At 73.8% G+C, this 54352-nt stretch carries 49 protein-coding genes; 30 read left to right on the top strand and 19 right to left on the bottom strand.

Annotated features, from left to right (window positions below; translation table 11 throughout):
• Nucleotides 1–180: 180 nt before the first annotated feature.
• The 6 genes from nrfD (MNY62_RS16120) to MNY62_RS16095 form a co-directional block, all read right to left on the bottom strand.
• Entirely contained in the window at nt 181–1392 is a 1212-nt protein-coding gene (gene nrfD, locus MNY62_RS16120) for an NrfD/PsrC family molybdoenzyme membrane anchor subunit (RefSeq protein ID WP_242345209.1), read from the bottom strand.
• Entirely contained in the window at nt 1392–2186 is a 795-nt protein-coding gene (locus tag MNY62_RS16115) for a 4Fe-4S dicluster domain-containing protein (protein WP_242345208.1), read from the bottom strand. Before MNY62_RS16115 ends, nrfD (MNY62_RS16120) begins: the two co-directional genes overlap by 1 nt.
• 12 nt (nt 2187–2198) lie before the next feature.
• Nucleotides 2199–2660, bottom strand: coding sequence for a cytochrome C (locus MNY62_RS16110; protein WP_242345207.1), 462 nt, complete (start codon nt 2658–2660; stop codon nt 2199–2201).
• Nucleotides 2661–2672: 12 nt separating this feature from the next.
• On the bottom strand, nt 2673–2936 hold the full coding sequence (locus tag MNY62_RS16105; protein ID WP_242345206.1) for a hypothetical protein: 264 nt from the start codon (nt 2934–2936) through the stop codon (nt 2673–2675).
• 507 nt (nt 2937–3443) lie between these two features.
• Complete coding sequence (locus tag MNY62_RS16100) at nt 3444–3665, bottom strand: hypothetical protein (RefSeq protein WP_242345205.1); 222 nt, start codon at nt 3663–3665, stop codon at nt 3444–3446.
• Nucleotides 3666–3718: 53 nt separating this feature from the next.
• Nucleotides 3719–4543 (bottom strand): hypothetical protein, encoded by an 825-nt coding sequence (locus MNY62_RS16095; RefSeq protein WP_242345204.1) that lies wholly within the window; start codon nt 4541–4543, stop codon nt 3719–3721.
• Nucleotides 4544–4709: 166 nt separating this feature from the next.
• Between MNY62_RS16095 and MNY62_RS16090 the strand changes: the two genes are divergently transcribed.
• The 4 genes from MNY62_RS16090 (at nt 4710) to MNY62_RS16070 (ending at nt 10141) form a co-directional block, all read left to right on the top strand.
• Complete coding sequence (locus tag MNY62_RS16090) at nt 4710–7025, top strand: efflux RND transporter permease subunit (RefSeq protein ID WP_242345203.1); 2316 nt, start codon at nt 4710–4712, stop codon at nt 7023–7025.
• A 162-nt stretch (nt 7026–7187) separates the two neighbouring features.
• Nucleotides 7188–7472, top strand: a complete 285-nt coding sequence (locus MNY62_RS16085) for a hypothetical protein (protein ID WP_242345202.1) — start codon at nt 7188–7190, stop codon at nt 7470–7472.
• Between the two features lie 254 nt (nt 7473–7726).
• On the top strand, nt 7727–8398 hold the full coding sequence (locus MNY62_RS16080; protein ID WP_242345201.1) for a BON domain-containing protein: 672 nt from the start codon (nt 7727–7729) through the stop codon (nt 8396–8398).
• Nucleotides 8399–8719: 321 nt separating this feature from the next.
• Entirely contained in the window at nt 8720–10141 is a 1422-nt protein-coding gene (locus MNY62_RS16070) for a 3-deoxy-7-phosphoheptulonate synthase (RefSeq protein ID WP_279426687.1), read from the top strand.
• Between the two features lie 254 nt (nt 10142–10395).
• Here MNY62_RS16070 and MNY62_RS16065 read toward each other — a convergent pair whose 3' ends face one another.
• Complete coding sequence (locus MNY62_RS16065; RefSeq protein WP_242345200.1) at nt 10396–10977, bottom strand: hypothetical protein; 582 nt, start codon at nt 10975–10977, stop codon at nt 10396–10398.
• Between the two features lie 67 nt (nt 10978–11044).
• On the opposite strand from MNY62_RS16065, the gene MNY62_RS16060 reads away from it, so the two are divergent.
• The 5 genes from MNY62_RS16060 to MNY62_RS16040 all read left to right on the top strand — a co-directional run bounded on the left by MNY62_RS16060 (nt 11045) and on the right by MNY62_RS16040 (nt 16576).
• Nucleotides 11045–11452, top strand: coding sequence for a DUF4870 family protein (locus tag MNY62_RS16060; protein ID WP_242345199.1), 408 nt, complete (start codon nt 11045–11047; stop codon nt 11450–11452).
• Nucleotides 11453–11802: 350 nt separating this feature from the next.
• The gene (locus MNY62_RS16055) at nt 11803–12999 is read left to right on the top strand and encodes an acetate/propionate family kinase (protein WP_242345198.1); all 1197 of its coding nucleotides are present in this window, start codon (nt 11803–11805) and stop codon (nt 12997–12999) included.
• A gap of 23 nt (nt 13000–13022) precedes the next feature.
• The gene (pta, locus tag MNY62_RS16050) at nt 13023–15167 is read left to right on the top strand and encodes a phosphate acetyltransferase (RefSeq protein WP_242345197.1); all 2145 of its coding nucleotides are present in this window, start codon (nt 13023–13025) and stop codon (nt 15165–15167) included.
• Between the two features lie 268 nt (nt 15168–15435).
• On the top strand, nt 15436–15798 hold the full coding sequence (locus tag MNY62_RS16045) for a response regulator (protein WP_242345196.1): 363 nt from the start codon (nt 15436–15438) through the stop codon (nt 15796–15798).
• 193 nt (nt 15799–15991) lie between these two features.
• Nucleotides 15992–16576 carry an HdeD family acid-resistance protein gene (locus tag MNY62_RS16040; RefSeq protein WP_242345195.1) on the top strand — a complete coding sequence of 195 codons (585 nt, stop codon included), beginning with the start codon at nt 15992–15994 and terminating at the stop codon, nt 16574–16576.
• Between the two features lie 13 nt (nt 16577–16589).
• Here the strand turns inward: MNY62_RS16040 and MNY62_RS16035 are convergent, their stop codons facing one another.
• Nucleotides 16590–18653: an APC family permease gene (locus MNY62_RS16035; protein ID WP_242345194.1), complete on the bottom strand. Its 2064-nt coding sequence runs from the start codon at nt 18651–18653 to the stop codon at nt 16590–16592.
• A 210-nt stretch (nt 18654–18863) separates the two neighbouring features.
• On the opposite strand from MNY62_RS16035, the gene MNY62_RS16030 reads away from it, so the two are divergent.
• The 8 genes from MNY62_RS16030 to MNY62_RS15995 all read left to right on the top strand — a co-directional run bounded on the left by MNY62_RS16030 (nt 18864) and on the right by MNY62_RS15995 (nt 27516).
• The gene (locus MNY62_RS16030) at nt 18864–19130 is read left to right on the top strand and encodes a hypothetical protein (RefSeq protein WP_242345193.1); all 267 of its coding nucleotides are present in this window, start codon (nt 18864–18866) and stop codon (nt 19128–19130) included.
• Nucleotides 19127–19219 (top strand): K(+)-transporting ATPase subunit F, encoded by a 93-nt coding sequence (gene kdpF / locus MNY62_RS16025; protein ID WP_242345192.1) that lies wholly within the window; start codon nt 19127–19129, stop codon nt 19217–19219. The genes MNY62_RS16030 and kdpF overlap by 4 nt, the downstream gene beginning before the upstream one ends.
• Nucleotides 19216–20961, top strand: coding sequence for a potassium-transporting ATPase subunit KdpA (gene kdpA, locus MNY62_RS16020; protein WP_242345191.1), 1746 nt, complete (start codon nt 19216–19218; stop codon nt 20959–20961). Before kdpF ends, kdpA begins: the two co-directional genes overlap by 4 nt.
• Nucleotides 20962–20964: 3 nt before the next feature.
• Complete coding sequence (gene kdpB / locus MNY62_RS16015; RefSeq protein ID WP_242345190.1) at nt 20965–23049, top strand: potassium-transporting ATPase subunit KdpB; 2085 nt, start codon at nt 20965–20967, stop codon at nt 23047–23049.
• Between the two features lie 8 nt (nt 23050–23057).
• Nucleotides 23058–23624: a potassium-transporting ATPase subunit KdpC gene (gene kdpC / locus MNY62_RS16010; RefSeq protein WP_242345189.1), complete on the top strand. Its 567-nt coding sequence runs from the start codon at nt 23058–23060 to the stop codon at nt 23622–23624.
• 34 nt (nt 23625–23658) lie between these two features.
• Nucleotides 23659–26364 carry a DUF4118 domain-containing protein gene (locus tag MNY62_RS16005; RefSeq protein WP_242345188.1) on the top strand — a complete coding sequence of 902 codons (2706 nt, stop codon included), beginning with the start codon at nt 23659–23661 and terminating at the stop codon, nt 26362–26364.
• Entirely contained in the window at nt 26361–27062 is a 702-nt protein-coding gene (locus MNY62_RS16000) for a response regulator (RefSeq protein WP_242345187.1), read from the top strand. Before MNY62_RS16005 ends, MNY62_RS16000 begins: the two co-directional genes overlap by 4 nt.
• A gap of 73 nt (nt 27063–27135) precedes the next feature.
• The gene (locus MNY62_RS15995; protein ID WP_242345186.1) at nt 27136–27516 is read left to right on the top strand and encodes a hypothetical protein; all 381 of its coding nucleotides are present in this window, start codon (nt 27136–27138) and stop codon (nt 27514–27516) included.
• Between the two features lie 19 nt (nt 27517–27535).
• Here the strand turns inward: MNY62_RS15995 and MNY62_RS15990 are convergent, their stop codons facing one another.
• The 6 genes from MNY62_RS15990 to MNY62_RS15965 form a co-directional block, all read right to left on the bottom strand.
• Nucleotides 27536–29083, bottom strand: coding sequence for an RIO1 family regulatory kinase/ATPase domain-containing protein (locus MNY62_RS15990; protein ID WP_242345185.1), 1548 nt, complete (start codon nt 29081–29083; stop codon nt 27536–27538).
• 29 nt (nt 29084–29112) lie between these two features.
• A complete protein-coding gene (locus MNY62_RS15985) occupies nt 29113–29892 on the bottom strand; it encodes a translation initiation factor 2 (RefSeq protein ID WP_242345184.1) in 780 nt (259 codons plus the stop codon).
• Nucleotides 29893–30008: 116 nt separating this feature from the next.
• Nucleotides 30009–31028 (bottom strand): electron transfer flavoprotein subunit alpha/FixB family protein, encoded by a 1020-nt coding sequence (locus MNY62_RS15980; RefSeq protein WP_242345183.1) that lies wholly within the window; start codon nt 31026–31028, stop codon nt 30009–30011.
• 17 nt (nt 31029–31045) lie between these two features.
• A complete protein-coding gene (locus MNY62_RS15975; RefSeq protein ID WP_242345182.1) occupies nt 31046–31858 on the bottom strand; it encodes an electron transfer flavoprotein subunit beta/FixA family protein in 813 nt (270 codons plus the stop codon).
• A gap of 51 nt (nt 31859–31909) precedes the next feature.
• Nucleotides 31910–33772, bottom strand: coding sequence for a 4Fe-4S ferredoxin (locus tag MNY62_RS15970; protein WP_242345181.1), 1863 nt, complete (start codon nt 33770–33772; stop codon nt 31910–31912).
• Between the two features lie 22 nt (nt 33773–33794).
• Nucleotides 33795–36020, bottom strand: coding sequence for an acyl-CoA dehydrogenase family protein (locus tag MNY62_RS15965; RefSeq protein ID WP_242345180.1), 2226 nt, complete (start codon nt 36018–36020; stop codon nt 33795–33797).
• A gap of 351 nt (nt 36021–36371) precedes the next feature.
• Between MNY62_RS15965 and MNY62_RS15960 the strand changes: the two genes are divergently transcribed.
• Both MNY62_RS15960 and MNY62_RS15955 read left to right on the top strand, forming a co-directional pair.
• Nucleotides 36372–36887 (top strand): superoxide dismutase family protein, encoded by a 516-nt coding sequence (locus tag MNY62_RS15960; protein WP_242345179.1) that lies wholly within the window; start codon nt 36372–36374, stop codon nt 36885–36887.
• A gap of 97 nt (nt 36888–36984) precedes the next feature.
• On the top strand, nt 36985–37386 hold the full coding sequence (locus tag MNY62_RS15955; protein WP_242345178.1) for a four-helix bundle copper-binding protein: 402 nt from the start codon (nt 36985–36987) through the stop codon (nt 37384–37386).
• Nucleotides 37387–37889: 503 nt separating this feature from the next.
• On the opposite strand, the gene MNY62_RS15950 is transcribed toward MNY62_RS15955, so the two are convergent.
• Nucleotides 37890–38249 carry a pyridoxamine 5'-phosphate oxidase family protein gene (locus MNY62_RS15950; protein WP_242345177.1) on the bottom strand — a complete coding sequence of 120 codons (360 nt, stop codon included), beginning with the start codon at nt 38247–38249 and terminating at the stop codon, nt 37890–37892.
• A 214-nt stretch (nt 38250–38463) separates the two neighbouring features.
• A complete protein-coding gene (locus MNY62_RS15945; protein WP_242345176.1) occupies nt 38464–38832 on the bottom strand; it encodes a hypothetical protein in 369 nt (122 codons plus the stop codon).
• A 564-nt stretch (nt 38833–39396) separates the two neighbouring features.
• Between MNY62_RS15945 and MNY62_RS15940 the strand changes: the two genes are divergently transcribed.
• The 9 genes from MNY62_RS15940 (at nt 39397) to MNY62_RS15900 (ending at nt 49375) form a co-directional block, all read left to right on the top strand.
• A complete protein-coding gene (locus MNY62_RS15940; protein ID WP_242345175.1) occupies nt 39397–40824 on the top strand; it encodes a hypothetical protein in 1428 nt (475 codons plus the stop codon).
• Between the two features lie 41 nt (nt 40825–40865).
• Nucleotides 40866–41456 carry a carboxypeptidase regulatory-like domain-containing protein gene (locus MNY62_RS15935; protein WP_242345174.1) on the top strand — a complete coding sequence of 197 codons (591 nt, stop codon included), beginning with the start codon at nt 40866–40868 and terminating at the stop codon, nt 41454–41456.
• A gap of 10 nt (nt 41457–41466) precedes the next feature.
• Entirely contained in the window at nt 41467–42006 is a 540-nt protein-coding gene (locus tag MNY62_RS15930; protein ID WP_242345173.1) for a cytochrome c3 family protein, read from the top strand.
• A 6-nt stretch (nt 42007–42012) separates the two neighbouring features.
• Nucleotides 42013–44913 (top strand): molybdopterin dinucleotide binding domain-containing protein, encoded by a 2901-nt coding sequence (locus tag MNY62_RS15925; protein ID WP_242345172.1) that lies wholly within the window; start codon nt 42013–42015, stop codon nt 44911–44913.
• Nucleotides 44910–46250 carry an NrfD/PsrC family molybdoenzyme membrane anchor subunit gene (nrfD, locus tag MNY62_RS15920; protein WP_242345171.1) on the top strand — a complete coding sequence of 447 codons (1341 nt, stop codon included), beginning with the start codon at nt 44910–44912 and terminating at the stop codon, nt 46248–46250. Before MNY62_RS15925 ends, nrfD (MNY62_RS15920) begins: the two co-directional genes overlap by 4 nt.
• Nucleotides 46240–46740 carry a quinol:electron acceptor oxidoreductase subunit ActD gene (locus MNY62_RS15915; RefSeq protein WP_242345170.1) on the top strand — a complete coding sequence of 167 codons (501 nt, stop codon included), beginning with the start codon at nt 46240–46242 and terminating at the stop codon, nt 46738–46740. The genes nrfD (MNY62_RS15920) and MNY62_RS15915 overlap by 11 nt, the downstream gene beginning before the upstream one ends.
• Nucleotides 46730–47281 (top strand): c-type cytochrome, encoded by a 552-nt coding sequence (locus MNY62_RS15910; protein WP_242345169.1) that lies wholly within the window; start codon nt 46730–46732, stop codon nt 47279–47281. The genes MNY62_RS15915 and MNY62_RS15910 overlap by 11 nt, the downstream gene beginning before the upstream one ends.
• Entirely contained in the window at nt 47278–48345 is a 1068-nt protein-coding gene (locus MNY62_RS15905; RefSeq protein ID WP_242345168.1) for a hypothetical protein, read from the top strand. Before MNY62_RS15910 ends, MNY62_RS15905 begins: the two co-directional genes overlap by 4 nt.
• 172 nt (nt 48346–48517) lie before the next feature.
• The gene (locus tag MNY62_RS15900) at nt 48518–49375 is read left to right on the top strand and encodes a pirin family protein (RefSeq protein ID WP_242345167.1); all 858 of its coding nucleotides are present in this window, start codon (nt 48518–48520) and stop codon (nt 49373–49375) included.
• A gap of 42 nt (nt 49376–49417) precedes the next feature.
• On the opposite strand, the gene MNY62_RS15895 is transcribed toward MNY62_RS15900, so the two are convergent.
• Nucleotides 49418–50260, bottom strand: coding sequence for a PDC sensor domain-containing protein (locus MNY62_RS15895; RefSeq protein WP_242345166.1), 843 nt, complete (start codon nt 50258–50260; stop codon nt 49418–49420).
• A gap of 517 nt (nt 50261–50777) precedes the next feature.
• Between MNY62_RS15895 and MNY62_RS15890 the strand changes: the two genes are divergently transcribed.
• Nucleotides 50778–51377: a YceI family protein gene (locus MNY62_RS15890; RefSeq protein WP_242345165.1), complete on the top strand. Its 600-nt coding sequence runs from the start codon at nt 50778–50780 to the stop codon at nt 51375–51377.
• A 67-nt stretch (nt 51378–51444) separates the two neighbouring features.
• On the opposite strand, the gene MNY62_RS15885 is transcribed toward MNY62_RS15890, so the two are convergent.
• Nucleotides 51445–51945, bottom strand: coding sequence for a rubrerythrin family protein (locus MNY62_RS15885; RefSeq protein ID WP_242345164.1), 501 nt, complete (start codon nt 51943–51945; stop codon nt 51445–51447).
• A 70-nt stretch (nt 51946–52015) separates the two neighbouring features.
• Nucleotides 52016–52258, bottom strand: coding sequence for a DUF2249 domain-containing protein (locus MNY62_RS15880; RefSeq protein WP_242345163.1), 243 nt, complete (start codon nt 52256–52258; stop codon nt 52016–52018).
• Between the two features lie 281 nt (nt 52259–52539).
• On the opposite strand from MNY62_RS15880, the gene MNY62_RS15875 reads away from it, so the two are divergent.
• Nucleotides 52540–54048 (top strand): Ppx/GppA phosphatase family protein, encoded by a 1509-nt coding sequence (locus MNY62_RS15875; protein ID WP_242345162.1) that lies wholly within the window; start codon nt 52540–52542, stop codon nt 54046–54048.
• The last annotated feature ends 304 nt before the right edge of the window (nt 54049–54352 follow it).

The raw sequence follows: 54352 nt of genomic DNA, 5'->3' as shown, positions 1-54352 counted from the left end.
GGCGGCGCGCGCCCGCGCCTCCGCCGGCGCGCCCTCCAGGGCCGCGAGGCGCTGCTCCAGCCGACGGAGCCGCTCCTCCGTCGCCGCGTGCCTCGCCTCGAGCTCCGCCAGCCGATCCGTCACGGGCGCCTCCCCGGTCGAGCGAGGACCGCCGGGCCCGTCCCGGCGGCCTCGCGCGCGTCAGGCCGTGCGGCGCGCGGGCTCCGCCGCGGGCTCGTGCCTCGGGTCGCTCGGCGCGGCCGCGGGCTCGATGGGCAGCACCCGGTCGAACACCCACAGGAGCACGAACGGCAGGACGAACAGCGCGATCGCGACGATGACCCCCTCCCGGCCGAAGAGCGACGGCTGGTAGCCGGAGCGCAGGCCGCGGAACGACTTCGAGAGCAGCTGCCCGCCGATGACGACGTTCCAGCGCATCGAGAACACCTGCACGAGGAGGAGCAGCGAGGCGACCGAGGCGAGCGTGTTCCGCACCCGGTCGTGCAGGTACGCGTTCATCGTCACCACGATCGCGAGGAGGATGAACGGGACGAGGCTCCCGCCGATCATCTGGACGGAGATGAAGGAGAACTCGAGCCGCGTGGTGAGGAGCTGCGAGATGATGTGCCAGGCGTCGGAGTTCTCGTAGGCGAGCAGCACGATCTCGAGCAGCTCGAGGGTGACGGTGAGGATGAGGAAGAACCAGAGCCAGCGCGCCATCGCCTGCACCGTCTCCCGCTCGATCGGGCGCCGCCCGAGCTTGGCGGTCACCTGGTAGAGGAGCACGAGCAGCGCGATCCCGGACACCGCCGCCGAGAGCAGGAAGATGACCGGCATGAGCGGCGTCGACCACCACGGGTTCGCCTTGATCCCGCCGAAGATGAAGCCGACGTAGCCGTGCAGCATGCACGCCGCGGGCAGGCCGAACGCGGAGAGGAGCTTCACCGCGCGGTGATCGATCTCGAGCGCCTCGGGCGAGGTGTCGTAGGTGCCGAGCGCGAGGGCGGCGTAGAACACGCGCTTCACGCCGCGGCTCCGGCGCGCGGTCTCGATGATCTCGCGCCGGTACACGAACCAGACCTCGAGCAGCAGGATGACGAAGTACCCGGAGTAGAGCAGGCCGAAGCCCGCCATCGCCGAGGAGAAGTGCGGCGTCACGACGACGTTGAACGCGCGCTCGGCGTGGCCGAGGTGGAGGTTCAGGGGGAAGGTCGCGATGGCCATGAAGCAGAAGGAGGTCGCGAGCGCGAGCCGCGCCACCGGCTCGAACTCCTTCTTGCCGAAGAGGTGGTAGAGGGCGGTGACGATGAACGCTCCCGCCACGAAGCCGGTGATGTACGGGTACATCACGATCATCAGGCTCCAGTGGACGTGCACGTCGTTCGGGAACGCGTAGCCGCTGATCTCCGGCATCACCGCACCTCCTTGTCGAGGCCGAGGTAGAAGCACTGCGGCTCCGTGAGCAGGTGCGGCTGCAGCACGCTCACGCGGCCGTGCGCGATCGCGAGCCGGACCGGATCGTCCTCGCGGCGCATGTCCCCGAACTGGCGCGTGCCGGTCGGGCAGACCTCGACGCAGGCGGGCTTCAGGCCCTTCGTGACGCGGTGGTAGCACCAGGTGCACTTCTCTGCGGTGTGCGTCGTCGGCGACAGGAACCGGCTGCCGTAGGGGCACGCCTGGACGCAGTACCCGCAGCCGATGCAGCGCTCCGCGTCCACGAGCACGAGGCCGTCCTGCGTGCGGTACGAGGCGCCGACCGGGCAGACCTGGACGCAGGGCGTCTCCTTGCAGTGGTTGCACATCTTCGGGACGAAGAACGACTTGGTCGGCGTGAACGGCGTCTGGATCGGGGGGAACCCGTCGAGCCCGCCCTTCGGCGAGTCCACGTGCGAGGCCTCGGGCGAGACGACGTAGCGCTCCACCCACGTCCGGAAGAAGCCGTCGGGGACGCCGTTCTCGGCCTTGCACGCGCGGACGCAGGAGCCGCAGCCGATGCACTTCTCGGTGTCGATGAGGTAGGCGTAGCGGTGCTGCGTCCAGTCGTAGCCCTCCGCCACGGGGCCCTCTCCGAGCGCGGGAGCGCCGGCGAGGAACACGAGCACCCCGCCGCCGAGGCGGAGCGCGTTCGAGAGGAACTCCCGGCGGCCGACGGGCTCCGGCGCCGGCTGCGGAGCGGGTGCGGGGGCGTCGCTCTGGGTCTCGTCCATCGTGGCCTCCTGTCAGAGCTTCGGGGAGTGCGGCGCGTGGCAGTCGATGCAGGCGGTCCCCTCGACGCCGCCCTGGTGCTGGGCGAGGACGATCTGCGGGAACGCGGCGGGGCGGCCTTCGATGCGGCGGTGGCACCGCGCACAGAGCGTGAACGACCGGTCCACCGGCATCGCCGCGATCCTGGCGCCGTCCTGGACGTGCCTCGCGAGCGGCGCGTGGCACACCTCGCAGCCCACCCTGCGGTGCGCGCCGGCGGCGACCGCCTTCAGACGCTCCGCGTGGCACGCGCCGCAAGACGCCGAGCCTCCGTGCTGCGGCGGCCGGATCGCGGCCTGCTCCGCGACGTTGTCGAAGCGATAGGGGCCGTAAGCGCCGTACGACTTCGGCACGAGGAAGGTCCGGCCGACCGAGAAGATCACGACGACCACGAGGAGCAGGAACAGGACGCGGAAGACGTGTCGGGCGGATTCCATTGCGCCTCCTCGCTACGGCGGGTCGAGCGGCTCGAGACCGAACAGCCAGCGCATCCAGCGGGCGCGACGCGCGCGCGGCGGCGGCTCGGGCGCGCGCCCGAGCGGCTCGGCGGCGAAGAGGAGCCGGAGCCAGCCACGCCGCGCGCGCGGCGACGCCTCGGGGTCCCGCTGGAGCGGCTCGGGCGCGAGGAGCGTTCGCAGGAGGCCGCGTCGGCGGCGCGGGGCGAGCGCGGGAGCCGGCGGCCCGAGGCGCTCGACCGCGAAGACCTTGCGCAACGACGAAAATGTCGCAGCCCAAAATTGCGTCACGAATCGAAGGCAACCACAGTCCCGCACCCCGCCGCAATGTGCCCCGAATTAGCTATCTGCCCGCGAACCCAGGCTTTCAGGCCTTTTCTCGACGACGCATCCGACCGAATTCACGACGGTCTCGAAGGAGCGGGGTGCGCGTTTGAGCGCAGGTCTCAATTGATAGCCGTCAATGGTCGCACGCCTTCGAGGCATGGACAGGGTCGCGCAGCAGGCGCTCACTCGCACTGACCGCGAAATCTCCCGCGGCAGGAACGGAGGCCACGATGCCCTTCGCATCCGTCGTGCGGAACGCCTGGCGCGAGCATGGGTCCGACTACGCGCTGGTCCTCGCTGCGCTCGTCGCGCTCCTCGGGAGCGCGATGCTCTTCTTGAGCTTCTGAGCGGTCCCGCTGCGCCATCGCCTGGCGGCCTCGCTGGCGCTGGCGTCGGGCGAGGGCTTCGCCCGGCGATCGGTGTCGGGATCTCGCGCGGTCAGCCGCGGGCGGGGTCGCGGCGGAACGCGCGTGGGCCGCGCAGCAGCCGCGCGGGGAACATCAGGACCGCCCCGAGGAGCGCGAGCACGCCGTCCACCGCGACGCCGAGGATCCGGAACGGCAGCACCAGGATCCAGACGAGCGGATAGAGGAGCAGCGCGGCGAGCGCGAGCGGCCAGCACACGACGAGCAGCACGAGCCAGGCGAGGAAGGTGAGCATCGGTTCACGACGCTACGCGTGGGCTCCGCCGATATTTCGTGGCGCGGAGGTCGCTACGGGGTCTCCCGCGACGCAGGCGCCTGCGCCGCCCCGGCGAGCAGCCGCCGCGCCTCCGCGACCCACTCCGGCGCGTCGGGGTCCCCCGACGCCGCGCGCTTCTCCGCGAGCGAGAGCGCCGCTTCCGCGGCGGCGCGGCCCGCCTCGGGGTCGCCGCTCGCGGCGAGCGCCTCCGCGAGCGCGAGCGGGTTCGGCGGGAACTCCGGGGCGCGCTCGGCGGCCTTCCTCGCCTCCGCGAGCCCCGCCTCGGGATCACCCGGCCCGAGCGGCCACCCCGGCGCCCGCAGGAGCAGCAGCGCCAGCACGCGCTCGGGCCCCGCGTCGTCGAGCATCGGATCCCGGGCGGCGGCGCGGCGGAGCCGCTCCACCATGAGCTTCAGCCCCTCGGCGGCCGTGCTCCTCCGCTCGCGCGCCTGGATGCCGAGAGCGAGCGCGAGGGCGTACGCGCAGCGGGCGTCGTCCGGCGCGCGCGCCTCGCAGAGCTGGCCGAGGTCGACCGCGGACTTCGCGAGCCGCGCGCGCTCCTCGGCGGAGCGCTCGTGCTCGGCGAGCCAGATCTCGGCGCGCACCGCGCCGTAGTACCCCTCGACCGCGCCCGGGTTCGCCTGCGCGGCCTCGCGGTAGAGCGCCTCGGCCCGGCGTACCGCGGCAGGATCGGGCCTGCGCGCGAAGGCCGCGTCCGCCTCGGCGAGCAGCCTCGCCGCGTCCGTCGCCGCCCCTGCCCCGCCGGGCGTCGGCGGGAGCGGCGCGGGTCTCCGGAGCGCCTGCGCGCATCCGGCGAGCGCGAGGCCGAGGAGGATCGCGAGCGAGACGGCGCGCACCCCGGCACGGTAAGCGCGCGGCCCTCTTTCCGGAACGTCATGAGCGAGGCGAGCCCGGTGGGGTCGCGACACCCAGGGTGTCCGCTTCCGCACACGCGGCCCCTCGCCGCGGCGCGACCGGGACGGGACCCGCGGCCCGGGGGGGCGCGGTGCTAGGCTCCCGCGGATGCCCCGCTCGCGGATCGAGCGCGTCTTCGGCGCGATCGTGGCGCTCCGCGTCCCGATCCTCCTGCTGTACGCGCTCGGCGTCCCCGCCGCCGCCTGGCTCGCCGCGGGGATCCCGTCGGAGGGCGCGATCGACCGGCTCGTCGTCCCCTCCGATCCGGACTTCGTCGCCACCCGCGAGCTCCAGCGCATCTTCCCCGAGCGCCCGACGCTCATGCTGCTCCTCGAGGCGGACGAGCCGTTCCGCCCGCGCACGCTCGGGCAGGTGGCCGCCGTGGAGGACGCCCTCCGGGCGCTGCCGGGCACGACGCCCGTCTCGATCCTCGACGCGTTCGCGCGGGCGCGCCCAGGCCCTGCTCCGGCCCACGATCCCGCGGCGGCCGAGGCGCTGCGCCGGTTCGCGAGCGGGACGGGCTTCTTCCGGCGGCAGGGGCTCGTCGGCGATCGCTTCCTCGGCCTCGCGGTGACGTTCGAGGCGGCGACGCCCGCCGCGCGCGACGCCGCCCTCGCCCGCATCGACGCGGCCGTGGAGGGGGCGCGCGGCGACGCGATCACGGGCGTGCGCCGCGTGGGCGGACCCTACGTCGACGCCTTCATCGAGCGCGAGTCGCGCGAGGCCTCCCGGCGTCAGTTCCCCGCGTTCGGGCTGCTCGTCGTCGCGGTCGCGCTCTTCCTCTACCGCTCGGTGCGCGCGCTCGTCGCCATCCTGCTGACCCTCGCCGCGGCGGTGGCCCTCGCGACCGCCGCGGGGCGGCTCCTCGGATTCCCGTTCACGATCGTCTCGACCCTCGTGCCGCTCACCGTCCTCGTGACGACGCTCGCCTCGCTCGTGTACCTCCACTCGCGGTTCGTGGACGCGCCCGAGGGAGTTCCGGCGGACCGACACCAGCTCGCCGCGCTCGCGAACAAGCTCCTGCCGGTGACCGCCTCGAGCGCCGCCGCCGTGCTCGGCTTCGCGGCGCTCGCCGTGTCCCGCATCCGGCCGGTGCGCGAGATGGGGATCTGGACCGCGACCGGGCTCGCGATCGCGTGGGGGGTGGTCTTCACGCTCTTCCCAGCCCTCCAGCGCGCGCTGCGGACGCCGACCCGGCAGACGGTCGAGATCCGCGCGCGCCTGTACGACCGGCTCTCGGCGGCGCTCCCGGGGTTCACCTGGCGGTGGCGCTGGCCGCTCGTCGCCGGAGCGCTCGGCCTCGCCGCGGCCGGGCTCGTGGCCCTGCTCGGCCTCCCGGGCCGGCTCGCGCCGATGGGGGTCGGGCTCGACGTGCTCGAGTACGTGGATCCGGCCTCGCCCGTCCACCGGGACATGGTGTTCTTCCGGCGGCACGTCGGGGGGCTGAACGTCGCGCGCCTGTGGGTGCACACGCCGGCCGGTGCCGTCACCGATCCGGAGGTGCTCCGGTCGCTCGACCGGTTCACCCGGCGGGTGGAGGCGATCCCCGGCGTCTCGTCGGTGGTCGGGCCGACCTCGATCCTGCGGCTGCGTCGCTACGCTGCGGGCGAGGGCGAGTCGCTCCCGGAAGATCCGGCGGCGTTCGCCGCGGCGGTCGCGGATCTCGAGCAGCTCCTCCTCGCCGGGCCCGAGCTCCGCGGCTTCGTCGACGTCGGGACCCTCGCGAACGCGCAGCTCACCGTGGTGTTCGAGCGCGGCGACGGGCCCGGCGTGGCGGCGCTCACCGGCGCGGCGCGCGAGGCGTGGGGCCGGACCGTCGCGGAGGCGCCCGCGCTGCGCGGCGCGGAGCTCCGGGTCGTCGGGGAGTCGATCCTCGCCGGGAAGGTCGGGGCGAGCCTCGTGCCGACGCTCACCGAGAGCTTCGCGATCACCGCCGCGCTCATCTTCGCCGCCTTCCTCGTGGTGTTCCGGTCGGCCTCGGCGCGGCTCATGGCGATGATCCCGTCGGTGTTCGCCATCCTCGTCACGTTCCTCGCGATGCGCCTCGCGGGCGCGTCCCTCAACGTCGCGACGATCCTCGTCGCCACGACCGTGCTCGGGACCACCGAGAACGACCAGATCCACTTCTTCCACCATCTCAACGAGGGCGAGGGGACGGGCGGGCTCGACGGCGCGCTCCGCCACACGCTCGGCGTCTCCGGCCGCGCCATCGTCTTCGCGACGCTCATCGACGCCGCGGGCTTCCTCGCGCTCGCCCTGTCGAGCTTCCCGCCGCTCCGGCAGTTCGGGATGGTCACGGCGGGCGCGTTCCTCCTCGCCATGCTCGCCGACTTCACCGCGCTGCCGGCGGCGCTCTGGATCGTGCGCCGCGAGGCACCGCCGCCCGTCCGCCCTCGAGACGTGACCGGCCCGATCACGCTGTGACCGCGCCGGCGGGCTCCGGCGCCCTCCGCGCGCGCGTCGACAGCGGCATTCGCTGGCGGAGCCGCGCTTCCCGGCGACGGCGGAGCGCGGCACGCGCGCTGCAATCCGTCCAGGCCACACCCAATGCGCGCGCTCGCGCGCCCTCACGAAAGAGACCCCATCATGAAGCTCCGCATCCTCACTGCCCTCGCCGCGCTCACGCTCTCCCTCGCCGTCCCCGCAGCCGCCTCCGACGTGTTCCCTCCGCACGCGGGCTCTCGCGACGACGCGAGCTACGGGGACATGCCCCGCGCCTCGTTCGGAGTCGAGCTGCCGCGGCCGGACGGACGGCTGTCCCTCGCGAGTTCGGGCGATGACGCGAACTACGGCACCTCGCGCGAGGCGACCGCGCCCGCCGCGCAGAAGGTCGAACGCGTCCAGGTGGCCTCCTGCTCGTGCGGCCGCTGAGCGACGAGGCGCGGACGCCAGCCGACCCATCCGGCGGAGCGACGCCGGAGTCGGGCGGCGGGGCGGCCACGCGGGGGAAGCCCTCGGGAGCGCCCCGTCTCGTGCGCTCCGCTCGCCGCCGCCGGGCGTAGCATCGACTCGCGCACGCCGCCTCGGCGAGGGCCGCAGGCGAGGCGCGGGGAGCGGCGGTGAGAAGCCACGAGAGCGGGGAAGCGGGGGACGGGCTCGGCGCCGTCCGGGTAGCCCTCGCGTCCGTGCCAGGCGTCGATCTGCTCCGGCACCCCATCGCGCTCGCGCTCGAGCGCGGGGTCCTCGTGATGGAGGGCGAGGTCGCGGACGCCGGCGCGAAGAAGCTCGCGCTCTCGCGCGCGGCCTCCCTCCCCGGGATCCACCACATCGTCGACCGCCTGCGGGTGGCGCCGGCGCGCCACATGAGCGACGCGGAGATCCGCGACCACCTGCGCGACGCCCTCGGCTCCGAGCCCGTGTTCAACGGCTGCGCGGTCCGCATCTCGTCCGGCGCTCCGCCGATGAGCGGAGGGGCCGCGGGCCCGCGCCCCGCGATCGACGGGAGCGTCGAGGGCGGCATCGTGACGCTCGCGGGCGAGGTGCCGAGCCTCGGTCACAAGCGGCTCGCCGGCGTCCTCGCCTGGTGGATCCCGGGGACGCGCGACGTGGTGAACGGGCTCGAGGTCGCTCCCCCCGAGCGCGACGGGGACGACGAGATCACGGACGCGGTCCACCTCGCGCTCGACAAGGACCCGCTGGTCGACGGCTCCCAGGTGGCGGTGACCACGCGGCGGGCGATCGTGACGTTGGGTGGATCCGTCGCGTCGGCCGAGCAGCGCGAGATGGCGGAGCTGGACGCGTGGTTCGTCTTCGGCGTGGAGGGAGTGGCGAACGGGATCGCGGTGCGGCCGCCCTGACCGCCGCCGCCCGGGCGCGCCCTCGCCGGCCTGGGATCGGTGCGCGATCGAGCGCTGGGGGGGCGCCCCCACCGCCCGGTGGTTGTGCAACGCGACGCGGCCGGATATGGTGGCTTCGTGATCCTTCGGTTCGTGAGCGCGTATCGATTTAGCAGCCCCCCGCCCCGGCCTGGGCGCTGGGTGGGCTCCTACGCGTAGCGAAGGACCCTCCAGCACCATCGAGATCGCTCGGGCCTGGACGGGGGGGACGCTTCGCTTCCCAGCTCACGCCTCACGCCGTCCGCCTCCCTGACGGCCACCTCCTCCGCCCGAGGGTTCACCGTGAACGACGATCAGAAACCTGGAAGCTCGCTGCCGGACTGCATGACCCTGCGCGACGTGCGCGCGTCCATCGACGATGTCGACCGACGCATCGTCGCGCTCCTCGCCGAGCGCCGCGGCTACGCGCTCCAGGCGGCGCGCTTCAAGAGCGCCGCCGACGGCGTGAAGGACCCCGCGCGCGAGGAGCAGGTCGTACGGAACGTGCGCTCGCTCGCCCTCGAGGAGGGCATCGAGCCCGAGCTCGTCGAGACGCTCTATCGCGACATGATCGCGGGCTTCGTCCGCGTGGAGCTCGCCTCGGCGGGGCACCGCGGCCCTCCGGTCCTCGAGAACCTGCACGTCGCCGCGTTCGACGCGATGCTGCCGCCCGAGGAGGTGAAGCTGCGGATCCCGGTGTCGGAGCAGGCCGCCCGGACCGTCGCCGAGGGGCGCCGGACGGTGGAGGCGATCCTCGACCGGCGCGATCCGCGGCTCGCCGTGGTGGTGGGCCCTTGCTCGATCCACGACACCGCCGCCGGGCTCGACTACGCGCGGCGCCTGCGCGAGCTCGCGGACGAGGTCTCCGACACGCTCTACCTCGTCATGCGCGTGTACTTCGAGAAGCCGCGCACCTCCGTCGGCTGGGAGGGGCTCACGAACGATCCGCGGATGAACGACTCCTTCCAGGTGAAGGAGGGCATGGAGCTGGCGCGGCGCTTCCTGCTCGAGGTGGCGGAGCTCGGGCTGCCCACCGGGACCGAGGCGCTCGATCCGATCGCGCCCCACTACCGCGGCGACCTCATCACCTGGACGGCGATCGGCGCGCGGACGAGCGAGTCGCAGACGCACCGGAACCTCGCGTCCGGGCTCTCGACGCCCATCGGCTTCAAGAACGGCACCGACGGCGAGGTCGAGGGCGCGGTGAACGCGATCCTCTCGGCGGCGCGGCCCCACGCTTTCCTGGGCATCAACGACCAGGGGCGCTCGTCGGTCATCCGCACCCGTGGCAACCGGTACGGCCACCTCGTCCTGCGCGGCGGCGGCGGCCGGCCGAACTTCGACAGCGTCTCGGTCGCGATCGCCGAGCAGGCGCTCGCGAAGGCCGGTCTCCCGCAGACGCTCGTCATCGACTGCTCGCACGCGAACTCCTGGAAGAAGCCGGAGCTCCAGCCGCTCGTGATGCGCGACGTCGCGAGCCAGATCCGCCAGGGGAACCGCTCCATCGTGGGCGTCATGATGGAGAGCTTCCTCGAGACCGGCAGCCAGCCGATGTCGGCGGATCTCGCGCAGCTCAGGTACGGGTGCTCGGTGACGGACCCCTGCCTCGGCTGGGACGGGACGGTCGAGGCGCTGCGCGAGGCCCGCGCGCTCCTGCGCGACGTGGTGGACGAGCGCCGTCAGGCGGGAGCGCCGGCTGCCGCGAAGCGCGCCACCGCGACGTAGCGGCCGCTCGCGATTCGCGAGCCCGCCGGTCCGGGCCGTCGGCGTCCCCCGGCACGACGCCGGGGCGCAGCCCGCAGGGAGGGGCCCCGTCGCGAAGCGACGGGGAGGGACGCAGTCCCTCCCGGCGGGGAACGGTCGCGAACCCGCGCAGCGGGCGCGACCGTTCACGGGCCCCGCCGAACAGGGGTGGGGCCCCGACGACGGCGGGCCAGCCGTCGGCGGGGCGGGGGCGCAGCCCCCGTGAGATCAGCGCATCACTTACGGTGCGCCAGGCCGCCGAGGTACTTCTGGTAGTCCCCGCCGGGCGGGGCGATGAAGAAGGTGACCTCCACGACGTCCCCGCCCCTCTGCTCGTAGACGAGCTTGAACCGCGGGCCGGGCGCCGCCTCGGACGACTCGAAGATCGCCCTGCCCGGCTCCGCCCGCACGCCGTACTCGATGACGTGACCCTCGTCGTCCCAGTAGGTGGCGCGGAGCCCGGACGGTGCGGGGGAGAGGACCATCAGGTCCTCGTGCTTGGCGCCCTGCTTCGCTCCCGGTCGCGGCGCGAACTTGGCGCGCGCGTGCCGGACGGCGACGTGACCGTCGAGGCCGAGCGAGAACGAGAAGCTCCCCGCCGTCTGCTCACCGGGCTTGCCGCTGCCCCTGCTCGCGACCCAGTCGCCGAGCAGGAACCGCACGCCCGCGAAGGGATCCCCTGCCGGTGGCGCCGCGAGCGGGAGCGAGGGGAGCGCGAGCAGGCACAGCAGGGAGACGGCGAGCTTCATGAAGAGTCCCGGTGCGAGGAGGGCTGGGGCGGGGTCGACGGCGGTCGCGGGCGACTCTACTGCCTCCACGGGCGCGCCTCACCCTTTCGAACGAATGGGCGGGCGACAGGCGGCGCGGAACCGCTAACATCCGGGCATGTCCACCTCGTCCAGCCCGGAGGCGTCGATGGAGCCCACGCCCAGCACCGCCGCACCCGCCGCGTCGGCCCAGCAGATCGCGAAGGCGGAGTCCATGGCGAAGCTCGTGTACGTCCTGTACCTCGCCTCGCTCGTCGTGGGCGTGACCTCGCTCATCGGCGTGGTGATCGCGTACGTGTACCAGGGCGACGCGCCCGAGGGCCTGCGGACGCACTTCCGGCTGCAGATCCGGACGTTCTGGATCGGCCTCCTCTACGCGTTCCTGGGCGTGCTCCTCTCCCTCGCCGGCGTCGGGCTCGTGCTGCTCGCGTTCGTCGCCGTCTGGCTCATCGTGCGCTGCGTGAAGGGGCTCCGGTACCTCGATCGGCGCGAACCGTACCCCGTCGCCGGCACCTGGCTCTGGTAGGGCGAGGCGCTCCTCCGGAGGAGCGAGGCGCGACCGCGCGGGCGCTCCGCGATTGATTGCGATCAATCGGTCGCGCAGGCGAGGCGGCGCCCCCTCCGCGTCCCCAATCCCTCGGGTCGCCCGATTGCGGGGCGACGCAATGCGTCGTCCGCGCGAGGGATGCGGAAAATCCGGGAACGACCTCTTGCGCGCGTCGATCGCGATGTGCGAATCGTGTGAGTCCGAAGCCATCGAGTCGTCCGCGAGGCTTACGGGTCCCGGATCAATGTCGTCCATCCTCGTCGCGTCCCTCGTGCGGGGCGCGGCCGAGCCGGTGTCGGCTCGTGGATCCCGTACCGCGGAGGCTGCCCTTGAACATCCTCGTCCTGAACTGCGGCAGCTCGTCGGCGAAGTTCGCCGTCATCGACTCGACCTCCGGCCTGGAGCGGATCTCCGGGATCGCCCAGCGCCTCGACTCGGCGCACGCCTCGCTCGACTGGAAGCTCGAGGGCCACAAGCACACCCGCGACCTGCACCACGCCGACCACGACACGGCGCTGCGCGCGGTGGTCGAGCTGCTCCGCGGAGTCGGGCTCGCCGAGGGGCTCGCCGGCGTCGGCCACCGCGTCGTGCACGGCGGCGCCCGCTTCTCCGGCTCGATGCCGATCACCGAGGAGGTGGTGGCGAAGATCCGCGAGTGCATCCCGCTCGGCCCGCTGCACAACCCGCCCAACCTGCGCGGCATCGAGATCTCCCAGGAGCTCTTCCCCGAGCTGCCGCAGGTGGCGGTGTTCGACACCGCCTTCCACCAGACGATGCCGCCGCGCGCCTACCTGTACGCGGTGCCGTACGAGTGGTTCGAGCGGCACGAGGTGCGGCGCTACGGCTTCCACGGCACGAGCCACCGCTACGTCTCGGAGCAGACGGCGCGGCTCCTCGACCTGCCGCCGGACGACCACTGCCTCGTCACCGCCCACCTCGGCAACGGCTGCTCGCTCGCGGCGGTCCGCGACGGGAAGAGCGTCGACACGACCATGGGGCTCACGCCGCTCGACGGCGTGGTGATGGGCACGCGCTCCGGGTCGATCGACCCGTCGATCATCGCGCACATGAAGAAGGCCCTGCACCGCGGCGCCGATCACGTGATGGACCAGCTCAACAAGCGCTCCGGCCTCCTCGGCATCTCCGGCCTCTCGAACGACATGCGGACGCTGCAGGACGCGGCGTCGAGCGGGCACGAGCGCGCCGCGCTCGCCATCGAGAAGTTCTGCTACTCGGTCGCGAAGGCGGCCGCGGGGATGGTGGTCTCGCTCGGGCGGCTCGACGCCCTCGTCTTCACGGGCGGCATCGGCGAGAACGCCACCCTCGTGCGCGCGAAGGTCGTCGAGCTCCTCGGCTTCCTCGGGGTCGTCCTCGACCCCGAGCTGAACGCCGTCCACGGCAAGGGCAACCGGGGCGTCATCACGCGGCCCGGCGGTCCGCGGGTCATCGTGGTGCCCACGAACGAGGAGCTCATGATCGCCATGGACACCGCCCAGATCGTCGGCGCCAGCCGCTGCGCCGCCTGACCCGCTCCCCTCCTCAGGACCCTATGCCCCGCACCCTCCTCGTCGCCCCCGCCGGCCGCCAGGTCGGCGTCACCACCGTCTGCATTGGCCTCGTCCGCGCGCTCGACCGGCTCGGCGTCCGTGTCGCCTTCGCCAAGCCGATCGCCGCCCGCGGCGAGAACCGCGCGGCGGGGCTCGTCCGGCTCGGCGCGCAGCTCGACCCGCCCGAGCCGATCGCCCGCGCCGACGCGGAGGAGCTGCTCGCGACCGGCGACGACCAGACGCTCATGGAGCGCGTCGTGGCGCTCTGCGCCCGCGCCGCCGAGGGCTCGGACGTGCTGGTCGTCGAGGGCATGGCGCCCGAGCCGGGCATGGTCTACTCGACGCGCGTCAACGGACTCATGCTGAAGGCGCTCGACGCGGAGCTCGTCGTCGTGGGATCGCCGCGCGGCGAGACGCCGGCCGAGCTCGCCAACGCGGTGGCCATCGCCGCGCGCGGCCTCGGCGCCGACGTGGACGCGGGCGCCGTCGACTGCGTCCTGAACCGCGTCACGGGGAGCACCGCCGAGGGCGCTTCCCGCGCGGGCGAGGGTCGCACGCACTGGATCGACGCCGCCGTCGAGGGGGAGGACGTGCCGGCGGCCGAGCTCGAGGCCTACGCGAACGCGCTGCGCGCCGAGAAGCTCCGGCCGATCGCGATCGTCCCGTCCCGCGGCGACCTCGCCGCGCCCCGCGTGAAGGACCTCGCCGAGGCCCTCGGCGCGAAGGTGCTCCGCGCGGGCGACCACGCGCACCGGCGCATCCGCAGCGTGGCGCTGTGCGCGATGAGCGTCCCCGGCTCCATCAAGGTGTTCCGGCCCGGGACGCTCATCATCACCCCCGGCGACCGCAGCGACATCGTCGTGGCCGCCTCCCTCGCCGTGCTGAACGGCATGCCGCTCGCGGGGCTCCTCCTCACCGGCGGCGTCGAGCCGGAGGAGCACGTCTTCGCCATGTGCGAGCGGGCGCTCGCGACCGGCCTCCCCGTGCTCGCGGTGAAGGACGGCAGCTACGCCGCCGCGAGCGCCGTCGCCGCGATGAACCTGCAGATCCCCCCGGACGACGAGGAGCGGGTGGAGCGGGTCATGAACGCCGTCGCCGACCGGATCGACGGAGAGTGGCTCTCGGGGGTCGTCCGCACGCAGCGCAAGCGGCGGCTCTCACCGCCCGCCTTCCGCCACCGGCTCGTCGAGTCGGCGCGCGCGGCGAACAAGCGCATCGTGCTCCCCGAGGGGACCGAGCCGCGCACCATCGCGGCCGCATCGATCGTGCAGGAGCGCGGGATCGCGCGCTGCGTGCTCCTCGGCAACCCCGACGAGGTCCGCGACGTCGCGCGGAAGCAGGGCGTGACGCTGCCCCCGTCCCTCGAGATCGTCGACCCGGTGAAGGCCGCGCCGCGCTACGTGGGGCCGCTCGTCGATCGCCGCCGGAGCAAGGGGATGACGCCGGAGGCCGCCGCCGGCGAGCTCGGCGACAGCATCATGGTCGGGACGATGATGATGGCGCTCGACGAGGCGGACGGCCTCGTCTCCGGCGCCCTCCACACGACCGCGCACACCATCCGCCCGGCGCTGCAGATCGTCCGGACGGTGCCCGGCTGCGAGCTCGTCTCGAGCGTCTTCTTCATGTGCCTGCCCGAGCAGGTGCTCGTCTTCGGCGACTGCGCGGTGAACCCGAACCCCACCGCCGAGCAGCTCGCCGACATCGCCATCCAGAGCGCCGACTCCGCGCGCGCCTTCGGGATCGAGCCGCGCGTGGCCATGCTCTCCTACTCCACCGGGACGAGCGGCGCGGGCGCCGACGTCGAGAAGGTCAAGCGCGCGACCGAGCTCGCGCGCGCCCAGCGACCGGACCTGCCGATCGACGGGCCCCTCCAGTACGACGCCGCCATCGTCCCCGCCGTGGGGCGCCAGAAGGCGCCGAAGTCGGAGGTGGCGGGTCAGGCCACCGTGTTCGTGTTCCCCGACCTCAACACCGGCAACGTCACCTACAAGGCCGTCCAGCGCAGCGCCAACGTGGTGAGCATCGGCCCGATGCTGCAGGGGCTCGCGAAGCCGGTGAACGACCTCAGCCGCGGCTGCCTCGTCGAGGACATCGTCTTCACGATCGCCCTCACCGCCATCCAGGCGCAGCAGCGCGCGGCGCGTTGAGTCGAGCGCCCGCGGTCGCGCCGACCCCGGCGGATCGCCGCACCTACACAAGGGACGCGGCCGTCCGCGCCGAGACGCCGTCGCATCGATTGCGGAGTCGACGCGGCGAAGGGGTGGGCTCGGCGCGGTGGAAGGCGCCGGGGCGACGCTTTCGCGGAGCGCGCCCTCGCGCGTTGCGAGATGGGGTCTCGCTCCGCTCGGCGCGCGCCACGCGATCGCTCGCCTGCCCGAAATTGCCTGCGGCGCGGGACCGTGGCAAACGGGCCGCATGCGGATGCGGCAGCGCGTGCTCGTGGTGGACGACGATCAGGATCTCCGGGACGCCCTCGCGCACCGGCTCTCGCACGAGGGGTACTCGGTCGATCTCGCGAGCGACGGCGCCGAGGCGCTGGCGCAGCTCGACACCGGCCTCTGCCCCGTCGCCATCGTGCTCGATCTCGGCATGCCCACCATGAGCGGCTGGCAGTTCCGCGACCTGCAGAAGCGGAACCCGCGCCTCGCGGAGATCCCGGTCGTCGTGATGACGGGCCAGGCGCCGCTCGGGATCGACGTCCAGCACGTGCTCCAGAAGCCGTTCGCGATCGAGCGGCTCGTCGAGACGATCCGGCGCGTCACCCTCCCGCGCTCGTAGCCGCGCCCCCCGACCGCTCCGAGATGCGCGCGGCTGGCCGCGCGCATCGCTGCGTCGGGGCTTTTGCCGCATTGCGCGACCCCGCGGCCATCACCACGCTCCGGGTATCGGAAGAAGACTCACGCGAGGCTGGCGCGACGCCGGCAGGGCGCGTGCCCTGGGCGCCTCCGCCTCGTCGAGAGGAGGGCGGCCAATGACGTACCTCTTGCTGGCGGACCGGTGGTGGGCCCTCGCGCTCCGCGGCGTCGCCGCGATCGTGTTCGGCCTCCTGACCTTCGTCGCTCCACAGGCGAGCTTCTTCGCCCTCGTGCTGCTGTTCGGCGGGTACGCGATCGTGAACGGGGCGATCCTCCTCGCGCTCGCCCTGCGCCGCCCGCGCGGCGAGCCGCGCTGGGGATCGCTCGCCTTCGAGGGGATCCTGAGCATCCTCGCCGGCGCCGTCACGCTCGGCTGGCCCCGCATCGGCGCCCTCGCGCTGGTCTTCATCGTGGCGAGCTGGGCCGTGGTCACCGGGGTCGCGCAGATCGTCGCGGCCGTCCGCCTGCGCAAGCGCATCCGCGGCGAGTGGCTGCTCGCGCTCTCGGGGGCGCTGTCCGTCGCCTTCGGCGTCCTGCTTTTCGCCGCGCCTGCGGCCGGGGCGGTCGCGCTCGCGCTCTGGATCGGCGCCTACGCCCTGATGTTCGGGGCGCTCCTCCTCGCGCTGGGCATTCGCCTGCGGGCCTGGGGCCGCTCGCCCGCGCACCGGGTGCCGCCGGGCGGGCTCCCGGCGACCACCTGAAGCGGAGCGGGCCTCACCCCGCCTCGGCGAGCACCCGCACCGGCATCACCATCGCGGAGAGCCCGCGGAACTGCAGCCGGCGCTGGAGCTGGTACGCGGTCTCGTTGTGGAGCAGCCTCTGGTACCAGCGCTCCTTCTGGAAGACGAGCTTGCCGGCGAAGAACACCGCGCGCGGGAACTCCTGGGCAACGGCCGCGCAGAGCCGCTCCCCGACGTCGACCGCCTCGGTCCCGAGGTCCATGCGGTAGTCGGCGGCGAGCTTCAGCCGGTGCGCGAGCTCCACGTACTGCTCGAGGGCCGCCTGCGTCCGCGCTCGCACGCGATCGACCTCCTCGATCCCCTTCATCGCGGCGGAGTCCACGACCCCCACCGAGATGAAGACGAAGTTCCGGAAGTAGTTCGGGAACGTGCGCTGCACGGTGAGTAGCGCGTGCACGCCCAGGCCGCTGTAGCCCCCGACGAGGAGCACTGCGGTGGGCGCGCGCGGGTCCACCGCCGGCCGCGGACCACCCGGCACCGGCGGCAGGACCTCGAGGATCGCGTCGAGCCGCTTCAGGCTGTCCTGCACCGCGCGGTAGTGTCGCCGGATCACGAAGCAGAGCCCGATGACGAGCCCGGTAACGGCGATGGTGATCCAGCCGCCCTGCTCGCCCTTCTCGTAGATCGTGCCGGCGAGGATCGCCGCGCAGAGCGCGAAGGCGACCCCGTGGATGGCGAGCCCGCGCCTGCGGCCCGCCGTCCGGGTGCGGCGCCAGTAGCGCAGCATGGCGAGCTGCGAGAGCGAGAACGTCACGAACACGTTGATCGCGTACATCGTGACGAGCCGGGTGATGTCGCCGCGCGTGTAGTAGAGCGTCGCGAGCGACGCTGCGCCCATGAGCAGCACGCCGTTCTGCGTCGTGAGCCGGTCGGAGAGCTGGGCGAACCGATGGGGCAGCCACGAGTCCGTGGCCATGTTCGCCATCACGCGCGGGCCGTCGATGAACCCGGCCTGCGCGGCCACCACGAGCAGCGCGGCCTCGGCGAGCAGCGTGGCGACCACGAACCCGTGGCCGATCGCGACGCCGCCGGGCCTGAAGCCGCCCGCGAACCGCTCGAGGAGCACGGCGTTCATGGTCTTGCCCGGCTCGGGCGCCGCGCGGAAGAGCAGATAGCAGACGAGGATCCCGGCGGCCGTGACCGCGAGCGAGACGGCCATGTACGTCATGGTCCGCCGCGCCGTCGCGACCTTCGGCTCGCGCATGATCTGGATGCCGTTCGAGACGGCCTCGATGCCGGTGTACGTCCCGGCGCCCATCGAGTAGGCGCGGAGGAAGACCGCGAAGAGGCCCACCGCGCCGAGCTCGGCGACGCCGGCGCGGAGGCCTCGAGAGACCTCGCCCGCGACGCGCGGCACCTCGGTGACGTGCGAGCCCACGCCGCCGACGATCAGGACCGCGTGGGTGACGAGGAAGAGCACGAAGATCGGGGCGAGGAACGAGACCGACTCCTTCACGCCGCGCAGGTTGAGGACGACGAGCAGCGCGATGGCGGCGACCTCCGCGGGCAGCTTCCACGGGCTGGAGCTCCCGGAGAGGAAGCTCCAGATCGCGTCCCCGCTCGAGGCGACCGACACGGAGATCGTGAGCACGTAGTCGACGAGCAGCGCGGCCCCGGACACGACCCCGACCCGCGGCCCGAGCAGCTCGGTCGCGACCACGTACCCGCCGCCGCCGAACGGGAAGCGCTTGATGATCTGGCCGTACGCGACCGAGATGACGAGGACGGTGAGCCCGGTGGCGAGCGCGAGGGCGACGGCGAGGGAGGTGTGGTGGCCGAGCGCCCGGAACGCCTCGTCGGGACCGTAGGCGGACGACGAGAGCCCATCGGCCCCGAGGCCCACCCAGGCGAGGAGCGCGACGAGCGAGATGCCGTGGTGGGTGCGCGGGTCCTGGACGTCGCGGGGCGCGCCGAACAGAAGGCGCCCCAGCCGGCCGCCGAGGGTCGAGGGGCTCGCCGCCCGGGAAGGGGTTGGCTCGCCCGGCCCCGGGGCCGGTTCGGCCCCGGGGCGGAGGGGCTCTAGAGGGGGTTGCGCCATGAAGGAAGAGCTTCGCGAGCGGGACCTCGACCCGGCATCAAGACTGCGCACGCGGACATCAAGGCGGCGTCAAGATGCTCGACTCCGGTCGAGCGCGAGCTCCGCCGGCTGCTGCAGCGCTCGTTGATGCGCCGCTGACGGCGCAGCGGCCAGGCTTGACCCGGCGCTGACCTCCCGGCCCGTACAGTCGGGGGTGAGGAGGAAAGGGTCATGACTTCACGCCCCAACCCGCTTCGACTGGTGGTCGCCCCGCGCGAGATCATGGCGCCTGCGTCCGTCCCCGAGCGCGGCGACCTGGCGCTCATGGCCATGCTGCTCGCGGTGAACCTCATCCCGGTGATCGGCGAGCTCGCACGCCTCGGCCGCTTCGGCGCCGGGACCGTGGGCTTCGCGACCGCGTGCGTGCTGGTCACCGGCCGGGAGCTCTGGCTCGAGGTGCGCACCTTCGCGCGCGCCCGGAGGATGAGCTCGCCATGACGCCCTTGACCGTGATCGCCGGCGCGCTGGCGCTCGGCCTCGCCGCGTACCTCGTGTTCGCGCTCCTCTTCCCGGAGAAGCTCTCGTGACCGCGGCGGCGTACGCCGAGATCGCCGTCTTCTTCGCGGCGCTCACCGCGCTCGCCGTCCCGCTGGGTGGCTTCATCGCCCGGGCGCTGGCCGGCGAGGCGCCGCTCGTGGGACGCGTGCTCGGGCCCCTCGAGCGCGCGCTCTACCGGGTCGCCGGCGTGGACCCCGCGGAGGAGATGAGCTGGCGCCGCTACGCGGCGTCCGTGCTGGTCTTCAACGCCGCGGGGCTCCTGCTGCTGTACGCGCTCCAGCGGCTCCAGCCGGCCCTGCCGCTCAACCCGGGGCGGCTCGCCGCCGTCCCGGGCGGCGTCGCGATCAACACCGCGGTGAGCTTCGTCACGAACACCGACTGGCAGGCCTACGCCGGAGAGTCCACGCTGAGCCCGCTCGTCCAGATGGCGGGGCTCGCCGTCCAGAACTTCCTCTCCGCGGCGACCGGCCTGGCGGTGCTCGCCGCGCTCGCACGCGGGCTCGGGCAACGCTCGAAGGGCGCGCTCGGCAGCTTCTGGGTGGACCTGACGCGGGGCACGCTCCACGTGCTGCTGCCGCTCTCGATGGCCCTCGCGCTGCTGCTCGCCGGGCTGGGGGTGGTCCAGTCGTTCGGTGGCGAGGGACGCTGGCCGCTCCGCGAGCCGGCGCGCGACGCGAGCGGACGGCCCGTGACCGAGCAGGTGGTGCCGGTCGGCCCGGTCGCGTCGCAGGTGGCCATCAAGCAGCTCGGGACGAACGGGGGCGGGTACTACGCCGCGAACTCCGCGCACCCCTACGAGAACCCGACGCCGCTCACGAACCTCGCCGAGGCGCTCGCCATCCTCCTCGTCCCGGCGGCGCTGTGCTTCACCTTCGGCGGATGGGTCGGGGACCGCCGGCAGGGCTGGACCGTGTACGCCGCGATGCTCGCGATCCTCGTCCCGCTCACGATCGCGACGGTCGCGGCCGAGCAGGCCGGAAACCCGGCCCTCGCGGCGCTCGGGGTGGACCAGCGGCCCGGGCCGCTCCAGGCGGGCGGGAACATGGAGGGCAAGGAGGCGCGCCTCGGACCGGTGGACGCGGGGATCTGGGCGGCGGCCACGACGGCCGCGTCGAACGGCTCGGTCGACGCGCAGCACGACAGCCTGACCCCGCTCGGCGGCCTGTGGCCCATGTGGCTCATGCAGCTCGGCGAGATCGTGTTCGGCGGCGTCGGCTCCGGGCTCTACGGCATGCTCCTGTTCGTCATCGTGGCGGTCTTCGTCTCCGGGCTCATGGTCGGCCGCACCCCCGAGTACCTGGGCAAGAAGATCGAGGCGCGAGAGATCAAGCTGGCGAGCGTCGCCATCCTCCTCCCGTCCGCGGTGGTCCTCGGCGGAACCGCGCTCGCCTGTCTCGTGCCCGCCGCCGCGGCGGCGGCCGGGAACCCCGGGCCGCACGGGTTCAGCGAGATCCTCTACGCCTTCTCCTCGACGGCGAACAACAACGGCTCCGCCTTCGGAGGCCTGACGGCGGACGGCCCGTTCTGGAGGCGCGCGACGAACGTCGCGATGCTCGTGGGGCGCTACGGCGTGCTGGTCCCGGTCCTCGCCATCGCGGGCGGGCTCGCGCGGAAGCGCGCCGCCCCCCCGAGCGCGGGGACCCTCCCCACCCACGGTCCGCTGTTCGCAGGCCTCCTCGTGGCGACCGTCCTCCTCGTGGGCGCCCTCACGTTCCTGCCCGCGCTCGCGCTCGGGCCGGTCGTCGAGCACCTCCAGCTCCACGCAAGGTGAGCCATGGACGCCCTCGCCCACCCCTCCGCGCACGCCCAGCCGCTCCTCCCCGGCGCCGTCGTCCGGACCGCCACCCTCGACGCGCTGCGGAAGCTCGACCCGCGCCTCATGGTCCGCAACCCGGTGATGTTCACGGTGGAGGTCGGGAGCGCCTTCACGACCGCGCTCTTCCTGCACGCGGTCGTGACCGGGCGGGGCGACGCGCCCGCGGGCTTCATCCTCGCCGTCGCGGCCTGGCTCTGGTTCACGGTGCTGTTCGCGAACTTCGCCGAGGCGGTCGCGGAGGGGCGCGGGAAGGCCCAGGCGGACACGCTCCGCCGCGCCCGCCGCGAGGTGGTCGCGACGCGGCTCTCGGCGCCCTCCCGCGACGCGCCGCGGGAGGACGTCCCCGCCGCGCGGCTGCGCCGGGGCGACGTGGTCTGGATCGAGGCCGGCCAGATCGTGCCTGGCGACGGCGAGGTGGTCGAGGGGATCGCCTCGGTGGACGAGAGTGCCATCACCGGCGAGAGCGCCCCCGTCATCCGCGAGAGCGGCGGGGACCGGAGCGCCGTCACGGGGGGCACGCGCGTCCTCTCGGACTGGCTCGTGGTCCGCATCACCGCCGAGCCGGGCCAGTCCTTCCTGGACCGGATGATCGGGCTCGTGGAGGGCGCGAAGCGCCAGAAGACTCCCAACGAGATCGCGCTCGACATCCTGCTCGCCGCGCTGACCCTGGTGTTCCTCCTCGCGACCGCCACGCTGCTCCCGTTCTCCGTCCACGCCGTCCGCGCGGCCGGCGCGGGCGCGCCGGTGGGGCTCACCGTCCTCGTCGCGCTCCTCGTGTGCCTCATCCCCACGACGATCGGCGCCCTGCTGTCCGCGATCGGGATCGCCGGGATGGACCGGATGATCCGGGCGAACGTGATCGCCACGTCGGGCCGCGCCGTCGAGGCGGCCGGCGACGTCGACGTGCTCCTCCTCGACAAGACGGGGACGATCACGCTCGGGAACCGGCAGGCCGCGGCGTTCCTCCCCGCGGACGGCGTCACCGAGCGCGCGCTCGCGGACGCGGCGCAGCTCGCGTCGCTGGCGGACGAGACGCCGGAGGGGCGCAGCATCGTGGTGCTCGCGAAGGAGCGGCACGGCCTGCGCGGACGGACGCTCGAGTCGGGCGCGGTGTTCGTCCCGTTCGCCGCCCAGACGCGCATGAGCGGCGTCGATCTCGGCGGCCGCCGCGTGCGCAAGGGAGCGCAGGACGCGATCGCGCGCTTCGTCGCGGCCGAGGGGGGGCGGGTCCCCGACGAGGTGCGCCTCATCGCGGAGGGCGTGGCGCGCGGCGGGGCGACCCCGCTCGTGGTCGCCGAGGGGGACCGCGCGCTCGGCGTCGTCGAGCTGAAGGACGTCGTGAAGGGCGGGATCAAGGAGAAGTTCGCCGAGCTGCGGCGAATGGGGATCCGCACCGTCATGGTCACCGGCGACAACGCGCTCACCGCAGCCTCGATCGCCGCCGAGGCCGGCGTCGACGAGTTCCTCGCCGAGGCCACGCCGGAGATGAAGCTCGCGCACATCCGCGCGTGGCAGGCGAAGGGCCACCTCGTGGCCATGACCGGCGACGGCACGAACGACGCGCCCGCCCTCGCCCAGGCCGACGTCGCCGTGGCCATGCACACCGGCACGCAGGCGGCGAAGGAGGCCGGCAACATGGTCGACCTAGACTCGAACCCCACGAAGCTCATCCAGATCGTGGAGATCGGGAAGCAGCTCCTCATGACCCGCGGCGCGCTCACGACCTTCAGCATCGCGAACGACGTGGCCAAGTACTTCGCCATCATCCCCGCGGCGTTCGGCGCGACCTATCCGGTCCTCGGCGCGCTCGACGTCATGCGGCTCCACTCGCCCGCGAGCGCCATCCTGTCGGCGGTGATCTTCAACGCGCTCGTGATCGTCGCGCTCATCCCGCTGGCGCTCCGAGGGATCGCCTATCGCCCGGCCCCGGCGAGCACCATCCTCGCGCGGCACGCGCTGCTCTATGGAGTGGGCGGCCTCGCCCTGCCCTTCGCGGGCATCAAGCTCATCGACCTCGCGCTCGCCGCGCTCCGCCTGGTCTAGAGGTGCCCGTGATCCGCGCCGTCGCCGTGCTGCTCGCCGCGTTCACCCTCCTCCTCGGCGGGGTCTACCCGGCCGTCGTGACCGGGATCGCGCAGCTCGTGTTCCCGGCGCAGGCGAACGGCAGCGTCGTCAGCGCCGGCGATCGCGCCGCGGGTTCGGCGCTCGTGGGGCAGCCCTTCGCCTCGACGCGCTACTTCTGGGGACGACCCTCCGCGACGACGCCCGTCCCGTTCGACGGCCGCGCGTCGGCCGGATCGAACCTCGGTCCCTCGAGCCCGGCGCTCGCCGCCGCCGTTCGCGCCCGGATCGAGGTGCTCCGGGCGGCCGATCCCGGCAACGACGCGCCCATCCCGGTGGACCTCGTGACCGCGTCCGGCAGCGGCCTCGACCCGCACCTGTCGCCGGCGGCGGCGCTCTACCAGGTGCCCCGCGTCGCGCGCGCGCGCGGCATGCCGCCCGAGCGGGTGCGCGCGCTCGTCGAGGCGCACGTCGAGCGGCCGTTCCTCGGGCTCTTCGGGGCTCCGCGGGTGAACGTCCTCGCGCTCAACCTGGCGCTTGACGGGCTCGACCGGTGATGGCTTGGCTTCGGGAGGTGACTGGAGCGCGGCCATGACGCAGCAGCCGGGGCGGCCGGATCCGGACGCGCTCCTCGCGCGCGTGACGGCCGAGGCCCAGCGCGAGGCGCGCACCCGCTTCAAGATCTTCTTCGGCTTCGCGCCCGGGGTGGGGAAGACGTACCGGATGCTCCAGGTCGCGCGCGACCTCGTGGCCGAGGGCGTCGACGTGGTGGTCGGCGCGATCGAGACGCACGGTCGCTACGACACCGCGGGCCTGATGCTCGGGCTGGAGGTGCTGCCGCGCCGGCCCCTGCCGTATCGCGGCCGGGTGCTCGAGGAGTTCGACCTCGACGCCGCGCTCGCCCGACGTCCCCACATCCTCCTCCTCGACGAGCTCGCCCACACGAACGCCCCCGGCTCGCGCCATCCGAAGCGCTGGCAGGACGTGGTCGAGCTGCTCGAGGCCGGCGTCGAGGTCTACACGACCCTGAACGTCCAGCACGTCGAGAGCCTGAACGACGTGGTGGAGCAGATCACGCACATCCAGGTGCGCGAGACCGTCCCCGACTCGATCCTGGAGCGCGCGGACGAGGTGGAGATCGTGGACATCGCGCCGGAGGAGCTCCTGCAGCGCCTGCGCGAGGGGAAGGTGTACCTGCCCGAGCAGGCGGAGCGAGCCCGCGAACACTTCTTCCAGCGCGGGAACCTGCTCGCGCTCCGCGAGCTCGCCCTGCGCCGCATGGCGGAGCGCGTGGACTCCGACGTCCTCGCGTACCGGGCGGAGCACGGCGTGGACGTGCCGTGGCCCACCGCGGAGCGGGTGCTCGTGTGCGTCGGCCCCGCGCCCGACTCGGCGCGCCTCGTGCGCGCGGCGCGCCGGATCGCGGCGGGCCTGCGCGCGCCGTGGGTCGCCGCGTCCGTGCAGGCGAGCGGACAGCCGCCGCTCGGCGACGATGACCGGGAGCGGCTCGAGTCCCACCTCCGCCTCGCCGAGTCGCTCGGCGCCGAGGTGATCCGGCTCACGGGCCTGCGCGTCCCGGAGGCGATCCTCGACTTCGCGCGCCGGCGGAACGTCACGCGGATCGTGCTCGGCAAGCCCCGCCATCCCCGCTGGCGCGACCGCCTGCGCGGCTCCCTCGTGGACGAGATCATCCGGGGCAGCGGCGACATCGAGGTGAACGTGCTGTCGGGCGGGGTCGAGGAGGGCCAGGAGCACAGGGCGGTGCCCAGGAGAGGGCGCGCCCGCGGCGCGGAGTACCTGCGGGCGGCCGCCGTCATCGCGCTGACCACGGCCGTCGCCGCCGCCGTCCGGGCGCTGCTCAGCGTGCCCGACGTCGAGATGCTGTTCCTGCTCGGGGTCATGATCGCGGCGCTGACCACCGGGCGCCGCGCCTCCATCCTGGCGGCGATGCTGGCGGTGGTCTCGTACGACTACTTCTTCGTGCCGCCGTCGTTCACGCTGGGCGTGTCCGACGCGCGGTATCTCCTCACGTTCGTCATGATGCTCGGCGTGAGCGTCGTGATCGGCACCCTCACGCTGCGCCTGCGCGAGCAACAGCGGGCGTCGATGGGGCGCGAGCGGCGGACCTCGGCGCTCTACGGGTTCAGCCGTGAGCTCGGGGCGGCCCTCGACGACGAGGGGGTGGCGGCGGTGTGCGTGAAGGCGGTCGCGGAGGCGTTCGACGCGGAGGTGGTGTTCCTGCGCGTACGCGGCGACGAGGACCTCGCCGCCCTGGCGGCTTCGCCGCGCGGCGCGACGCTCAGCCCCTCCGAGCGCGCCGTCGCGCAGTGGGTCGCGGAGCACGGTCAGGCCGCGGGGCGCGGGACCGACACGCTCCCCGGCGAGGCCGTGAGCTGCGCGCCCGTCCGCGCGTGGGGCGACGTCCTCGCCGTGCTCGCCCTGCGGACCGAGGGCGAGCGCGGGCTCGGGGCCGAGCAGCGCACGCTGCTCGAGGCGCTCGGGCGGCAGGCGGCGCTCGCCCTCGATCGCGTGCGGCTCGCCGCGGAGGCGCGCCAGGCCGAGCTCCGCGCGAAGACCGAGCAGCTCCGCAGCGGGCTGCTCTCCGCGGTGTCGCACGATCTCCGGACGCCGCTCGCCGTGATCACGGGCGCCGCCTCCACGCTGCGCGCCGACCCGGCGCTCGATCCCGCCACGCGCCGGGACCTCGCCGACGCGATCTGCGAGGAGGCCGAGCGGCTCGAGAGGCTCGTCGCGAACCTGCTCGACATGACCCGGCTCGACTCCGGCGCGGTGGAGCCGAAGCGCGAGTGGGTGCCGCTCGTCGAGGTCGTCGGTGGGGCGCTCACCCGGCTCGAGCGCCGGCTCGCGGGGAGGCGCGTCGCGACCTCGCTGCCGGACGACCTCCCGCTCGTCTCCCTCGACCCCGTCCTCGTCGAGCAGCTCTTCGTGAACCTCCTCGAGAACGCCGCGAAGTACACCCCGCCCGGCTCGGAGCTGGAGATCCTCGCGCGGCGCGAGGGGGGCACCCTCGTCGTGGACGTGGCGGACCGGGGCCCGGGCATCCCGGCAGGCGAGGAGGAGCGGATCTTCGACCGGTTCCACCGCGGCGCGCACGCCGGCGTCCGCGGCGTCGGCCTGGGCCTGCCCATCGCCCGCGCCATCGCCCAGGCGCACGGGGGCCGGCTCGTCGCCGCGAACCGGCCCGGAGGCGGCGCCGTCTTCCGCCTCACGCTGCCGCTGCCGCTGCCGGCCGATCGGCCGCGACCCGCCGAGCCGGCGGGAGGCAGCGGCGCATGACCGCGACCGGACCGCTCGTGCTCGTGGTCGACGACGAGGCGCAGGTGCGCCGGTTCCTCCGCGCCGCCCTCACCTCCCGCGGCTACCGGCTCCTCGAGGCCGAGTCGGTGCGCGAGGCCGAGCAGCTCGCCACGGGCCACAACCCGGACATCTACCTCCTCGACCTGACGCTCCCGGACGGCGACGGCGTGGACCTGGCGCGGCGCCTGCGCGAGTGGACGAAGGCGCCGATCATCGTCCTCTCCGCGCGCGGACGCGAGGAGGACAAGGTGAACGCGCTCGACGCGGGCGCCGACGACTACCTCACGAAGCCCTTCGGGGTGAACGAGCTCCTGGCGAGGCTCCGCGTCGCCCAGCGCCACGCCCAGGCGAGCCCCGAGCAGCCGGTCGTCCTCGAGACGGGACCGCTCCGCGTGGACCTCTCCCGGCGCGAGGTGACGGTCGAGGGCCGGGAGGTGCGGCTCACGCCCACCGAGTACCGGCTCCTCGCCCTGCTCGCGCGCCACGCCGGCAGGGTCCTCACGCACCGTCAGATCCTGCGGGAGGTCTGGGGGCCCAACGCGACGGAGGCGCACTACGTCCGCGTGCACATGGCGGAGCTGCGCAAGAAGGTCGAGGCGGACCCCGCCCGGCCGCGCCTGCTCGTCACCGAGCCGGGCGTCGGCTACCGCCTGCGCGACCGGGTCGAGAGCGCCTGAGCCGCCGCCGCCCGTGCGCCGGTGGCCGCCCGCCGAGCGCGAGGCCACCTTCTCTCCAGGGAGGGAGAAGCTCATGCGACTGTCACTCTTCGTGTCGGCACTCGTCGCGATCGCAGGGCTCGCGGGCTGCGCCACGTCTGCCCGGGAGACTCAGCAGCCGGCCACCCCGGCGGCCGCCCGCTCGCCCATCGCGAGCGAGCATCCGTTCGAGGTGAAGGGCACCGTGAAGTCGGTGGGCGACGGGCTCCTCGGGATGGGCCGCAGCGTCACCATCGCGCGCGAGGGCGCGCCCGCCGCCGAGCTGCACGTGGCGGAGGAGACCCGCGTCACGCTGGACGACCGGCCGGCCAAGCTGTCGGACCTGCGCGAGGGAGACGAGATCCGCGCGCGCTTCGACTTCGACAAGAGCACGCCCGTGGCGATCGAGATCCAGGCGAAGCCGAAGCGGCGCTGACGCGCCGCCGCTCCGGGGGCTAACCGCGCCGGCCGTGCCGGCGATGGTCGTGGTGTCGCGGCCCGTCCGCGCGCGGTGGGCCGTGCGCGGGAGGAGCGCCGGCGGGCCTGCCCTGCGTCGGCGCCGGCGTACCCCCGGGCCCGAGCAGTGGCCGGCTCACCCGGATCACCTCCGGCGCCGGAGCGTTGCGGCGACGATCAGGGCCGCCGCGGCCGGGCTGCTGCGACTGGCGCGGACCCGACTGCTGCGCCTGCCGCGGACCCGACTGCTGTGCCTGCCGTGGACCGGACTGCTGTGCCTGCCGTGGACCGGACTGCTGCGCCTGCCGCGGACCCGACTGCTGCGACTGGCGCGGGCCGGGCTGCTGCGCCTGCCGCGGGCCGGGCTGCTGCGCCTGCCGCGGGCCGGGCTGCTGCGCCTGCCGCGGGCCAGGCTGCTGCGCCTGCCGCGGACCGGGCTGCTGCGCCTGCCGCGGACCGGACTGGTGCGCCTGCCGCGGACCGGGCTGCTGCGCCTGCCGCGGACCGGGCTGCTGTGCCTGCCGCGGACCGGACTGGTACGCCTGCCGCGGACCGGACTGGTGCTGACCTTCCGGGCGCGACGCGGACGGATGCGGATGCGCCCCGGGCGCGTCATGGCGCTCGCGCGGCTCCGCGTGCGCGCGCGCCTCGTGCTGCGCCGTCTGCGGCGGCCGCTCGCGCCGCTCCTGCCAGCCGCGATCGCGCCGCGCGCTCTGCTCCGGCGAGCGCTGCGGGTGACGCTCTCCGTGACCGCGGCCGTGGCCCTGGCCGCGGGTCCCCTCGCCTCCCTGTCGCGGCGGCTCCGGGGGCCGCCCGCTCGGGACGAAGTCCGGGGAGAGCTCGCGCCGGACGTAAGCGCGCCAGATCTCGCGGCCGTCGCCGGAGGCGTCGCGGACCGCGGGATCGATGGCCGCGAAGAAGCGGCGAACGTTCTCGAGGTCGCGCTGGAAGAACGACTCCGCCTGGCTGTTGTGCGCGGCGCCGACCACCTGGGGGAAGTCGATCACCACCGGGCCGTTCCAGCCGAGGAGGATGTTGTACGGCGAGAGATCGCCGTGGATGAGGTCGCAGCCGAGCATCCGGACGATCTGGCTGCGCAGGTCGGCGTAGAGCGCCGCGGCCTCCTCCGGCGCGACGTGCGCGTCCACGAGGCGCGGCGCGGGGTGGCCGTTCGCATCGACGACGAGCTCCATGAGGAGCACGCCCTCGTAGAACATCACCGGCCTGGGGACACGGACGCCGGCGGCGTGCAGCGCGTGGAGCGCGTCCGCCTCCTTCGCCTTCCACGCCTCCTCGGCGGCGGCCTGCCCGAAGCGGCTGCCCCGGTCCATCGCGCGCTGCATGCGCGAGTCGCGGACCTGGCGCCCTTCCTTGTAGCCGGCGTTGTTCCGGAAGCTCCGCGCCTCGCGCGCCTTGTAGACCTTCGCGGCGACGACCTCGCCGCCGTGGCGGACGAGCCAGAGGTCCGCCTCCTTGCCGCTCTTGAGGCGCGCGCAGACCTCTTCGATGACGCCGTCCGCCAGGAGCGGTGCGAGGGGATCGTGCATGCTCGGGTCGGGTGAGTCCTTGCGCGAGGCTACTTCTTCGGGGCACCGCCCGGACGACCGCCGCCGGCGCCGCCACCGCCGCTGCCCGGCCTCCGGCCGCCGCCGCCCGGCCGCCCGCGGCCGCCGCGCTCGTTCTTGCGATCCTCGCGGAGCGAGTCCATCGAGAAGCCGCCCGTCGCGCCGGCCTTGGTGCCGCCGCCGCCACCGCCGCGACCACCGCCGCCGCCTCCCCGTCCGCCGCCGGGGCCACCGCGCCCGCCACGGCCACCGCGGCCCCCGCGCTCCTCGCGGGGCGAGCTGACGGTCTGCTTCATGCTCTGCGGGAAGAAGTCCACGAGGTACTGGTGGCCGCCGCTCGTCTTCGCGCCCGGGACCGGCTCCTCGGCGCCGAACACGCGGACGAGCCGCACGTCCTCGGCGCGACGCCCCACCACCTCGACCGCGGCGCGCAGCATCGCGAGCCGATCGCCCGAGAGGCCCGTGGCCGTCGCGACCGCGGCGTCGAGCGCGGCCTTGACCGCCTCGCTCTCTCCCTCGGCGGCCGGCTTCGGCGCCTCGGCCGGCGCCGGGGGCGCGGCCTCCGCCGCCTCGACGGGTGCGGGCTCCGCGGCGTCGGGCGCGACGCTCGACGCCTCGCCGGACGCCTCGGCGGCAGCGGCGCCCTCCGGGGCGACCGGGGACGGCGCCTCGACCGCTGCGGCGACGGGGGCGGCGGGCTTCTCCTCCGCCGGGAGCGACCGCTTGGCCTGGGCGACCGCGGCCGCCGCCGTTCGAATCAGGGATCCGCTGAGCTCGGTGAGCGTCTTCATGCGGGCGTAGCCATACACCGTCCGGGCGGTGGCGGCAAAGCCTTGCCGGCCGCGAGCCCGGACGCGAGCGCTCGGTTGGCGGCGGACGGAGGCCGACGGGCCACGGTCGGCGGGCGCTACCCCTTCTCGGCGAGGAGCGCGTTCACCTTCTCCATCACCGCGAACGCGTCCGCCACGTACAGCACGTCCGCCTTGCCGCGCGCCCACCCGCAGCCCGCGTCCAGGTTCACCGCGCGCCGCTCGCGGATGAAGCGCCAGCCGACGACGTGCGGCTCCTCGCCGTGGCAGCAGGTCGCGAGCCCCTTCGGATGGCGAGGGGTGGAGCCGGTCTGGCCGACCTGGTTCAGGTGCGTCATGAACTCGAACACCTTCTGCCCCTCCCCCGCCTGATCCACGAGCGACTTCGACGAGCCGAGCGAGGCGCCGGCGGCCCGGAGCAGCCCGAGGATGAGCTGCTCGGCCCGCTCCGGCTCGGGCTTCCCGGACGCCTGCTTCTTCGTCCAGCCCGCGCCGGCGACGAAGAGGAGCTTCGCGTCCGGGCGGATCGTCTGCTCACCCGACGACGGCGCCCGGAGCCCCAGGACCTCCGTCCGCGTCAGGCCGTCGGCGGCGAGCGCGAGCCGCTCGACCGCCGGGGCGGCGCCGCCCTCGAGGCTCGCCGGCGGATATGCGCCCGGATCGACGAGCAGCACCCACGGGCGCTCCTTGCGCCGGAGCCTCGCCTCGATGCGCTGCTTGTAGAACCAGCGGGTGACGGCCACGCCGCCGTCGGCGGCGACCTGGGTCACGTGGGTGTCCACGCGCCCGCCGAGCCGCTGCGCGACCCCGGCCGCGACGCGCGCCATGCGGCTCGTCGCAGGCGCCAGGACGACGCTCGCGCCGGAGGCCTTCGCGAGCGCCGCGGCAGCCGCGGCGTCGGTGCCGTAGCGCGGGTCGGCGAACGCGGGTCCCTCGACGGCGAGCACCTTCGTGGCGCCGGCGCCGCCGAGCGCGGCGACGGCCCTTTCGACGGAGCCGCCGAACAGGCCGACGACGAGCGGCCCGCCGACGGCGCGCGCCGCGGAGAGCGCCTCGAGCGCGGCGCGCGGGAGGCCGCCATCGGCCTCGGTATGGGTGAGGAGGAGGACGGTGTCCATGGTCGGGATCCCTCGCGCTAGTCCTGGCCGATCCACTCGACGAGCTCGCGCGCGACGTCGTCGGGGCTCATGTCCTTCACGATGCGCGTCTCGCGCTGCGCCCTCGGCACCGCGACCGAGAGGAACTCGACCCCGCCCGTGCCCACCGGCGCGGGCGCGGCCTTCTGCAGGGCCGGCATGACGCCGCGCATGTTGGCCATGCCGATCTGCGGGTTGTTCTTCGGCTCGCCCAGCTCGCCGGTCGCCCAGCCCAGCACGGCGGGCGCGCCGGCGCAGCGCGACACCTGGTGCTTCCCGCCCTCCACGCGCTCGAGCACCTCGAACGAGCCGCCCTCGCCTGGCGTGAGCCTGTCGACTCCCTGGAACTGGTCGGCGATCTCGAGCCGCTCGCCGACGAGCTGGAGGGTGACGCCCGCACCGCGCGACGCGGACTCCCACCCGCCGAACAGGAGCAGCCGGGAGCGATCGAGGCCGGGGAGCGCCTTCACGGTCTCCGCGAGCCTCGCCGCGACCTCGTGCGGATCCGTGAAGCCGCCGGCGGGGCCGTCGAGCGCGACGAGCTCGAACGGGACCTTCTGGCCGACCGCCATCATGACCTGCTGGAGCTTCGCCTTCGGGCCGAGCGAGACGAGCGTCACCTTCGAGCCCGGCGTCCTCGCCGCGAGGTTCGCCGCCTCGTACAGCGCGTGGGCCGCCCAGGGGTCGAGCACGTGCGGCAGCATGAGCTCGTTCTTGAGGCCCGGGCCCTGCGGTGTCTGCGCGGGCTCGAGGGTCTGGAGCGGGTCGGGGACGACGCTCCCGAGGACGACGATCTGGTATCCGGTGCTCATGAGCTCCTCGTAGGGCGCGCCCTCCGGCGAGGCCGGCGGGCGGGTTGGCGATCAGTTCTCCGCTGAGTGAAGCCCGCCCGTCCCGGCGCGGAGCTGGAGGTTCACCTCGTCGCCGCCGTCCACGCGCCCGGTGCAGCTCCACAGGCACGCGCCGCAGTGGACGCACTTCTCGCGGTCGAAGCTCGGGACCCCCTCGGCGCCCGGCCGGAGCGCCTCGGCCGAGCAGATCTCGACGCACACGCGCTTGCCGCAGGCGCGGCACCGCTCGGCGGACAGGAACGTGACGTGATCGGCGTAGCCCGCCGGCGCCTGGACCTTGCCGCCCATGAGGAGCGCGTCCTGCTGCGACACGAGGAGCTTCCCGTCGAGCGGCACGGCCGGCCAGCCCGCGCGATCCATGAGCGCGTCGTGCAGCGGCACGCCCCTCGCCTCGCACTCCGCCCGCAGCCGCGCGATCTCCTCCGCCGGGATCCGGCCGGCGTAGAACGCCTCCAGCGTCCCGACCGCGTCCGCCGGGTGAGGCGGCTCGTGCCCGAGCGCGACCCTGCCGCGCGTGAGCCCCGCGAGCACCATCCCGACGAGGCCGGGCACGACCCCGCGCTGGAAGCCGTCGCGCGCCTTCTCCGCGACGCGCGCCTCCGCCTCGACCCAGCTCGCGCGGCGCCGGGCGACGTAGGCCTCCTCGAGCCCCTCCTTCGTGAGCGGCCTCCCCGCCTCGAGGAGCGCGATGACGCCCTCCGCGAGCTGGACGCCGGTCGTGAAGGCCTCGTCCACGCCCGAGGACGTGAGCACGTTCGTCGAGCCGGAGCCCTCGCCGATCCGCGCGAAGCCATCGCCCGCGAGGAAGGGCTCGCCGCGGCGTCCGGACTCGAGGAGCGACTTCGCGCCCCAGGAGCGGAGGCGCGCGCCCGCGAGGTGCCGCCAGATCGCGGGGTGCTGGACGTAGTGCTGCAGGTACCGGTAGCTCGTGCGCGCCGGCGACTCGAACCAGCTCGGGACGAAGATCCCGACCGACGCGACACGGTCCGGGTGGACGTACAGGAACCCGAAGATCTCCGGCTCCGGGAACCCGAGCGTGTGGAGCACGGTGCCCGGCTCGAGGCGCGTGTCCTCCGGGAGGTCGACGACGAACTTCATGCCGACCGCCCACTCGCGCCGCGCGTGCCCGGCGGGCATGCCCAGCTCCGCGTCGAGCTGCCGCCCGACCGCGCCGACCGGCCCGTCGCCGACGACCGTGAGGGCGGCCCGGACGTCCATGCCCGGCAGGTACCCGGCGTCGGGGCGGCCCTGGCGATCGACACCCTGGTCGACGAGCCGGACGCCCTGCACCTTGCCGCCCTCGACGAGCGCCTGGGCGACGGGCGTCCCCGGCCAGAGCTGCACCGCGCCGGACGCGAGCACCTGCGCGCTCATCCACTGCATGAGCTGGCCCATGGAGAGGACGAGGCCGTCGTGCTTGTGCAGGAACTCGGGCGTCCAGGGGAGCTCGACCGCGTCGTCGGCGAACGGCAGCACGCCGCGCAACGCGCGCAGGGTCCGGTCCGCAGCGCGCAGCGTGGCCGAGCGGCGGCTCGCACCGAGAGGATCGAGGAGGTAGAGGACGCGCTCGTCCTTCACCGTCGCCGCCATGGGGATCTGCGAGGCGTCGAGGTCCGGGAACGCGGCGCGCAGGCCGCGGGCGCGGGTCACGACGCCCGAGACGCCGAAGCCGAGGTCGTCGGCGCGCTCGTAGCAGACCACCTGCAGCGGCAGGCCCGGCGCCGCGGCGCTCTCGAGCGGCGGACGGTCGGCCGCGGCGAGGCGGCGCGACAGGGTGGCGAGGAAGCCGGCCGTCGCCGGCCCGAAGCCGACGCAGGCGATGTCCACGGACATCGTCTGGCGCTCCGGCTGCTCGTTCGTCCCGAGGGGCTCCAAGGGCGTCTCCTGCGAGCGAAAGCTACTGCGGGTAGTCGAGCGCCTCGGGGATCATCACCTTCGAGAGCGCCTCCGCCGCGCGGTCCTTCGCGAGCATCGCGCCCGTCAGGCAGCCGTCGATCTTCACGCGCAGCGTCCGGAAGTCGCTGATGCCCTGGCAGGACGCGCAGGGACCTTCCTTGTCCGGGAGCCCGCCCTCGGCGATCTCGTCGGCGGAGCAGCCCGCGAGGCCGGGGATGATCCCCTCGAGCGCCTCGGCGTCGCTCGCCGACCAGCACGCCGCACGCCCCTCCGCGTCCCAGGACGGGTGACGGTTGTAGCCGTGGACGAGCTCGGCGCAGATGCGCCCCACCTCGCCCGCGGCGCGCGCCGCCTGGACGTGGCAGAGGTCCGCGAAGAAGCGGGCCGTGCCCGCGTGCGCCTCGCCGAGCACCGGCGCGCCGTCCTCGGCGAGCACGACCGCGTCGAGGATCTGGCTGCGCGCGGCCATGAGCCAGCCGAGCGCGTCGGCGAGCTTGAACGTCACGCCCTGCCGCGGCGACTGGACGAGCCTCGCGCCGTCCGCGTCGGTCGATCGCTCGAGGTGCCGGTACGTCCAGAGCCACAGCTCCATCGCCGACGCGAGCGCGCAGGCCCCCGTGCCCGCGTGCGCGCCCGAGACGTGGCGCAGCTCGCGGACCCACGCCTTCATCTGCGCGAGGAACAGCGGGTTCGCCATCGTCACCGAGAGCTGGCGGCGCTGGACGGCCTCGGGCCCCTCGTACGTGGCCTCGAGCTGGGCGTCCATCCACTTCTGCCCGAGGAAGCCGGGGCAGTCCTCGGTGATGCCGTAGCCGCCCATGAGCGAGACCGCCTCGCGCATCACGCTCGCGCCGACCCCCGTGTTCCAGAGCTTCGTCGCGGGGCAGAGGACGTTCGCCTGCGCGTCGAGGAGCGCGAACCGGACGAGCTCGTCGGCGCGGAGCTCGGCGATGCGCGCCTCCTGCTTCTCGCCGCGCGGGTGCGCCTCGAGCTCCAGCAGCTCGAGCCCCTTCTGCTCGAGCGCCTTCAGCCACTTGAGGGTGGCCTTCATCCCGGAGACGCCCTGCGCCGCGAGCGCGGCGTCCTTCTTCTTCTCGAGCGGATCGAGCTCGTCGAAGAGCCGCGCCGTCGCGAAGCCGAGCGACGCGCCCGCCTCCCCCGCCGCCCAGACCTCGACGAGCCGGTGCAGCGCGTCCTCGCGCTGCTGGATGCCGAGCTCGTAGCGCACCGAGCCGGGCGCGGCCTGCTCGGCGCCGCGGAACCGCCCGCGCTGGTAGCGGATGACCGGCTCGATCGCGCTGAGCAGCTTCGCGGAGGTCATGACGCCGACGGTCACGCGCGTGCGCCGGAACACCGCCTCGATCACCTCGGAGTGGTCGAAGTTGGGGACGATGACGCCGTCCTTCACGGTGTACCCGCCCACGATGCGGCTCGCGGGGACGCGCAGGCTGAAGATGGGATCGCTCGTGGAGGAGAGCTGGTGGACGAGCTTCTTCGTGGGCGTGCCGCGGTCGAAGGTCCCTGGATCCGTCTCCTCGAGGATGACGAGGCAGGAGGACTTGATGCGCGGATCGGCGGTGTCCACCGCGGCGGTGACGAAGTTCGCGAACCCCATGTTCGTGATGAACCGCCCGCGCTTCTCGACCCGGAGGACGGGCTCCTCGCCGTCCTTCCACTCCGCCACGCTCACCTTGCCGGAGAGCATGCCGGTGTCGACGCCGACGTACGGGATGGGCTCGGTGAGCGCGAACGCGGCGCGCCAGGGCCGGCGGTCCTCGCCCGGCCTCGCCGGCGCGGCGAGGCTCATGTAGTGGCGCGCCTGCTCCGGCGTGCCGCGCTCGTGGATCGGCGAGAGGCCCAGGAAGCCGGCGAGGGCGCCGGTCGCGGCGCCCGCGTCGACCCAGGCGAGCTCGAACGCGGCGAGCGCGAGGGCGAGGTTCTTCGGGCCGGCGATGAAGCCGCCCTCCTCCGGCTCCATGAACGCCGCGGTGATGCCCGACGCGTCGTAGTGGGCGAGGAGCTCATTCTTCCGCGCGGTCCACTCGTGCTCGTTCCGCCCGCCTTCCGCCACGAGCCGCGCGACCGGGCCGCGCGCCACTCCGCGCGTGGACTGGACCAGCATCTGCAGGTCGTACCGCTCCGCGAACCGCCACATGAGCTGCCGCACGTCGTCTCCCGGCAGGGTGCGGAGGGTGTCGGGATGAGCCTTCAGGGCGGGCGTCGCCATGGGATGTTCCTCGCGGGCGGGTGCGCGTGCGAGCGCACTGTGAGGGGATCGGGAGGCCGATGTCCGAGCGGCGTGCGGCGGACAGTAGCAGAGGAACGGGCCCGATTTGCAATGCGTGTGGCCTGAAGACGGGCGCGATTGCTCAATCAATTGTTCGCGATCATCGGACGCCGCGACAGTCCGCCGCGCCCGCGACGCTACGCCGCGCTCGCGACTGCCCGCCACGCCTCGTCATGCATGGCAGCGTTCCCGCGTGAGCATCGGACCGCAGAGCTGACGCGTGCACTGCCCGCAAATGGGCGCCCCTTCCGGTCCGAGCCGGGGCAGCTCGGCGACCGTAGCTGTCCCCGCATGACCACTCGCTTCCTCTCCCTGTCCCTGGCCCTGGCCGTTCCACTCCTCGTCACTGCCGCGGATCCGTCCGCGAAGGCAGTCCTGAAGAGCGCCGACGGCAAGGAGGTTGGCACGGCCACGTTCACGCCCGCCGCGGGGGGCGTGAAGGTCGAGGTGGCGGTGGCCGGCCTCCCGCCGGGGAAGCACGGCATCCACATTCACGGAGCGGCGAAGTGCGAGCCGCCCGACTTCAAGTCGGCCGGCGGCCACTTCAACCCGTTCGGCAAGAAGCACGGCGTCCACAACCCCGAGGGCGTGCACGCGGGCGACCTGCCGAACCTGTCGGTGGGGAAGGACGGCAAGGCGAAGGCGACCTTCACCGCGAAGGGCGCGACCCTGGGCGCGGGCGAGGGCTCGCTGTTCGGGCCGGACGGCACGGCCCTGGTCGTCCACGCCGACCCCGACGACGAGAAGACGGATCCGGCGGGCAACTCTGGCGCGCGCATCGCCTGCGGCGTCATCGAGAAGCAATAGGAGGCCGACGCCTGGCAGCTCGCGCTCCGCCCGGCTTGTTCCACGGGGCGGCACCCCCAATGTTCCCTCCGAAGCGCTCAATCCAGGGGAGGGAGACATGGCCACCGTCAGCGGGCAGCAGGGCTTCCAGGCGACCTTCCAGGCCACGCCGCACTTCAGCCACATGGACGAGCAGATGCGGCGGTGCATCCAGGAGTGCCTGTCGTGCTTCAGCGTGTGCGAGCAGACGCTCGCGCACTGCCTGAAGAAGGGCGGCAAGCACGCGGCGGCCGATCACGTGAAGCTCCTCATGGACTGCGCGGAGAGCTGCCGCATGAGCGCCGCGCTCCTGTCGCGCGAGTCCGTGTTCCACCTCCACCAGTGCGCGACGTGCGCCGAGATCTGCAAGGCGTGCGAGGAGTCCTGCGAGGAGTTCGCGGGCGACGCGCAGATGAAGGCTTGCGCCGACGCGTGCCGCTCGTGCGCCGAGGCATGCAGCACGATGGCGGCGATGGCGTAGCGCGGGCCGGAGCCCGGCGGCTCGCCGGGCTCCCCATCACGCCGTGAGCGCCCCCTGGGACGCGGGCCACCGCGACCCCGGGCCCCACTCGACCTCGACCCCGACCTCGACCGAGGCCCGAGGCCCGAGCCCGAGCCCGAGCCCATCACCACCCCGCCCGCAGCGCGCCGCCCCACGTGGCGGGACCTCGCGCCCGCAGGCGGGCCACTGGACGCGGTAGGCACCGCCCCGACCCACGGACCGCAATGCAACGCGGTCGGCCTAGGCGACGTCGCCCACGTGCAGCCCCCGCCCGCAGCCCCGCGTTGCCGGCGGCGTCTGGCGGACGGCACCGCCCCCCGTACCTTGTCCCCGTCCATCGTGGCCCGCCGAGGACGTGAGGTCCCGTCCCGGCGGCGCGCCAAGGTGACCTCGACCGCGGCGATGCGGCCCCGAGCGACCCCACCCTCGCCCTCGACCCCGACCCCGACCGCCAGGTGTGCTGGAGGCGAGGGCCGGAGGCGCTAGCCGAGCACCTTCTCCGCCTGCGTGACGCGCAGCAGCACGGCGGCGCGGCACCACGGGAAGTCCCGCTTCAGCAGCTCGTGGACAGGCGTGCCCACCTGAAACTCCGCGCGGCCGGAGAGGCGGAAGCCGACCCCCTTCGGATTCTTGGCCCCGACGATCATCTGCACCTCGCTGCCGCTCCGGACGTTCTCCTCGGTCCGCCGGTATCCGCCAGCCGGGAACGCGATGGTGTCGTCGTCGAGCACACGGAGGTAGCTGTTCCACGTCGCGACGAGGTGCGGCCCCTTCGGCCCCTGCGTCACGAAGGCGGCCGAGCTCTCCTGCGTCAGCGCTGCGCGGATCTCCTCTGAAATCATGAACGCACTCCTCCTGGCGCTCGCGCGCGTCCCTCGCGCGCGACGTTGCCCGGACTCCCATAACGCCGACGCGAGGAGCGGAGGGTTTGAATCGAAGCGCGCGTTGCCCCGGCGGAGCGTTTCCGGCAGGAGGGCAGCCCCGTGGACGGCGCGGAGCGGCAGGGCGGGCCGCAGAGCGCGTGAGTCGCGCATCGTCCGCGCCGTCCTCCCCGGCTCATCCTCCCTGGAGATACCAGGCCTGGTCCGTGACTGAACCCGGCAGCGGGGCGTCAGGGCCGGTCGTGACCTCGAGCTTCTTCACCGCCTCCGTGTCGCCCGACCCCGAGTAGCTCGCCCGGACCTCGTCGCCCTCCCGCACGTCCGAGAACGTCCCGCGCTGACCGTCCTTCAGGATCTGCGTGTCCTCGGTCACCTTGAGCGTTCCGCCCGAACCCGCGAGCTTGATCTCGCCGCGGGCGCGGTCGAGCTTCTTCACGGCTCCCGCGCGCGCGGGCGCGTTCGCCCCGTTCGCATACGCCGGAAGCGCCACGAGCAGTCCCGCCATCCCGAGGCCCGGCACCGTGAGCCATCTCCTTCGCCTCATCTCATCCTCCTTCTCCGGGGGACTCGAGGGCTCGACGCTCGTGCCGCGGTCTCCCCGGTCGCAGGAATCTGAGGCCGACGCCGGCGAACGCGATCGCCCGGACGCGTGACAAGACTCGACCACAGGCGGTCGCCGCGGACGGCAGGCCGCCCTCGTGGCGACCACGCGGGAAGCACGCCGGTCGTGCCTCGGGTGCCGTGCGCGGGATCCCCCTCCCACTCGTTGCCGAGGCATGGGAGCGACCCGCAACGAGCTCGCGCGGGCGTGGGTCCCCGACCAGGCCCTCGCATCGCTCGCGCGCTTCTCGGTGCGCCAGGGATCCGCCGTGACCCGCGCCGCTTCGCGCGCCCCGCCGGAGGGAACCCGTCCCTCGGAAGGCCTCGGGCGTGGTGGCGCCCGGCACCCAGGGCGGCGTTCAACGGGGGCGCCCCCTCACGAGGTCGTCTCGCGGGCGCGCCATTCACATACGGTGCACCCGTCGTCGTCTGCCTCGATCCCGCGGCTCCGACGTCGCACCGCTCGGCGGTGAGCTCGAGCGTGCGGCGCGTCCGACGAGAGGGCGCCATGAAGCTCCGGGTCTGCTTCGCGCTGCAGCTCTCCTTCCTCGCAGCCATCGCCTCCGCCCCGTCGCGTGCCGCCGGCATCCCGGCCTTCGCGCGCAAGTACGAGACGAGCTGCCTCACCTGCCACTCGGTCTACCCGCGCCTCACGCCCTTCGGCGAGGCGTTCCGGCGGAATGGCTATCGCTTCCCCGGCGTCGACAGCGACTACGTGAAGCAGGGGACCCTCGTGATGGGTCAGGAGGCGAACAAGAAGACCTTCCCGAAGTCGGTGTGGCCTTCGTGGATCCCCGCGTCCGTCCCGCTCGCGATCGGCGTGAACGGTCAGGCGCTCTACTACCCGGACAAGGGCGCGAGCGTCCCGCGGGCGAACAACGACGCGCAGTTCGTCCTCGACGATCTCGTGGCAGAGGGGCACCTGTGGGCAGGCGCCGCGCTCGACGACACGGTCACCCTGTGGGGAGAGCTGACGCTGTCGTCGAGCGGCGCGGACGTGGAGCACGCCCAGGTGCTCCTGAACGACCTCGTCGGCCCGAAGCACCTCGTGAACCTGGTCGTGGGGAGGGGCTTCCCCACGCTCACGAGCTTCGGCCCGCACTCGTCCTACCTGGGCGACGCCCGCGTCACGACCGTGCCGGTCACCGCGATCTACGGGCTCTCGACCGACCCCTTCACCCTCGTCGACGACTACAACGGCCTCGAGGTGACCGGCGTCGTCGCCGGCCAGGCCGACTACTCGGCGGGTGTGAGCACCGGGAAGAACACCTTCGGAACTCGGTTCAACAGCGAGAACTGGTACGCGCACGCCGGCTACAAGCTCGGCGGGCTGCGGCTCGACGGCGAGGGCGCCCAGGGCCCGAAGGACGCCATGAAGCCGTGGGCCGAGGACGCGGTGACGGTGGACGCCTTCGTCTACCACTCGCGCGAGTACTTCCCGACGCCGGGCGCAACGGACACCGCTACCGGCGACAGCTCCTTCACCGTCGGTGGCGCCGTCCGCGCCCAGCTCGCCTCGCTCGAGCTCGACCTCGGCGGCTACGACCAGAAGCACGACCGCGGGACCGCGGGACTCGCCTCGGTGCACACGGACGTCGAGTGGGCGGAGCTGAGCTACGTGCTCTACCCGTGGATGGTGCCGGCGGTCCGCGTGGAGCGGATCGGGCTCCGCCCGTCGGACGGCGCGGACGTCGCCGATCTCCACGTGATGCCGGGCATCGCCTTCCTGCTCCGGGCGAACGTGAAGGCGATCCTCGTCGCGAACATCGAGACGACGGACGGCTTCCCGGGCGACGCGACCGGGGGGCTGCTCCCGTGGAGCGGCGGGAACGCCGACTGGGGCGGCTTCGTGGTGGCGCCGCGTGACACGTCCACGGCGACGAGCCGCATGAGCGAGTTCGAGTCGATCGCGCTGTTCATCGCGTGGGCCATGTGAGCCGCATGGCGACGCGAAGGTCACCGCGCAAGGAGGCGTCCATGACCCACCGTGGCATCGTTCGAAGCATCGCCGTCGCGCTCTGCGCCGCCGCGGCCATCCCCGCGCTCGCGCAGAACGGCACCATCACCGGCAAGGTCGAGGCCACGCCGCCGAAGTACCTCGCCGAGACCGTCGTGTACGTGAAGCAGGCACCCGGGACATTCGCGCCGAAGAGCGAGGCGATGGACCAGAAGGGCCTCGCGTTCATCCCCCACGTCCTCGTGATCACGAAGGGCGACACGGTGAAGTTCCTGAACCACGACAACGTGGCGCACAACGTCTACTCGCCGGACGTGGATCCGTACAACCTCGGCACGTTCAAGCAGAACGAGCTGCGGACGCACACGTTCACGAAGGAGGGCGCGTACTCGCAGCTCTGCAGCATTCACCCGGAGATGCTCGGGTACGTCTTCGTGAACCAGAACCCGTACGCCGCCGCGGTCGACGCCAAGGGGAGCTTCACGATCAAGGACGTGCCCCCCGGCACGTACAAGCTCGAGGTGTGGAACTCGCATCTGAAGGCGCCGGAGAAGAGCGTGACGGTCGCCGCCGGGAAGACGGTGACGGAGAGCTTCTCGCTCAAGCGATGAGGAGGTGAGCGTGAGGCGCGTGCGGTCCCCGCATTCCGGCGCGCTCGCCGCAGCCGGGGGCGCGCTCGCGCTCCTGTGTGCCGCGGCCGCGTCCGGCCCGCGACAGCCGATCGCCTTCAGCCACCGGATCCACGCCGGCGAGCTCGGGATCGGCTGCACCTCGTGCCACGTCTACGCGGAGCGCGCCCCCGTCGCCGGCATCCCGTCGATGGCGCGCTGCCAGGGATGCCACAAGTTCGTGAAGGAGGACCCCGAGCACCCGCAGGTCACCGCGGAGCTGAAGCCCCTCGTCGAGATCCTGGCGAACGGCACCGCCATCGAGTGGATCCGCGTGTACCGCGTCCCCGACCACGTCCACTTCACCCACGAGCGGCACGTCCTCGCCGGCGTGCGCTGCCAGGAGTGCCATGGCGAGGTGGAGAAGATGGACGTCCTGAGCCAGGTGACGCCGCTCACCATGGGCTGGTGCCTCGGGTGCCACCACGAGAAGCAGCGGGAGAAGCCCGAGGGACGCGCCCGGCTCACCGAGTGCGTCACCTGCCACAAGTGAGGAGCCGTGTCCGATCCGAGCCAGCGGCCCGTCGGCCGAAGGACGTTCCTCCAGGTGGCCGGCGCCGCCGGGGCTGCGAGCGTCGCCGCGGGGTGCTCGCCCCGCGCGGCGGTCCAGAAGCTCGTCCCCTGGATCGTGCCGCCCGACGACGTCGTCCCCGGGCAGCCGCTCTTCTACCGGACGCTCTGCCGCGAGTGCGCGGCCGGCTGCGGGGTCACGGCGCGCACGCGCGAGGGGCGCGCGGTCAAGCTCGAGGGGAACCCGGAAGATCCGATCGGCCGCGGCGCGCTGTGCGCCCGCGGACAGGCGGCGCTCCAGGCGCTCTACCACCCCGAGCGTTTCAAGGGGCCGCTCCGGCGCGGCGCGGGCGGCGCGCTCGCGCCCACGTCCTGGGACGAGGCAGAGGACGCGCTCGCGCAGGCGCTCGCGGCGGCGCAGGCGAAGGGGCCGGGGAGGATCCGGCTCCTGACGCGCCTCGAGCCGGGCGCCACCGGGGCGGTCCAGCGCGCCTTCATGAAGGCCGTCGGGGCGCGCCCCGAGGATCGCGTCGTCCTGGAGCCGCTCGATCCCGCCCCGCTCCGGCGCGCCAGCGAGGCGCTGTTCGGGCGCGCCGAGCTGCCCGTCCTCGACCTCTCCGCGGCGCGCTCGATCGTGTCGTTCGGCGCCGACCTCGTCGAGACCTGGCTCTCGCCGGTGGAGCTGGCGCGCCAGCTCGCCGCCGCCCGCGGCCGGCTGGGCGCGGAGCGCGCGAGGCTCACCTGGGTGGGCCCGCGGCTCGCGCTCACGGGCGTGTCGGCGGACCGCTGGATCAGGTGCCGGAGCGGCGGCGAGCTCGCCGTCGCCCTCGGGATCCTGCGCGCTCTCGTCGAGCCCGCGCGCGGGGTCCCCGTGCCGGAGGAGCTCCGCGCGGTCGTCCCGCGCCTGCAGCGACTCGCACCCGAGGAGCTGGCCGCGCGCGCCGGCGTCCCGTCGGGCGAGCTCGAGCGCCTCGCGCGGGAGCTCGCGCGCAGGCGCCCCTCCGCGCTCCTCGGCCCCGGCGCGCAGGCGCAGGGGCCGGAGGCGACGCAGCTCGCGGCGGTCGTCCTCCTCGCGAACGTCGCGCTCGGGAACGTCGGGCGCACGCTGCGTTACGGCCTGGACGCGCGCGAGGACGTCCCGTCGTCCGCCGCGGACCTGCGCGCGCTGCTCGGCGCGATGTCGGCGGGCGAGGTGGACGTCCTGCTCGTCCAGCACGCGGACCCGGTCGGCACGCTCCCCACGGCGCTCCACGCAGCGGACGCGCTCGCGAAGGTCCCGCTCGTCGCGAGCTTCGCGCTCCGGCCGGACGCCACCACGGCGCGCGCGCACCTCGTCCTCCCCGACCACCACACGCTCGAGTCCTTCGGCGACGCGGTCGCGCGCGACGGCGTCGTGAACCTCGCCCAGCCCGTGATGACGCCGCTCGCCGACACGCGGCAGGCGATGCAGGTGCTCCTGGAGCTCGGCGGCAAGCTGCCGGTGCCGGCGAGCTTCCCCTCGACGGACCCGTACGACGTCGTGCTGGCGCGCGCCGCGGAGCACGCCACCCGGGCGACGGGTGCACCGCCCGCCGACGTCGCGCCGGTGCACCGGGAGGCGCTGCAGCGGGGCGGCTACTGGTGGGATCCGGAGCCGCGGCCGCCCGTCCGGCTGCGGCCTGGGGCGGCCGAGCCGTTCCTCGCGCTGCCTCCGCCTCCGGCGGCGGACGGCGCGCTGGACCTCGTCGTCTTCCCGACGGCGCTCCGTGGCGACGGCCGCGGTGCCGATCTGCCCTGGCTCCGCGACGTGCCCGACGCGCTCTCGAGCGTCTCCTGGAGCCCGTGGCTCGAGGTCTCGCCGGCCACCGCGGCGCGCCTCGGCGTCGGCACGGGCGACCTCGTCTCGATCGAGACCGCCGCGGGACGCGCGGAGGTTCCCGCCTACGTGTTCGCCGGCATCCGCGACGACGCGGTGGCCCTCCCCTTGGGCGCCGAGGTGCTCTCCGTGCTGCCCGCGAGCGCCGGCGCAGCGTTCTACTGGGCCGCGCGAGCCACCGTCGCGCGCGCGGGGCGACGGACGCGGCTCCCGCTGCTGGAGGGGAGCCCCTACCAGCACGCGCGCGAGCTCGTGCCCGTGGTGACGGCGGCGGCGCCCTCCCCTCGCCGCCCCGATCTCTCGGCGAGGATGTACCGCGAGCCCGACCACCCCGAGCACCGGTGGGCGATGGTGATCGACCTCGACCGCTGCACCGGGTGCCAGGCCTGCGTCGTCGCGTGCACCGCGGAGAACAACGTGCCGGTGATGGGCGCGGACGCCGCACGCGAGGGACGCTACATGGGCTGGATCCGCGTGGAGCGCTACCTCGGCGACGAGCCCGGCGGCGAGCTGGACGTGCGGCTCCTGCTCATGCTCTGCCAGCACTGCACCAACGCGCCCTGCGAGCCGGTCTGCCCCGTGTACGCGACGTATCACACGCCGGAGGGGCTGAACGCGCAGATCTACAACCGCTGCGTGGGCACGCGGTACTGCTCGAACAACTGCCCCTACAAGGTTCGGACGTTCAACTGGCGCGACGCTCGCTTCGAGCGCCCCCTCGACCTGCAGCTCAACCCGGACGTCACGGTCCGCTCGCGCGGCGTCATGGAGAAGTGCACGTTCTGCATCCAGCGGATCCGGTACGCCGAGAACCTGGCCCGCGACGAAGGGCGCCACGTGGCGGACGGAGAGATCCAGCCCGCCTGCGCGCAGACGTGCCCCGCGCAGGCCATCACCTTCGGCGACGCGAAGGACCCCGCCTCGCGCGTGAGCCGCCTCGCGCGCGACGGACGCGCGTTCCGCGCGCTCGAGGCGGTGAACGCCGGGCCCGCCATCACCTACCTCGCCCGCGTCCGGCCGGAGGCGGAGCCGTGAGCGCCACGGAGTCCTTCCGCTCGATCGAGGACACCGTCCGCGCGACGCACGGCCGCCCCGGCCCCGCGTACTGGATCGGCCTCGCCCTCGCCGGCGGCGTCGCCGCGTTCGGAGCGTGGTCCTACTCGCTCATCGTCCGGACCGGACTCCACTGGACGGGCCTCCAGCGCCCCGGGATGTGGGGGAACCTGATCACGGACTTCGTGTTCTGGGTCGGCATCGCCCACTCCGGCACGCTCATCAGCGCGATCCTCTTCCTGTTCCGGGCGCGGTTCCGGACCGCGGTCTACCGCGTCGCGGAGATGATGACCGTCTTCGCCGTGATGACGGCGGGGCTCTACCCGATCCTGCACCTCGGGCGGCCGTGGTTCGCGTACTGGCTCTTCCCGTACCCGAACCAGCGCGAGCTCTGGGTGAACTTCCGCTCGCCGCTCATCTGGGACGTGTTCGCGATCTCCACGTACCTCATCGTCTCGACGGTGTTCCTCCTCGTCGGCGTGGCGCCCGACGCGGCCGCGCTCCGCGAGCGCGCGACGGGGTGGCGGCGGCGGCTCTACGCGGTGCTCGCGTTCGGGTGGCGCGGCACGGACGAGCAGTGGCGCCACTACACGCGCGCGTACCTCTTCTTCGCCGCCTTCGCCACGCCGCTCGTCGTCTCGGTCCACAGCGTCGTGTCGTGGGACTTCGCCGTGTCCGTGCTCCCGGGCTGGCACTCGACGCTGTTCCCGCCCTACTTCGTGGCCGGCGCGATCCTCTCCGGCGTGGCGATGGTGATCCTCATCCTCGTCCCCCTCCGCCGCGCGTTCCGCCTCGAGGCGCTCATCACACCGCACCACCTGGACATGCTCGCTCGCCTCATCGTGCTGACCGGGCTCGTCGTCACCTACTCGTACGCGACCGAGATCCTGCTCGCGCTCCAGGAGCCCGCAGGCGACCCGGAGCGCAGCACGTTCCTCTACCGGATGACCGGCCCCTACGCGCCGGTGTTCTGGACGATGGTGCTCTGCAACTGCGTCGGCCCCGTCCTGCTGATCATCCCGGCCGTGCGCCGCCGGACCGCCGTGCTCTTCGGGATCTGCGTCGCGATCACGGTCGGGATGTGGCTCGAGCGGTTCAACATCGTGGTGACGTCGCTCTCGCACGACCGGCTGCCGTTCGACTGGCGCGTTTACGTGCCGACCTGGGTCGAGTGGGCGGTCACCGCCGGCGCGTTCGGCTGGTTCTTCTTCCTGTTCCTCGTCGGCTTGAAGCTCGTGCCGCCGGTCTCGATCGCCGAGCTGAAGGAGGAGGCCGCGCACGCGCCCGCCGGCGCCGAGGAGGCGACCCATGGCCGTTGAGGGCCGCGTGCTCGGGATGTTCGCGGAGCCGGGCGGCGCCGCTCGCGCGGTGCGCGCGCTCCGCGCCGCGCACTTCGAGGTCGAGACCGCCATGCCCGCGCCGTTCCCCGAGGTGATCGCCGCGCTCGGCAAGCCGCGGAGCGGCCTCGGCGCGGTGACGTTCTCGGGGGCGCTCCTCGGGCTCCTCGCGGGCGTGCTCCTCACGGTCGGGACGTCCGTCGCATGGCCCCTCGTGACCGGCGGCAAGCCGATCGTCTCCGTCCCGCCGTTCGTGATCGTCGTCTTCGAGGTGACGGTCCTCGTCGGCTCGCTCACGAACCTCGCGGCGGTCGTCGCAGGCGCCGCCCTCGGCGCGCGGCGCCAGGCGACCGCGGCCCGGCTGGGCGCGACCGGGGATCGCATCGCGGTCGTCGCGTCGGCGGGCGACGCCTCCGGCGCCGGACGGATCCTGCGCGAGAGTGGGGCGGAGGAGGTCCGCGATGTCGCGTAGCGCACGGATCCCGGCGCTCGCGCTGCTCGCGGCCGCCGCCGCGGCTTTCGGGTGCAGGAACGACTGGCGCACGGACATGTGGTACCAGCCGTCGATCCGGCCGGAGGAGGCGCCGCGGCCGCAGCCGGACCGCTCGGTGCCGCTCGGCGCCGGGCCGCGCTACGAGAGCCGCGACGACACCGAGGACCTGAAGGACCCGGTGCCGGCGACGCCGCGCTCCCTCGCGCGTGGCCAGGCGCTCTTCGCCGCCCGGTGCTCTCCGTGCCACGGCAAGGACGGGCGCGGAGGCGGGCCGGTGTCGCGGCTCTTCCCGCCCGCGCCGGACCTCGCCTACGTCAAGGTCCGCGAGCGCTCCGACGGGTTCGTCTGGGGGACGGTGAGCTACGGCGGGAAGGCGATGCCGCCCGCGCGCGAAGGGCTCACCGTCCAGGACCGGTGGGACCTCGTCAACTGGGTGCGCGAGATCCAGCGGGTGGCCCCGGTCGTCACCGTGCCGCCGCTCCCGCCAGAGGCGCCGCCGGGCGGCGGAGGAACGCCATGACCCCGCTCGGCAGTGGGCCGGCCGCCGCCGGCCGGCCGCTCTCCAGGCTCGCCGTGGCGCTCGTCGCCGTGGGCGCCGCCGGGTTCGTCGCGGGAGCGCTCTCGGGGCACGCCACCGCCGCCTTCGCGGCGCTCGACGCGAGCTGGCTCTTCTTCGCGGGCCTCGCAGCCGGCGCGGTGGCGCTCGGCGCGGCGGTGCGCGTGACGCACGGCGGCTGGGCGCGACCGATCCTGCCCATCGCGGACGCGGCGGCAGGCTTCTTCCCCGCCGCCCTGGCCCTCCTCGTGCTGCTGGTCCTCGGCGCCCGCACGTTCATCCCCTGGACCGGCGAGGCGTCCGCGGGGCGGCTCGCGTTCCTCGGAGCGCGGCTGCTCGTCGCCGCCGCGCTGGTCTTCGCGCTCGGGTGGCGCGTCGTCGCCCTGGGCCGCGCAGGCGACACGAGCGGACCGCGCCTCCGCGCCGCGAGCGTGGCGTACGTCCTGGCGTACGCGGTGGGGCTCTCGTTCTGGGCGTTCGACCTCGTCATGGAGCTCTCCGAGGCGCCGCCGTACACGGTCCTCCCCGCCTACTACTTCCTCGGCGCCTTCCTCTCGGGCCTGGCGTGGGTGGCGCTCGTCGCCGTCGGGCGGGACGTCGCGGGTCCCGACCTGCGGCACGATCTCGGGAAGCTCCTCTTCGCGTTCATCGTGGTGTGGAGCTACCTGCTCTGGGCGCTGTTCCTGCCGACCTGGTACGGCAACGTCCCGGAGGAGTCCGCGGCGCTGCTCCGCCGCTCCCGCGGGCCGTTCGGGCCCGTCAGCGTCCTCGTGCTCGTGGCGGTGTTCGCGTGGCCGTTCTGGCTGCTCTTCTCCGAGCGCCTGAAGCGGCGGCGCGCGACGCTCGCGGCCGGGGCCGGGGCGATCCTCGTCGGGCTCTGGTTGGAGCGGTTCCTCCTCGTCGTGCCATCCCTCGCCGCGACGGGCGGGGTCGTGTCGGTCCTCGTCGGCGCGTGCGTCTCGCTCGGCGTCGCGGGCCTGTTCCTCCTCGGCGCCGGGGCGCGGGTCACGGGCGCCCGACCGGCGTGAGCCGCCGGCCGAGCGAGGCGTCATGGACGGCGGTGCGCTTCTTGCGGACGTGAAGAGGTTGTCGAATCCGGACGCGCCGGATAGGTCGTTCCGCCGGCGGAACGGAGTGGTGCGGGAGCGGCCGTGGTCCCGTTCCCCGCCGCCGTTATCCCTCCTCACCAGGAGGACGCGGATGATCGAACGAGGCCTGAAGGACGTGGTGACCCCCATCGCGGCGAGCGACGGCGCCGGGGTGCGGCTCAGGCGCAGCATCGCCACCGAGCGGCTCGACCACCTCGACCCGTTCTTCCTCTTCGACCACTTCGGATCCGAGGACGCGAACGACTACATCGCGGGGTTCCCGATGCACCCGCACCGGGGCATCGAGACCATCACCTACATGCTCGACGGCAGCGTGGCCCACCGCGACAGCCTCGGGAACTCGGGCGTCATCGGCGCCGGCGACGTGCAGTGGATGACCGCGGGGAGCGGCATCCTGCACGAGGAGATGCCGAAGGTCGGGCCGCGCCGGCTCGACGGCTTCCAGATCTGGGTGAACCTCCCCGCGAAGCTCAAGATGACCCGGCCGCGCTACCAGGACGTCCCCGCGAGCGCCATCCCCGACGTCGTGCGCCCCGACGGCGCCCGCGTCCGCGTGGTGGCGGGCGAGGTGGACGGCGTCGCAGGCGCGGTGCGCGAGATCTTCGCCGGACCGACGTACCTCGACGTCGCGCTCCCCGCCGGCCGGAGCTTCGAGCAGCCGGTGCCGCGCGGCCACACCGCGATCCTCTACGTCTTCCAGGGAGAGGTGAGCGTGGGCGGCGCGGTGCCGTCGCGCGCCCCGGCCATCCGGGCCCCGCTGCTCGCCATCCTGGAGGACGGCGACGTCGTCCGCGTCCACGCCGCCGGCGCGCCGGCGCGCTTCCTGCTCCTGTCGGCGCAGCCGCTCCACGAGCCGTACGCCCGCTACGGCCCCTTCGTCATGAACACGCGCGAGGAGATCGCCGAGGCGCTCGCGGAGCTCCGCGCGGGCACGTTCATCAAGGGGTGATGCGGCGCGAGGTCGGGTCCGAAGGTCGAGGTACTGGCGCCGTCACCGCCTCGCGCCCATCCCCCCCACCGGCGTCGCGGTGCTGGCGCTCTGCGGCGCCTGGACGAGGCCGAAGGCGTACCACCACCCGGTCACGGCGGACTTGCGGAACACGACCGTCCGCTGCTTCTCACGGAACGTGTACCGCACCACGCCCTCGTTCTTCGACAGCATCTCCGTGAAGGCCTTGTCGACCTCCGGCCCGAGCAGCTTCGGGTTCGTGAAGACGAGCATGGGGTCCCAGACGATCGCGAGGAGCGGCGTCGCGTCGAAGGTGTAGAAGATGAGGTCGTCGCCGAGGTTCATCTCCTCGCGGATCCGGGCGCTCAGCTTGTCGAGGTAGATCGACGCGCCGAGGACGCCGACCACGGAGCCGTCGCGGCCCTTCACCGGCACGGCGACGATGACGACGCCCTTGCCCGTCGCCTTGCTGACGACGAGGTCGCCGACCACCGTCTTCCCCGCGAGGGCCTTCGGAAAGTAGGCCCGCGAGGAGAGGTTGCCCTTCTCGCGGCCGTTCTGGACGCTCCAGTACGACCCGTCCGGCAGCGCGAACCAGTTGAGCGCGGCGGCGTTCCCCTTGCCGACCTCGCCGAGCTGCCGCTCGATGGTGCCCCAGTCGGCGGAGCGCGTCTGCTCGGACAGCGCGAGCACCTGGAGCGAGTCGGCCATCTTCTGCATGTGGCCGTCCACGATGGCGACGAGCGCCGCGAGCCCGACCTTCGCGTCCACCTTGAAGGCCGCAGCCTCCTCGCGTGCCGGCGGGGGTGCGGCGCGTGCGATGCCGCTCGCCAGCGCCAGCGCCAGCGAGAAGATCCCGAATGCGCGTCTCGATGCCTCGAGCATGGCCTCCTCCTTCCACGCCGGCCGGGTCGCGTCGCGCGGCGACGGGCGGGCACGGGGCCCCAGCCTCTCGTCGCGCACGCCTCGACCGGTCACCCCACGATACGCCGCGGCCTACGCTCACCTGCGAGTGGGCGCGAGGGTTGTCGGGCTCGGACGAAGGGTGTGCCCGCATCGCGGTGAGGCGAAACCCCGTGCGCGTCCCTGGCACACCGATTGGCGTGGACAGCCGCGCGCCGCGACGCTCGCCCGATCGCTCCGAGCGTTCGGTCGCTGCCGGTCGCCCGCGTGGCCGCGGCCGCTGAACCCGCCGCGACGCTCGCCCGGGCGGCCGGGCGCGTCGGCCATTGTTGCTGATTCAGGAACACAGCTATGCAGAGCGGCAGATTGCGCCACTCGGGGAACGGCGCCAAGACTACGCCCGTACCGAGCGGCACGGGGCGCACGTCCGGGAGACGATCGCCCCAGGGAGATCCCGGCCGCCGCAGCACCCCACGCTCTCCCCGAAGGAAGACCGAACATGAAGAAGCTCCTCGCCTCGCTCGTCGCCGTCGCCCCCATGCTCGCGCTCGCCGCGCCGGCCGCCTGGAACGTCGACGCGTCTCACTCCCAGGTCGGCTTCGCCGTGAAGCACCTCGTCATCTCGACGGTCCGCGGCGAGTTCACGAAGTACACGGGTGTCGCGCAGCTCGACGACGCGGATCCGGCGAAGTCGACCGTCGAGGTGACGATCGACGCGAACAGCATCGACACCCGCGTCGCCGACCGCGACGCGCACCTCAAGTCGCCCGACTTCCTCGACACGGCGAAGTACCCGGCCATCACCTTCAAGTCGGCCAAGGTCACGAAGGCGGGCAAGGGCAAGCTGAAGGTCGCGGGCGACCTCACCCTCCACGGCGTCACGAAGCCCGTCACGCTCGACGTGACGACCTCGCCCGAGGTGAAGGGCATGTTCGGCGAGACGCGCCGCGCGTTCTCGGCGGCCACGAAGATCAGCCGCAAGGACTACGGCCTCGTCTGGAACAAGCTCGTCGAGGCCGGCCCGGCGGTCGGCGACGAGATCGCCATCACGCTCGACGTCGAGCTCGTGAAGGACGCCCCGAAGACCGCCTCCAGGTGACGACGGCTGGCGCGCCTTCACCCGGGCCGGCTCCGCGACCGCGGGGCCGGCCCGAGCCGTCTCCGGGCTACGCGACCTTCTGGTACTTCGCGCCCGCCGCGCCGCACACCGGGCACTTCTCCGGCGGGACGCCGAACTCGACGTCACCGCAGGCGGGGCACACGTAGACGTCCATCCTCGACAGGTCCTGCCCGGACTGGAGCGCCGCGAGCGCCTGCCCGAAGAGGTTCGCGTGGACGCTCTCGACCCGGTTCGCCCAGTCGAGCATCGTCCTCGCCTTGTGGCCCTCGGCGGCCGCCTGCGCGACCATCGGTGGGTACATCTCCGTGAACTCGTACGTCTCGCCGGCGAGCGCCTCCTTCAGGTTCTCGAGGGTCGAGCCCACGCCGCCCATGTTCTGGAGGTGGGCGAGCGCGTGGACCGTCTCTGCGTCCGCCGCGGCGCGGAAGAGCCTCGCGATCTGCGGGTAGCCCTCCCTCTCGGCCTTCATCGCGAACGCGAGGTACTTCCGGTTCGCCTGGCTCTCGCCAGCGAAGGCGACCTTCAGGTTCTCCACGGTGCTCGGCATCGGGACTCCTTCCCTGGACAGGTGAAGGAGCGTTCTACGACGCGGCGCAGCTCCCGAGCCAGGACACGGCTCAGGGACTCGCTCTCCTCGCGATGCGGACGCGCCAGTCGACCGGGCCGCGCTCGAGGTACTCGGACTCGGCCTGACCGGGCCGCACGAACCTGAACTGCTGCAGGAGCGGCGCCGGGTCGTGGTCGTTCACGAGCACGAGCGCCTCCCCTGGCCCGAGCGCGTCGAACGTCTGGAACACGAGGCCATGCCGCAGCTCCGGCGGCAGCTTGCGAAGGTCGAGCTCACGAGGCGATGCGGTCATCGGGAGAGGCTCCTCCGGGGATGGGGTGTCGAGCGCGGGGGTTGCACCTCCCATGCCTCCGCGGGCAGCGCGCCGCAGCGACGCCGCCTCGGGCCGCCCGCCCCGCTGCCCCCCAGCGATTCCCTGCGAGCGCGTCCACCCTTGCACCGGCGCGCCCGGGCCGCGATCGGCACCCTTTGGTGTTCCACGCCGTTCCGGACTGGAACGCGCCCGAGCTTCACCGGACCGAGGCCGTTCCGCGGGTCCGCGCGCGCGAATAGACTCGGTCACTGGGAGGCGGATTGGCGCACGACCACGAGGGACAGCCGCGCATCATCGCCGCGATCGACGTGGGGACGAACGCGGTGCGCCTCGAGATCGCGCGCCCGCTCCCGGACGGATCGCTCGAGACCCTCCACCAGGAGCGCGACCCCGTCCGCCCGGGCGAGGGGGTGTTCGCGACCGGCTCCATGTCGCGCGAGGTCGCCGACCGGCTCCTCGCGACGCTGCGCCGGTACGCGACCCTCTGCCGCCGCTACCACGCCACCGTGCGCGCCGTGGCGACGAGCGCCGTGCGCGAGGCGCGGAACCGCGACGAGCTCGTGAAGCGCGTGAAGCGCGAGACCGGGCTCGACCTCGAGGTCGTCTCCGGGCGCGAGGAGGCCCGCCTCATCTGCCGCGGCGTGCTGAACGGCCGGTCTCCGCGCGCGCGGGGGCTCGTCATCGACATCGGCGGCGGCTCGACCGAGGTCGCGACCGCCGTGGGCGAGGAGGCGAAGGAGCTCTACAGCGTCGGCCTCGGCGCGGTGAGGCTCACGGAGATCTTCGGGTCGGCGGGCAAGGTGTCGTCCCAGCGACTCGCGGCGATGCGCAGCTTCGCCGACGAGGCGTTCCGCGACTCCGTGCCGCGACGGCTGCCGCACGGCAACGTGGCCCTCGGATCGTCCGGGACGATCAACGCCATCGTCGCGGCGCACGGCGAGGGCCGGCGCATGACGCTCCGGAACGTGAAGCGCGCCGTCGAGGAGCTCGCCGATGAGTCCGTCGCGCAGCGACGCAGGCAGTTCGAGCCGAGGCGCGCGGAGATCATCGTCGCGGGCGCCGTGATCCTCGAGGCGGCGATGCGCCACCTCGGCCTCGAGTCGATCGTCGCGGTCGACACGGGGCTCCGGAACGGCATCCTCCTCGACCTCGCGCGGCGGTCGCCGGCGGCGGTCGCGGCCGCCCAGGCCTCCCGCGCCGCGGCGGCGCTCGCGTTCGGGCGCCGGTTCAACTTCGACGAGGGGCACGCGCGCCAGACGGCGCGCCTCGCGCTCGACCTCTTCGACCAGCTCGCCGACCTCCACGGGCTCCCGGCGAGCGCGCGCGGGCTGCTCGAGGCGGCGGCGATCCTCCACGACGTCGGTCACGCCGTCTCGCCGACCCGCCACCACAAGCACACCTTCTACCTCGTCTCCAGCGCCGACATCCCCGGCTTCTCCGACCGCGAGCGGCTCCTCGTCGCGCTCGTCGCGCGCTATCACCGCCGCAGCCCGCCCGAGCGCCACCGCCCCGACCTCGAGGACCTCCCCCTGGGCGAGTTCCGGCTCGTCCGGCGCCTCGTCGCCCTGCTCCGCATCGCGGACGCGCTCGACCGGAGCCACCACCAGCCGGTCGTCTCCGTCCGCGCGACCCGGAAGAACGGCGTCGTGAACGTGCTCGCGCGGACGCGCGCGCCGGTCGATCTCGAGCTATGGGACGTCGCCCGCGAGGCGCCGCTCTTCCGCGCCGTCTTCCACGCGCCGATCCACGTCGAGCGGGCGAGGAGGTAGGGCGGGGAGGAAGGGGGCCACGCGACCCCGACCCCGACCTCGACCCCGACCCCGACCCCGACCTCGACCCCGACCCCGACCCCGACCCCGACCTCGACCCCGACCCCGACCTCGACCCCGACCCCGACCCCGACCCCGACCCCGACCCCGACCCCGACCCCGACCTCGACCCGACCTCAACGACCGACGCCGAGCCCTCCACCCACCCCGCCCGCAGCGCGCCGCCCCACGTGGCGGGACCTCGCGCCCGCAGGCGGGCCACTGGACGCGGTAGGCACCGCCCCGACCCACGGACCGCAATGCA

The sequence above is a fragment of the Anaeromyxobacter terrae genome (genome assembly GCF_022690685.1).
Classification (GTDB): Bacteria; Myxococcota; Myxococcia; order Myxococcales; family Anaeromyxobacteraceae; genus Anaeromyxobacter; species Anaeromyxobacter terrae.
This window is presented reverse-complemented; position numbering and strand designations above follow the sequence as displayed.

What these genes read in the sequence shown, in the direction of transcription:
- nrfD (WP_242345209.1), bottom strand. Translation starts at nt 1,392, where the DNA reads ATGCCGGAGATCAGCGGCTACGCGTTCCCGAACGACGTGCACGTCCAC.
- MNY62_RS16115 (WP_242345208.1), bottom strand. Translation starts at nt 2,186, where the DNA reads ATGGACGAGACCCAGAGCGACGCCCCCGCACCCGCTCCGCAGCCGGCG.
- MNY62_RS16110 (WP_242345207.1), bottom strand. Translation starts at nt 2,660, where the DNA reads ATGGAATCCGCCCGACACGTCTTCCGCGTCCTGTTCCTGCTCCTCGTG.
- MNY62_RS16100 (WP_242345205.1), bottom strand. Translation starts at nt 3,665, where the DNA reads ATGCTCACCTTCCTCGCCTGGCTCGTGCTGCTCGTCGTGTGCTGGCCG.
- MNY62_RS16090 (WP_242345203.1), top strand. Translation starts at nt 4,710, where the DNA reads ATGCCCCGCTCGCGGATCGAGCGCGTCTTCGGCGCGATCGTGGCGCTC.
- MNY62_RS16085 (WP_242345202.1), top strand. Translation starts at nt 7,188, where the DNA reads ATGAAGCTCCGCATCCTCACTGCCCTCGCCGCGCTCACGCTCTCCCTC.
- MNY62_RS16060 (WP_242345199.1), top strand. Translation starts at nt 11,045, where the DNA reads ATGTCCACCTCGTCCAGCCCGGAGGCGTCGATGGAGCCCACGCCCAGC.
- pta (WP_242345197.1), top strand. Translation starts at nt 13,023, where the DNA reads ATGCCCCGCACCCTCCTCGTCGCCCCCGCCGGCCGCCAGGTCGGCGTC.
- MNY62_RS16045 (WP_242345196.1), top strand. Translation starts at nt 15,436, where the DNA reads ATGCGGATGCGGCAGCGCGTGCTCGTGGTGGACGACGATCAGGATCTC.
- MNY62_RS16040 (WP_242345195.1), top strand. Translation starts at nt 15,992, where the DNA reads ATGACGTACCTCTTGCTGGCGGACCGGTGGTGGGCCCTCGCGCTCCGC.
- MNY62_RS16035 (WP_242345194.1), bottom strand. Translation starts at nt 18,653, where the DNA reads ATGGCGCAACCCCCTCTAGAGCCCCTCCGCCCCGGGGCCGAACCGGCC.
- MNY62_RS16030 (WP_242345193.1), top strand. Translation starts at nt 18,864, where the DNA reads ATGACTTCACGCCCCAACCCGCTTCGACTGGTGGTCGCCCCGCGCGAG.
- kdpF (WP_242345192.1), top strand. Translation starts at nt 19,127, where the DNA reads ATGACGCCCTTGACCGTGATCGCCGGCGCGCTGGCGCTCGGCCTCGCC.
- kdpB (WP_242345190.1), top strand. Translation starts at nt 20,965, where the DNA reads ATGGACGCCCTCGCCCACCCCTCCGCGCACGCCCAGCCGCTCCTCCCC.
- MNY62_RS16005 (WP_242345188.1), top strand. Translation starts at nt 23,659, where the DNA reads ATGACGCAGCAGCCGGGGCGGCCGGATCCGGACGCGCTCCTCGCGCGC.
- MNY62_RS16000 (WP_242345187.1), top strand. Translation starts at nt 26,361, where the DNA reads ATGACCGCGACCGGACCGCTCGTGCTCGTGGTCGACGACGAGGCGCAG.
- MNY62_RS15995 (WP_242345186.1), top strand. Translation starts at nt 27,136, where the DNA reads ATGCGACTGTCACTCTTCGTGTCGGCACTCGTCGCGATCGCAGGGCTC.
- MNY62_RS15990 (WP_242345185.1), bottom strand. Translation starts at nt 29,083, where the DNA reads ATGCACGATCCCCTCGCACCGCTCCTGGCGGACGGCGTCATCGAAGAG.
- MNY62_RS15985 (WP_242345184.1), bottom strand. Translation starts at nt 29,892, where the DNA reads ATGAAGACGCTCACCGAGCTCAGCGGATCCCTGATTCGAACGGCGGCG.
- MNY62_RS15980 (WP_242345183.1), bottom strand. Translation starts at nt 31,028, where the DNA reads ATGGACACCGTCCTCCTCCTCACCCATACCGAGGCCGATGGCGGCCTC.
- MNY62_RS15975 (WP_242345182.1), bottom strand. Translation starts at nt 31,858, where the DNA reads ATGAGCACCGGATACCAGATCGTCGTCCTCGGGAGCGTCGTCCCCGAC.
- MNY62_RS15965 (WP_242345180.1), bottom strand. Translation starts at nt 36,020, where the DNA reads ATGGCGACGCCCGCCCTGAAGGCTCATCCCGACACCCTCCGCACCCTG.
- MNY62_RS15960 (WP_242345179.1), top strand. Translation starts at nt 36,372, where the DNA reads ATGACCACTCGCTTCCTCTCCCTGTCCCTGGCCCTGGCCGTTCCACTC.
- MNY62_RS15955 (WP_242345178.1), top strand. Translation starts at nt 36,985, where the DNA reads ATGGCCACCGTCAGCGGGCAGCAGGGCTTCCAGGCGACCTTCCAGGCC.
- MNY62_RS15950 (WP_242345177.1), bottom strand. Translation starts at nt 38,249, where the DNA reads ATGATTTCAGAGGAGATCCGCGCAGCGCTGACGCAGGAGAGCTCGGCC.
- MNY62_RS15945 (WP_242345176.1), bottom strand. Translation starts at nt 38,832, where the DNA reads ATGAGGCGAAGGAGATGGCTCACGGTGCCGGGCCTCGGGATGGCGGGA.
- MNY62_RS15940 (WP_242345175.1), top strand. Translation starts at nt 39,397, where the DNA reads ATGAAGCTCCGGGTCTGCTTCGCGCTGCAGCTCTCCTTCCTCGCAGCC.
- MNY62_RS15935 (WP_242345174.1), top strand. Translation starts at nt 40,866, where the DNA reads ATGACCCACCGTGGCATCGTTCGAAGCATCGCCGTCGCGCTCTGCGCC.
- MNY62_RS15915 (WP_242345170.1), top strand. Translation starts at nt 46,240, where the DNA reads ATGGCCGTTGAGGGCCGCGTGCTCGGGATGTTCGCGGAGCCGGGCGGC.
- MNY62_RS15910 (WP_242345169.1), top strand. Translation starts at nt 46,730, where the DNA reads ATGTCGCGTAGCGCACGGATCCCGGCGCTCGCGCTGCTCGCGGCCGCC.
- MNY62_RS15905 (WP_242345168.1), top strand. Translation starts at nt 47,278, where the DNA reads ATGACCCCGCTCGGCAGTGGGCCGGCCGCCGCCGGCCGGCCGCTCTCC.
- MNY62_RS15900 (WP_242345167.1), top strand. Translation starts at nt 48,518, where the DNA reads ATGATCGAACGAGGCCTGAAGGACGTGGTGACCCCCATCGCGGCGAGC.
- MNY62_RS15895 (WP_242345166.1), bottom strand. Translation starts at nt 50,260, where the DNA reads ATGCTCGAGGCATCGAGACGCGCATTCGGGATCTTCTCGCTGGCGCTG.
- MNY62_RS15890 (WP_242345165.1), top strand. Translation starts at nt 50,778, where the DNA reads ATGAAGAAGCTCCTCGCCTCGCTCGTCGCCGTCGCCCCCATGCTCGCG.
- MNY62_RS15885 (WP_242345164.1), bottom strand. Translation starts at nt 51,945, where the DNA reads ATGCCGAGCACCGTGGAGAACCTGAAGGTCGCCTTCGCTGGCGAGAGC.
- MNY62_RS15880 (WP_242345163.1), bottom strand. Translation starts at nt 52,258, where the DNA reads ATGACCGCATCGCCTCGTGAGCTCGACCTTCGCAAGCTGCCGCCGGAG.